General features: G+C 74.5%; 40 protein-coding genes (1 of these 40 cut by a window edge). 17 read left to right on the top strand and 23 right to left on the bottom strand.

Features of this window, described 5'->3' with window-relative positions:
* Positions 1–207 precede the first annotated feature (207 nt).
* Positions 208–1,071 carry an SDR family oxidoreductase gene (locus L6241_RS15280; protein ID WP_368246951.1) on the top strand — a complete coding sequence of 288 codons (864 nt, stop codon included), beginning with the start codon at positions 208–210 and terminating at the stop codon, positions 1,069–1,071.
* Positions 1,072–1,153: 82 nt separating this feature from the next.
* The gene (locus L6241_RS15275) at positions 1,154–1,921 is read left to right on the top strand and encodes an isocitrate lyase/phosphoenolpyruvate mutase family protein (protein ID WP_368246950.1); all 768 of its coding nucleotides are present in this window, start codon (positions 1,154–1,156) and stop codon (positions 1,919–1,921) included.
* Between the two features lie 163 nt (positions 1,922–2,084).
* Here the strand turns inward: L6241_RS15275 and L6241_RS15270 are convergent, their stop codons facing one another.
* From L6241_RS15270 to L6241_RS15250, 5 genes are all read right to left on the bottom strand, one after another.
* On the bottom strand, positions 2,085–3,563 hold the full coding sequence (locus tag L6241_RS15270) for a DEAD/DEAH box helicase (RefSeq protein WP_368246949.1): 1,479 nt from the start codon (positions 3,561–3,563) through the stop codon (positions 2,085–2,087).
* A 206-nt stretch (positions 3,564–3,769) separates the two neighbouring features.
* The gene (locus tag L6241_RS15265) at positions 3,770–5,071 is read right to left on the bottom strand and encodes an MFS transporter (protein ID WP_123092615.1); all 1,302 of its coding nucleotides are present in this window, start codon (positions 5,069–5,071) and stop codon (positions 3,770–3,772) included.
* Complete coding sequence (locus L6241_RS15260; protein WP_368246948.1) at positions 5,068–5,688, bottom strand: helix-turn-helix domain-containing protein; 621 nt, start codon at positions 5,686–5,688, stop codon at positions 5,068–5,070. Before L6241_RS15260 ends, L6241_RS15265 begins: the two co-directional genes overlap by 4 nt.
* Before the next feature lie 112 nt (positions 5,689–5,800).
* Positions 5,801–6,469 carry a response regulator transcription factor gene (locus L6241_RS15255; protein ID WP_229300177.1) on the bottom strand — a complete coding sequence of 223 codons (669 nt, stop codon included), beginning with the start codon at positions 6,467–6,469 and terminating at the stop codon, positions 5,801–5,803.
* On the bottom strand, positions 6,466–7,725 hold the full coding sequence (locus L6241_RS15250; RefSeq protein WP_368246947.1) for a sensor histidine kinase: 1,260 nt from the start codon (positions 7,723–7,725) through the stop codon (positions 6,466–6,468). Before L6241_RS15250 ends, L6241_RS15255 begins: the two co-directional genes overlap by 4 nt.
* A gap of 137 nt (positions 7,726–7,862) precedes the next feature.
* Between L6241_RS15250 and L6241_RS15245 the strand changes: the two genes are divergently transcribed.
* The 9 genes from L6241_RS15245 to L6241_RS15205 all read left to right on the top strand — a co-directional run bounded on the left by L6241_RS15245 (position 7,863) and on the right by L6241_RS15205 (position 18,381).
* Positions 7,863–8,549, top strand: a complete 687-nt coding sequence (locus L6241_RS15245) for a DUF4352 domain-containing protein (RefSeq protein ID WP_368246946.1) — start codon at positions 7,863–7,865, stop codon at positions 8,547–8,549.
* A 206-nt stretch (positions 8,550–8,755) separates the two neighbouring features.
* On the top strand, positions 8,756–11,362 hold the full coding sequence (locus L6241_RS15240) for a circularly permuted type 2 ATP-grasp protein (protein WP_368246945.1): 2,607 nt from the start codon (positions 8,756–8,758) through the stop codon (positions 11,360–11,362).
* A complete protein-coding gene (locus tag L6241_RS15235) occupies positions 11,359–12,390 on the top strand; it encodes a transglutaminase N-terminal domain-containing protein (protein ID WP_368246944.1) in 1,032 nt (343 codons plus the stop codon). The genes L6241_RS15240 and L6241_RS15235 overlap by 4 nt, the downstream gene beginning before the upstream one ends.
* A complete protein-coding gene (locus tag L6241_RS15230) occupies positions 12,387–13,205 on the top strand; it encodes a patatin-like phospholipase family protein (RefSeq protein WP_368246943.1) in 819 nt (272 codons plus the stop codon). Before L6241_RS15235 ends, L6241_RS15230 begins: the two co-directional genes overlap by 4 nt.
* On the top strand, positions 13,202–14,221 hold the full coding sequence (locus L6241_RS15225) for a 1-acyl-sn-glycerol-3-phosphate acyltransferase (protein WP_368246942.1): 1,020 nt from the start codon (positions 13,202–13,204) through the stop codon (positions 14,219–14,221). Before L6241_RS15230 ends, L6241_RS15225 begins: the two co-directional genes overlap by 4 nt.
* 2 nt (positions 14,222–14,223) lie before the next feature.
* Positions 14,224–15,210 (top strand): alpha/beta hydrolase, encoded by a 987-nt coding sequence (locus L6241_RS15220; RefSeq protein ID WP_368246957.1) that lies wholly within the window; start codon positions 14,224–14,226, stop codon positions 15,208–15,210.
* A 71-nt stretch (positions 15,211–15,281) separates the two neighbouring features.
* A complete protein-coding gene (locus L6241_RS15215; RefSeq protein ID WP_251720843.1) occupies positions 15,282–16,115 on the top strand; it encodes an N-formylglutamate amidohydrolase in 834 nt (277 codons plus the stop codon).
* A complete protein-coding gene (locus L6241_RS15210; RefSeq protein WP_368246941.1) occupies positions 16,112–17,344 on the top strand; it encodes a flavohemoglobin expression-modulating QEGLA motif protein in 1,233 nt (410 codons plus the stop codon). Before L6241_RS15215 ends, L6241_RS15210 begins: the two co-directional genes overlap by 4 nt.
* Positions 17,341–18,381 (top strand): glutathione synthetase, encoded by a 1,041-nt coding sequence (locus tag L6241_RS15205; RefSeq protein ID WP_251720845.1) that lies wholly within the window; start codon positions 17,341–17,343, stop codon positions 18,379–18,381. The genes L6241_RS15210 and L6241_RS15205 overlap by 4 nt, the downstream gene beginning before the upstream one ends.
* On the opposite strand, the gene L6241_RS15200 is transcribed toward L6241_RS15205, so the two are convergent.
* The 5 genes from L6241_RS15200 to L6241_RS15180 form a co-directional block, all read right to left on the bottom strand.
* On the bottom strand, positions 18,378–19,214 hold the full coding sequence (locus L6241_RS15200; protein ID WP_251720846.1) for a CoA transferase: 837 nt from the start codon (positions 19,212–19,214) through the stop codon (positions 18,378–18,380). The genes L6241_RS15205 and L6241_RS15200 overlap by 4 nt on opposite strands.
* 57 nt (positions 19,215–19,271) lie before the next feature.
* Complete coding sequence (locus L6241_RS15195) at positions 19,272–19,841, bottom strand: DUF6518 family protein (RefSeq protein ID WP_368246940.1); 570 nt, start codon at positions 19,839–19,841, stop codon at positions 19,272–19,274.
* Positions 19,838–20,764 (bottom strand): prephenate dehydratase, encoded by a 927-nt coding sequence (pheA, locus tag L6241_RS15190; RefSeq protein ID WP_123092625.1) that lies wholly within the window; start codon positions 20,762–20,764, stop codon positions 19,838–19,840. The genes L6241_RS15195 and pheA overlap by 4 nt, the downstream gene beginning before the upstream one ends.
* 104 nt (positions 20,765–20,868) lie before the next feature.
* The gene (locus tag L6241_RS15185; protein WP_368246939.1) at positions 20,869–21,273 is read right to left on the bottom strand and encodes a DUF4446 family protein; all 405 of its coding nucleotides are present in this window, start codon (positions 21,271–21,273) and stop codon (positions 20,869–20,871) included.
* A 10-nt stretch (positions 21,274–21,283) separates the two neighbouring features.
* Complete coding sequence (locus tag L6241_RS15180) at positions 21,284–22,579, bottom strand: glycosyltransferase 87 family protein (protein ID WP_368246938.1); 1,296 nt, start codon at positions 22,577–22,579, stop codon at positions 21,284–21,286.
* Between the two features lie 87 nt (positions 22,580–22,666).
* Between L6241_RS15180 and L6241_RS15175 the strand changes: the two genes are divergently transcribed.
* Positions 22,667–24,796 (top strand): hypothetical protein, encoded by a 2,130-nt coding sequence (locus tag L6241_RS15175; RefSeq protein WP_368246937.1) that lies wholly within the window; start codon positions 22,667–22,669, stop codon positions 24,794–24,796.
* On the opposite strand, the gene L6241_RS15170 is transcribed toward L6241_RS15175, so the two are convergent.
* From L6241_RS15170 to L6241_RS15155, 4 genes are read right to left on the bottom strand one after another with little or no spacing between them, the layout of a single operon-like run.
* Positions 24,717–26,300, bottom strand: coding sequence for a hypothetical protein (locus L6241_RS15170; RefSeq protein ID WP_368246936.1), 1,584 nt, complete (start codon positions 26,298–26,300; stop codon positions 24,717–24,719). The genes L6241_RS15175 and L6241_RS15170 overlap by 80 nt on opposite strands.
* On the bottom strand, positions 26,290–26,991 hold the full coding sequence (locus tag L6241_RS15165; protein ID WP_123092629.1) for a glycosyltransferase: 702 nt from the start codon (positions 26,989–26,991) through the stop codon (positions 26,290–26,292). The genes L6241_RS15170 and L6241_RS15165 overlap by 11 nt, the downstream gene beginning before the upstream one ends.
* 2 nt (positions 26,992–26,993) lie before the next feature.
* On the bottom strand, positions 26,994–27,872 hold the full coding sequence (locus tag L6241_RS15160) for a DUF5926 family protein (protein WP_251720853.1): 879 nt from the start codon (positions 27,870–27,872) through the stop codon (positions 26,994–26,996).
* A 30-nt stretch (positions 27,873–27,902) separates the two neighbouring features.
* Positions 27,903–28,379, bottom strand: coding sequence for an anti-sigma regulatory factor (locus L6241_RS15155; protein WP_083968346.1), 477 nt, complete (start codon positions 28,377–28,379; stop codon positions 27,903–27,905).
* A 98-nt stretch (positions 28,380–28,477) separates the two neighbouring features.
* On the opposite strand from L6241_RS15155, the gene L6241_RS15150 reads away from it, so the two are divergent.
* The 4 genes from L6241_RS15150 to L6241_RS15135 all read left to right on the top strand — a co-directional run bounded on the left by L6241_RS15150 (position 28,478) and on the right by L6241_RS15135 (position 33,770).
* Positions 28,478–29,698 carry a sensor histidine kinase gene (locus L6241_RS15150; RefSeq protein WP_368246935.1) on the top strand — a complete coding sequence of 407 codons (1,221 nt, stop codon included), beginning with the start codon at positions 28,478–28,480 and terminating at the stop codon, positions 29,696–29,698.
* Positions 29,695–30,423 (top strand): response regulator transcription factor, encoded by a 729-nt coding sequence (locus L6241_RS15145; protein ID WP_308222106.1) that lies wholly within the window; start codon positions 29,695–29,697, stop codon positions 30,421–30,423. The genes L6241_RS15150 and L6241_RS15145 overlap by 4 nt, the downstream gene beginning before the upstream one ends.
* Positions 30,424–30,492: 69 nt before the next feature.
* The gene (locus L6241_RS15140; RefSeq protein ID WP_368246934.1) at positions 30,493–31,290 is read left to right on the top strand and encodes an ABC transporter ATP-binding protein; all 798 of its coding nucleotides are present in this window, start codon (positions 30,493–30,495) and stop codon (positions 31,288–31,290) included.
* The gene (locus tag L6241_RS15135; RefSeq protein WP_368246933.1) at positions 31,287–33,770 is read left to right on the top strand and encodes an FtsX-like permease family protein; all 2,484 of its coding nucleotides are present in this window, start codon (positions 31,287–31,289) and stop codon (positions 33,768–33,770) included. The genes L6241_RS15140 and L6241_RS15135 overlap by 4 nt, the downstream gene beginning before the upstream one ends.
* Positions 33,771–33,888: 118 nt before the next feature.
* Here the strand turns inward: L6241_RS15135 and L6241_RS15130 are convergent, their stop codons facing one another.
* The 4 genes from L6241_RS15130 to L6241_RS15115 all read right to left on the bottom strand — a co-directional run bounded on the left by L6241_RS15130 (position 33,889) and on the right by L6241_RS15115 (position 38,476).
* Positions 33,889–35,217, bottom strand: coding sequence for a DUF4232 domain-containing protein (locus L6241_RS15130; RefSeq protein ID WP_368246931.1), 1,329 nt, complete (start codon positions 35,215–35,217; stop codon positions 33,889–33,891).
* A 24-nt stretch (positions 35,218–35,241) separates the two neighbouring features.
* Positions 35,242–36,249 (bottom strand): pirin family protein, encoded by a 1,008-nt coding sequence (locus tag L6241_RS15125; RefSeq protein ID WP_251720858.1) that lies wholly within the window; start codon positions 36,247–36,249, stop codon positions 35,242–35,244.
* A 143-nt stretch (positions 36,250–36,392) separates the two neighbouring features.
* Complete coding sequence (locus tag L6241_RS15120) at positions 36,393–38,006, bottom strand: MDR family MFS transporter (protein WP_224766970.1); 1,614 nt, start codon at positions 38,004–38,006, stop codon at positions 36,393–36,395.
* Positions 38,003–38,476: a MarR family winged helix-turn-helix transcriptional regulator gene (locus L6241_RS15115; RefSeq protein WP_163562455.1), complete on the bottom strand. Its 474-nt coding sequence runs from the start codon at positions 38,474–38,476 to the stop codon at positions 38,003–38,005. Before L6241_RS15115 ends, L6241_RS15120 begins: the two co-directional genes overlap by 4 nt.
* A gap of 82 nt (positions 38,477–38,558) precedes the next feature.
* On the opposite strand from L6241_RS15115, the gene L6241_RS15110 reads away from it, so the two are divergent.
* Positions 38,559–39,146, top strand: coding sequence for a TetR/AcrR family transcriptional regulator (locus tag L6241_RS15110; RefSeq protein WP_068272405.1), 588 nt, complete (start codon positions 38,559–38,561; stop codon positions 39,144–39,146).
* 194 nt (positions 39,147–39,340) lie between these two features.
* Here the strand turns inward: L6241_RS15110 and L6241_RS15105 are convergent, their stop codons facing one another.
* From L6241_RS15105 to L6241_RS15085, 5 genes are all read right to left on the bottom strand, one after another.
* Complete coding sequence (locus L6241_RS15105) at positions 39,341–40,063, bottom strand: VOC family protein (RefSeq protein ID WP_368246929.1); 723 nt, start codon at positions 40,061–40,063, stop codon at positions 39,341–39,343.
* A gap of 57 nt (positions 40,064–40,120) precedes the next feature.
* A complete protein-coding gene (locus L6241_RS15100; protein ID WP_123092638.1) occupies positions 40,121–40,876 on the bottom strand; it encodes an SDR family oxidoreductase in 756 nt (251 codons plus the stop codon).
* A gap of 191 nt (positions 40,877–41,067) precedes the next feature.
* Positions 41,068–41,937, bottom strand: a complete 870-nt coding sequence (locus L6241_RS15095; protein ID WP_368246928.1) for a carbohydrate kinase family protein — start codon at positions 41,935–41,937, stop codon at positions 41,068–41,070.
* Between the two features lie 5 nt (positions 41,938–41,942).
* On the bottom strand, positions 41,943–42,893 hold the full coding sequence (locus L6241_RS15090) for a pseudouridine-5'-phosphate glycosidase (RefSeq protein WP_368246927.1): 951 nt from the start codon (positions 42,891–42,893) through the stop codon (positions 41,943–41,945).
* 66 nt (positions 42,894–42,959) lie between these two features.
* Positions 42,960–43,211, bottom strand: the end of a protein-coding gene (locus tag L6241_RS15085; RefSeq protein ID WP_368246926.1) for an aminoacyl-tRNA deacylase. It continues 252 nt past the right edge of the window; the window shows 252 of its 504 coding nt (coding positions 253–504); its start codon lies beyond the right edge, outside the window; it ends in the stop codon at positions 42,960–42,962.

Below are 43,211 nucleotides of genomic sequence, written 5' to 3'. Positions count from 1 at the left end.
CATTACCGTGGGACATGAGGACCTCCGGTCGGTAGGCGACTTAGACATCACCCACCGCACCCGGGGGTCCTCCCTGACGTCAACCACCAACCCGGAGTGTCACCAACCTCCCGGCTGAGTACAGCTAGCCGCGCGGGGAGGGCCCAGCGGGGGATCGCACCCCCTCGGGTGACGACCCGCCCCGGGCCGCGCCGGTAGACAGGGTCGATGATCCCCGATCGAGCAGACCTGTCCGCCATCCCCCCGCAGACCCAGGACTGGCCGGGCACCACGGCCGAGCTCGACCCGCCGGCCGACCACGGCGAGAGCACGTGGACCGGCCGCGAGCGCCTCACCGGGCGCCGCGCCCTGATCACCGGGGGCGACTCCGGGATCGGCCGGGCGGTCGCCGTGACCTTCGCCAAGGAGGGCGCCGACGTCGCCGTCGCGCACCTGCCCCAGGAGCAGGCCGACGCCGAGCAGACGAAGGCGCTCGTCGAGGCCGAGGGGCGCCGCTGCGTCTTGCTGCCCGCCGACCTGCGCACGCACGAGGCCAACGTGCAGGTCGCCCGCGACGCCGTCGAGCAGCTCGGGGGCGTCGACGTGCTCGTGTGCAACGCCGCGTACCAGATGACCCACGACGAGCTGGCGGACTTCCCCGCGGACCAGGTGGTGCGCACCTTCGAGACCAACGTCTTCGGACCCTTCTGGCTCGTGCGCGAGCTCGCCGAAGAGCTCGGCGGCGGGTCGGTCATCGTCACGACGTCGATCCAGGCGATGGAGCCCTCGAGCCACCTGCTCGACTACGCGGCGACGAAGGCTGCCCTCAACAACCTCGTCGTCAACCTCGCCGCCGAGCTGGGCCCCGCCGGCACCCGCGTCAACGCCGTCGCGCCCGGGCCCATCTGGACCCCGCTCATCCCTGCGACGATGGCTGCGGACAAGGTCGAGGGCTTCGGCGCCGACACCCCGCTGGGCCGTGCCGGTCATCCCGTCGAGGTCGCCGCGGCCTACGTCTTCCTCGCCTCCGACGAGGCGTCCTACGTCTCAGGCACGGTCCTCGGCGTCACCGGCGGCAAGCCGATCTTCTAGGACCGGCCGACGGGTGGGCGACCCTGGACGAAGGGGGCGGCGGCCCGCCCCCTTCGCCCGTCCGGTCTGCCATCGTCGTGGCATGAGCGACATCCAGACCAAGGCCAGCGAGCTGCTCCGACTCCACCACACGGGCGAGACCCTCGTCCTGCCGACCGTGTGGGACGCGTGGAGCGCCCGTGCGGCCGCTGACGCCGGCTTCCTCGGGCTGAGCATCGGCAGCCACCCGCTCGCCGACAGCCGTGGGCAGCAGGACGGGGAGGGCATGACCCTCGACGACGCGCTCGACGGCATCTCGCGGATCTGCGCGAGCGTCGACCTGCCCGTGACCGCCGACGTCGAGTCCGGGTACGGCACCCCCGCGGCAGAGCTCGTCGAACGGGTCCTCGAGGCGGGCGCCGTCGGCATCAACGTCGAGGACACGGTGCACGGCGAAGGGGGACGGGTCCGCGAGGTCGCGGAGCACGCGGACTACATCGGCGCGCTGCGCCAGGCTGCCGACGCCGCCGGGGTCGAGCTCGTCATCAACGCGCGCACCGACGCTCTCGTGCACGGCACCGAGAAGTTCGCCGACCCGCTCGCCGAGGCGATCACCCGCATGCAGGCCTGCGAGCAGGCCGGGGCGCGCAGTCTCTACCCCGTGCGCCTGCCCGACGCCGCTGCCCTGCGCGCGATGCTCGACGCCTTGAGCACCCCGCTCAACGTCACGGCCCACCCTGTCGACGGGTCGATGTCGGGCTCCTTCGAGGAGCTCAAGGCCGCCGGCGTGCAGCGCATCACCTTCGGCCCGCTGCTCCAGATGGCGCTCGGCGACCCGATGGCGCAGCTGCTGCGACCCTGGGCGCCCTGACCCCCCTTCGCCCCGGCTCCCTGACCAGCCGGTGAGCGCGAATCGCCGCTACGTCGATGGCGTAGCGGCGATTCGCGCTCACCCGAGGGCCTGGGGGCGAAGGGGGGTGCACGAAGGCCCCCGCACCGGTCCGGTGCGGGGGCCTTCGTCGTGAGCGGGTGCGTCAGCGGCTGCCGGCGCGGGTGCTCGTCGAGAATCGGGTGACGCTGCCACCGGCGGAGGACGCCGAGCGGGGGCCACGGCTGCCGCCGGACCGGCCGCCGCCCTGACCGCCGGAGCGACCCGAGCCCTGACCACCGGAGCGACCCGAGCCCTGGCCACCGCGGCCACCACCGGAGCGACCGCCCGCGGGACGACCGCCGGAGCGGCCACCGCCCGAGGCCGCGCCCGTGGAGCGACCACCGGAGCGGCCCCCCTTCGCGCCGCCTGAGGCGGGCACCTCGGCGACGAAGCCGCCGGGGTAGCTGCGCTCGCCGGGGGCGAGCTCGGACAGGACGGGGTGCCCGGCGGAGACCTGGTGGGTCGTCGCGGTGATGCCAGCCTTGCGCATCAGGTCGCGGACGTCACGGCGCTGGTCGGGGGTCATGAGCGTGATGACGGTGCCCTTGCTGCCGGCGCGGGCGGTGCGGCCCGAGCGGTGCAGGTACGCCTTGTGCTCGACCGGCGGGTCGGCGTGCACGACGAGCGAGACGTCGTCGACGTGGATGCCGCGGGCGGCGATGTCGGTCGCGACGAGGGTGCTCGCCGTGCCGGAGTGGAAGGCCGTCATCGTCCGCGTGCGGGCGCCCTGGCTGAGGTTGCCGTGGAGCTCGACCGCGGGCACGCCCTCGGCGTTGAGCTGACGGGCGATCTTCTTCGCACGGTGCTTGGTGCGGGTGAAGACGACCGTGCGGCCGGGCGCGGCGACGAGGTCGACGAGCACGGGCAGGTGGGTGTCGGGGCTCACGGCGAGCACGTGGTGCTCCATCGTGAGGACCGGCGACTGCGCCGAGTCGGCCTCGTGGGTCACCGGCTGCTGGAGGTAGCGCTTGACGAGGACGTCGACGCCCGCGTCGAGGGTGGCGCTGAAGAGCATGCGCTGGCCGTCGCGGGGGGTCTTGTCGAGGATCCGCTTCACGCCGGGCAGGAAGCCGAGGTCGGCCATGTGGTCGGCCTCGTCGAGGATCGTCACCTCGATGTCGTCGAGGATGACGTGGCCCTGGCCCATGAGGTCCTCGAGACGGCCGGGGCAGGCGATGACGACGTCGACGCCGCGACGCATGGCCTCGACCTGCGGGCCCTGGCCGACGCCGCCGAAGACGGTGCGGCTGGTGAGCTTCGTCCCCTTCGTCAGGTCGAGGAAGGACTCCTCGATCTGCGAGACGAGCTCACGGGTGGGGGCGAGGATCAGCGCGCGGGGGCGGCGCGAGGCCGGGCGGCGCGGCTCCTCGGTGAGCCGGGTGACGAGCGGCAGGAGGAAGGCGAAGGTCTTGCCGGAGCCGGTCCGGCCACGGCCGAGGACGTCGCGACCCGCGAGCGAGTCGGGCAGCGTCGCGGCCTGGATGGGGGTCGGCACCGTGATCCCGCGGTCGGCGAGGACGGTGACGAAGGGGGTGGGCACGCCGAGGTCGGCGAAGCCCTGGGCCTGTGCAGGCTGAGTCATACGGGTGGTGCTCCACATCTGTGGTGGTGGTCGTCCTGCCCGGCGCGGCAGGGTGCCGCGGCGCATCGGCGAACAGACGTCGGCCCTGCGAGGCAGGTCCAGGAGGTCTCTCCGGGGCACCGTCGTGGTGCCGGCACCGATCGGCGTCAGATGAGCGATCAGGTGCGGTGGTCCGCAGCAGAACTGGGCGGGCCGTTGCGACCAGTCTATGCGGCCGCAGCGGCCGGTGACGAATCGCCCCGGACGCGCTCCGCCCGGAGGGCGGGCAGGTAGCCGACGAGGGCGACGAGCCCGACGAGGGCAGCGGTGACGACCGCGGCCTGGGTCGAGGTGCGCTCGGCGAGCAGCCCCAGCGACGGGGAGACGACGGCGAAGGCGAAGAAGGAGACCATCGAGTCGATCGACAGGACGGTCGCCCGGTTGCTGGCGCTCGCCTCGCGGTGCAGCAGGGCACGGTGCATGACGCCGCTGCCGAAGACGCCGTAGGTGAGCAGGTAGGCGGCGACGAGGGCGACCGGTCCGAGGACGACGCCCATGACGAGAGCGCCGACGCAGTGGGCAGCCCGGCCGAGCAGCGCCGTGCGGGCGACGCCGATGCGGCGCGAGACCCGCCCCGCAGCGACGGCACCCAGCGAGAAGGCACCCCACCCGACGGCCGCGACCGGGCCCATGAGCGCGCCTGCCGTGTCGAGGCCGCCGACGAGCTCCGCGAGCCGGATCGGCATGAAGGTCTCCTGCACCACCATGACGACCGAGGTGAGACCGCTCGCGAGGACGAGACCGCGCAGCACCGCGCTCGTCGCGACGAGGCGCAGACCGCTGACGACGACGGCCGGGGCGGCCTTCGCCGAGGCCAGGGCCCGACCGAGCGGCCCGGCGGAGGTCTGCTCGACGGCCTCGGCCAGATCCGGGGTGGCGGCGTCGGTGTGCAGGTGCGGGACCTCGCGCATGAGGGCGAGGACGGCGACGAGGTGCCCGACGGTGAGGACCGCGAAGAGCGCCATCGGCAGCTCGAGCGCGGACCGGCCCTCCATCGGGTGCCACGCGACGAGGCCGCCGGACAGCAGCGAGCTCGCCGCCATGCTCGCGCCGATGATCGAGCCCGCACGGGCGAGCGGCTGGTCGACGTCGGCACCGGGCGTGCGCTCGTGGACGGCGTCGACGAACCACGCCTCGAGCGGGCCCGACTCCAGCGCGCGGAAGACGCCCATGAGGGCGCCGGCAAGGAGGTAGGTGCCCCACGAGCTCGCCGTGAGGTAGGCCGCGGCGGCGGCGATCTGCACGACCGCGGCGGCGACATAGACGGGGCGACGCCCGAAGACGTCGGTGAAGCCGCTCGTCGGCAGCTCGAGGAGGGCGACGACGAGCCCGATGGCCGCCAGCGCGCTCATCGCCTGCGCCGTGCCGAGACCGAGGTCGAGCGCCCAGAGGACGAAGAGCCCGACGACGAAGCCGGTGGGGAACCACCGGGTGAAGGTCAGCACGTAGTAGACGCGGGTGGGGCTCATCGCAGGTCCTGCTCCCCGTCGGGCTCGACGTCCTCCGGCGCGGGGTGGTCGTGGTCGGGCACGACGTAGCTGTGCACCTGGACGCCGAGCGGACGGGTGCCCGGGGGGCGCTCGTCGCCGACGAGCGGGAGGGTCGCGAGGTGCTCGAAGAACTCGTGCACGCGCCGCGAGACCTCCTGCGCCTGCTCCGGCGTCGCCCAGACGGCGACGTCGCTGCTCGTCGTCAGCTGCCGCCACTGCGGCGACAGCGCCGACCGCGCGGCGATCGCGTCCTGCAGGACCCGGACCTGCTGGGTGAGCGCGGCCTGCCAGAAGGCGTCGTGGGTGTCGCGCTCGGCCTCGTCGGCCTCGGGGCTCTCCTGCACGCTCGTCCACGCCGCCGCGGCCCGCCACCAGCGGTCGCGCCCGCTCCCCCGCTGCTCGTCCTCGGCGATGAAGCCGTGCTCGGCGAGCTGGCGCAGGTGATAGCTCGTCGCGCCGGTGTTGATGCCCAGCCGGGTCGCGAGGCTGGTCGCGGTCGCCGGGCCGTCCGAGCGCAGCAGGGCGAGGAGCCGCAGGCGAAGGGGGTGGGTCAGGGCCTTGAGCTGGGTCGGGTCGGGCGTCGTCGAGCTGGGCACACGAGGACCGTACAACTACACAGATATCTCTGCAAACAGATCTTTGCAGTCGTGCTGCAAGCCAGCCCTCCGCCAGCCACCACGTCGGCAGAGCGGTCGGCGGATTCGGGCATCAGGGCGGGAGCAGACCCGCCCGCTCCGCGAGCACGGCGACCTGGGTCCGCCCGGTGACGCCGAGCTTGACCTGCGCGGCGGCGAGGTGGGTCTTGACCGTCGCCTCGCCGATGAAGAGCGCCCGCGCGATCTCGGGGTTGGAGCGGCCGTCGCCGACGAGACGGACGACCTCGCGCTCTCGCGGGCTCAGCTCGGCGACGAGCCGGCGGGCCTCGGCCTGGCGCGGTGCGCCGCCGGCCCGGATGTGGGCTGTGAGCCGCCGCGAGGTCTCGGGCGAGAAGGCGCCGTCGCCCGATGCGACGGCGCGGATGGCGCCGGCGATCTGCTCGGACGCGGTCTTGAGCAGGAAGCCGTCGGCCCCGGCGACGAGCGCGCGCACCGGCACCTCGTCGACGTCGAAGGTGGTCAGGACGAGCACCCGAGGGGGCCGGGCGAGGGCGCGCAGGCGCCGGGTCGCCTCGATGCCGCCGATGCCCGGCATCCGCAGGTCCATGAGGACGACGTCGGGGTAGTGCGCCAGGGACAGCTCGACGGCCTCCTCGCCCGACCCCGCCTCGGCGACGACGTCGATGTCGGGGGCTGCGGCGAGGATGAGGCGCAGGCCGGAGCGCACGAGGGGGTCGTCGTCGCACAGGAGCACCCGGACCGGGCTGACCGGCACCGTCATGACTGCCACCGCCACGGCAGGTGCACGACGACGCGCAGGACGTCCTCCTCGACGAGCAGCCGCAGCTCGCCGCCCAGCAGCTCGACCCGCTCGCGCATGCCGGTGAGCCCGGCGCCGGGGTGCACCTCGCGCCCCTGCGGGACGTGGTTGGCCGCCTCGAGCAGCACGCCGTCGGCGCTGCGGGCCCGCACGACGAGACGCACCCCGTGGGTCGGGGCGTGCCGCCGGGCGTTGGTGAGCATCTCCTGCACGACGCGGTAGGAGGTCTGGCTGGTCTGCACGTCGAGGTGATCGCCGTCGTGCAGGCTGATCGTCGCGACGACGGTCATGCCGTGCGCGACGGCGTCGTCGACGAGTCCCTCCACGTCGGTGATGCCCGGCACCTGCGAGGTGATGTCGGATGTGCCGTCGCGCAGCACGGACACGAGCGAGCGCAGGTCCTCCGCGGTGCGGCCGGCAGCCTCGCGCACGAGGCTCGCCGAGCGCCCGAGCTCGCCGTCGGGCGCGTGGGCCTCGAGGGCGGCCGCGTGCAGGGACACGACGGAGAGCCGGTGGCCGATGACGTCGTGGACCTCGCGGGCGATCCGCTCGCGCTCGTCCTGCGCGGCGAGCCGGTCGCCGAGGTGCGCGGCGACGGCACGCTGATGCGTCACCTCGCCCGCGCTGCGCTCGAGCACCCGGCGCACGGCACCGGCCCCGAGGAAGACCGCGCTCACGACGAGACCGATCGTCACCGGGACCCACCACGGCGCCGCACCTCGGTCCACCGCGGCCTCGGCGGTCGTCGTGTCGACGACGAGCCCACGCCAGGCCGACTCGTAGCTGTTTCGGCCCTGCAGGTCACGCCATGTGACCACGACGGTGCAGACGGTGACGAGGACCGCCACGGGCACCGCCACCGCGGTCCGCTGACGACGCACGACATGCAGACCGGCGACGAGCGCCACCAACGGGTCGAAGGGGGCGATTGCCGCGAAGAGCGACCCTCCCACCGCCAGCGGCAGTGCCAGTCGCACGCGCCACACGAGGAGCACGAGCAGCGCCAGACCGACGAAGAAGCTCAGCATGCCCAGCGGGGTCGCTGGAGTGTCGTGCGTCGCCGGGAGACCGGGCGCACGACGTGCGTCAGTGGTGAGGAGGGCCATCGCCAGCGTGAGGATCCCCAGCAGCCACCAACCGGCAAGAGCTGCTGCCGAGCGCGCCGACGCCGACCACCACGCGCGAGCGCGGCGGTCCGGGGCGGCGGCGACGGTCATGGCGTGAGAGTAGGGCGTCCCGGCGACAGCCGCCCTCCCCCGATCGGCGGACCCCGGTCGAGCCGCTCGGCGGAGGTGGCGGGCTCCCCCTTCGCGATCCGATGAGGCCATCACACCGGACCGCCAGGAGGCACCCCATGACCCAGCCCCACGACCCCTCGCAGCCGCAGTGGCAGCCGACCTACGCCCCGGCCCCGCCGCCGCAGCGCGGCTGGGTCTCGCGCCACAAGGGCCTGACCGTCGTCCTCGCCAGCGGCGCCCTCCTGCTCGCCTGCTGCGGCGGCGGCGCCGCGGTCCTCGCCGAGGGCGGCTCGTCGACCTCCCCGACCACCGAGGCGGGGTCGAGCACCTCACGACCGACCGACGGCCGCTCGACGACCCCGACGAAGGGGTCGAAGAAGAAGGCCGCGGCGACGAAGGCCTCCGGCCCCGGCATCGGCGACGCCGCCCGGGACGGGAAGTTCGAGTTCGTCGTCAAGAGCGTCAAGCCCGGTGTCGCCTCGGTCGGCGACGACTTCCTCCAGGAGAAGGCGCAGGGCCAGTTCGTCCTCGTCGAGATCTCGGTGACGAACATCGGCGAGGAGGCCCAGACGATGTTCGACTCCGAGCAGAAGATCATCGACACCCAGGGGCGCACCTTCGAGGCCAACAGCTCGGCCGCGATCTCGGTCGAGGGCAACTCCGACGTGTGGCTCACCGACGTCAACCCGGGCAACACCGCCACCGGGACGATGGTCTTCGACATGCCCAAGGGCGCGACGCCCGCCTCGATCGAGCTGCACGACTCGATGTTCTCGGACGGCGTGACGGTCTCCCTGCGCTGACCCCGAAGCCGGCCACGTGGCGTCCCACCGGGGGGACGGGGGGCGCCACGTGGTCCTCGAGGGTCGTCGGGCTCGAGTCCCCGGGCGAAGGTGCCTACCCCTTCCTACCTGCGACCACCGCCTCGTCTGGCTCGACGTCCGGGTGCCGAAGGGGGGTCCCCACCGCTGAGCGTCACCTCACCGCGCCGTCCGCGTAAGGTCGCCGCATGACCGCCGTCGCCGATCCTGGCCCCACGGCCGACGGCACCCAGGTCCTCGACGCCTACCGTCGGCGGGTCGAGGAGCATCTCGACGGCGTCGACGAGACCCTCACGGTCGACGGCACCCGACCCCACACCGACGCGCTCGTCGCGACGATCGAGCGGCTCGGGCTGCCCGGCCTGCTCGCCCGGCAGCGCGAGACCGAGCGCTTCGTCGCCGACGACGGCATCACCTACGGCACCCGGGGCCAGGAGCAGGGAGCCGCACCACCACCGTCGGGGACGCCGCAGACCGGGGCCCCGTGGACGGTCGACCCGCTGCCGCTCGTCATCGGCACCGAGGAGTGGGCCCAGCTCGAGCGTGGCGTGCGCCAGCGTGCCCATCTGCTCGACGCCGTGCTCACCGACCTCACCGGCGAGCAGCGGCTCGTGCGGGACGGCACGATCCCCGGCCAGGTGGTCTACGGGCACGGGGGCTGGCTGCCGCAGGCCGAGGGCATCACGCTGCCCGGGGCCCACCAGCTCGTGCTGCCGGCGACCGACCTCGCCCGGGACCGCGAGGGCACATGGCGCGTCTTCGCCGACCGCGCGCAGGCCCCGAGCGGCGCCGGGTACGCGATGGCGAACCGACGCATCGTCGCCCGCGTCATGCCCGACCTGCACCGGGCGAGCGACCTGTCGCGGCTGCGCGGCTTCTTCTACGGCGTCCAGCGCGCGGTCCGCCAGGTGGCGCCGCGCACGCAGGACAGCCCCCGCGTCGTCATCCTCAGCCCGGGCACCCTGTCCGAGACCGCCTTCGACCAGGCCTTCCAGGCCATGCTCCTCGGCTTCCCCCTCGTCGAGTCCGAGGACCTCGTCTCGCGCGACGGCCGGATCTGGATGCGCACGACGAGCGGGCTGGCCCCGGTCGACGTCGTCATCCGCCGCGTCGACGCGGACTGGTGCGACCAGCTCGAGCTGCGCCCCGAGTCCCGGCTCGGCCTGCCCGGCATGGTCGAGGCCGCCCGGCTCGGCAACGTCTCCGTCGTCAACCCGCTGAGCGCGGGCCTGCTCGAGAACCCCGCGCTCATCCCCTACCTGCCGACGGTGTGCCGACGGGTCCTCGGCGAGGAGCAGATCCTGCACTCGCCGCGCACCTGGTGGGCCGGCGAGGACACGCACCGCCAGCACGTGCTCGCCCATCTCTCGAGCCTCGTCATCCGCCCCATCCACCGCTTCGCCGGCAGCGACGCGATCCGCGGGTGGGACCTCGACCAGGCCCAGCGCGAGGCCCTCGCCGCGCGCATCGAGGACGAGCCCTGGCGCTGGACCGCGCAGGACCCGGTGTCGATGTCGAGCGCGCCGGTCGTCACGCCGCAGGGGCTCGACCCGCGCAACGTCGTGCTGCGGACCTTCGCCGTCGCCGACGACGAGGACTACCTCGTCATGCCCGGCGGCCTGGGCCGGCTGAGCGTCGAGCGCGACTCCGCCGACGTCTCCTCGGGCCGCGGCGCGCCGAGCAAGGACGTGTGGGTGCTCGCCGGCGACATCCCCTCCGTCACCCGCGACGACGGGGTGCTGCCCGAGCTCGTGCCCAGCCCGGCCGTCGACCACGCCGAGGCCTTCGTCGCCCCGGCGCCGCGCGTCGCCTCCGACCTCTACTGGCTCGGCCGCTACGCCGAGCGCGCCGAGTGCGCGGCCCGCGTGCTGCGGGTCGCCGACAACCTCGTCGACGACCACGCCCAGCGTCCCGGCACGACCGGTCACGCGGCGATGGTCGCCGTGCTCCGGGCGGTCACCGAGATCACCTCGACCCGCCCCGGCTTCGTCGGCGCGGGCAGCGACGAGCGCCTCGTCGACCCCCTGCCCCACCTGCGCGACCTCGTCCTCGACCCCCGCCTGTCGGGCTCGGTGAGCTGCAGCGCGCGGCGCGCGGTCGTCGCCGCCCAGGCCGTGCGCGAGCAGCTCTCGCAGGACACCTGGCTCGTCATGAGCCGCCTCGAGCACACGCTCGCGCACGTCCGGCCCGAGGACGACCTGCAGGAGATCCTCATGGAGAGCATCGAGGCCTTCCTCGCGCTCTCCGGGATCTCCGTCGAGTCCACCGTGCGCGACCCGGCCTGGGCCTTCACCGAGGCCGGCAAGCGGATGGAGCGCGCCCAGCAGACGGTCCGTCTGCTGCGCCGCACCCTCGCCGTCGTGCGCACCCCGCTCGTCGAGGGCGCGGTCAGCGAGTCCGCCCTCACCGCCGCCGAGTCCGTCATCACCTACCGCCGCCGCCTCGCCGCCGGGCTGGGGCCGCTGTCGGTGACCGAGTCCGCGCTCGACCTGCTCCTGCGCGACCGCATCAACCCGCGCTCCGTCGTCTTCCAGGTCGAGCGGCTCACCGAGGCCCTCGACCTCGTCGGCGACGACGCCGTCGTCGAGGCCACCCGAGCCCTCGCCGAGCACATCGCCGGTCTCGACCTGCCCCAGCTCATGCGCGACGACCGGGCGGGACTCGTCTCCGAGCTCGACCGCCTCGACGCGGCGCTGCGCGCCGAGCACGACCGCGTCGTCGAGCGCTACTTCGTGCGCAAGGCCACGCAGCACACCGTCCAGACCGTCTCGTGGACCGACGGGGTGGCCTGGTGAGCACCGTCCCCCACCCCGTGCCGGACCCCGAGCACCACTCGCGCCGGCCCTACGAGGTGACCCACCGCACGGAGTACCGGTACGCCGAGTACGTCACCGACTCCTTCGGCCGGGCCATGCTCGCCCCGCGCGAGACCGCGCACCAGCGCGTCCTCGAGCACACCGTCGAGATCACCCCCGAGCCCCACGTCCTCTCCGAGCACGTCGACCACTTCGGCAACCTCAGCCACTTCTACGAGGTGCGCACCCCCCACACGACGCTGTCGGTGCTCAAGCGCTCGGTCGTCGAGGTCGAGTGGCCCGCCCCGGACCTCGCCCGGCTCGACGGGTGGAGCGTCGGCGAGGCGGCCGAGATCATCGCCGCGGGCGGGATCCGGGAGCACACGACCGAGGAGGGGGTGGGGGATCCCCCTTCGCCCCCGACCCTCGACCTCGTCGAGGCGACCCAGTACGTCCTGCCCAGCCAGCTCGTCGACCTCACCGACGAGGTCGAGACGTACGCCCGCGCCGTCCTGCCCGCCGACCGGCCGCTCGGCCAGGCCCTCGTCGCGCTGTACTCGCAGATCTACCGCGACTTCCGGTACGCGAAGGGGACGACGAGCGTCAAGACGACCCTGCCCGAGCTCCTCGCCCAGCGCGAAGGGGTGTGCCAGGACTTCGCCCACCTCGCCGTCGGCTGCCTGCGGGTCGTCGGCATCCCCGCGCGGTACGTCTCGGGCTACATCGAGACGATGCCCCCGCCGGGCAAGACCAAGCTCGCCGGCTCGGACGCCACCCACGCGTGGGTCTCGGCGATGACCCCCGACGGCGGCTGGGTCGACCTCGACCCGACGAACGACCACTTCGCCGACAGCCGGTACGTCGTCACCGGGTGGGGCCGCGACTTCCGCGACGTCTCGCCGCTCAAGGGCGTGATCTTCACCGAGGGCCGCGGCAGCACGCTCGACGTCGCCGTCGACGTCATCCGTCAGGACCGCCCCGACCCCCGCGTCCACCCCCGTCCGCCCCGTCCCCAGGAGGCCCGATGACCACCGCCTTCGTCCTCGGAGGTGGCGGCGTGCTCGGCGCGACCGAGGTCGGCATGCTGCGCGCCCTGCTCGAGCACGGCATCACCCCCGATCTCGTCGTCGGGTCGAGCATCGGCTCGATCAACGGCGCCTTCGTCGCCGCCGACCCCAGCAGCGCGACCGTCGCCCGGCTCGAGGAGCTGTGGGTCGACGTCGTGCGCTCGGGCGCGCTGCGCGAGTCGCCCGTGCGCCAGGCCGCTCGCCTGGCCCGCAGCGGCACCCACGTCATGTCGCCGGGCACGATCCCGCGCCTCGTCACGCAGTACCTCGAGACCGAGCTCATCGAGGACCTGCCCGTGCCCTTCCAGTGCGTCGCCGCCGAGATCGAGTCGGCCCGCTCGCACTGGTTCACCTCCGGCGAGATCGCCCCCGCGGTCGCCGCCAGCTGCGCGGTGCCCGGGCTCTTCGCGCCGGTCGAGATCGGCGGGCTGCACTACCTCGACGGCGGCCTCGTCCACTCGATCCCCGTCGGCCGGGCGCTCGAGCTCGGCGCGGACCGGATCTTCGTGCTTCACGTCGGCCGGGTCGAGCAGCCCCTCAGCGTGCCGGCGACCCCGTGGGACGTCGGGATGGTCGCCTTCGAGATCGCCCGCCGGCACCGCTTCGTCGAGGAGATCGCAACGGTCCCCGAGGACGTCGAGCTGCACGTGCTGCCCAGCGGGGTCGAGCGCTCCCCCGCCCTGGCGACCCTGAGCGTCGGACGTGGCGAGCGGGTGTCCGACCGCATCACCGCCGCCTACGAGGCGACGGCCGACCACCTCGCCCTGCACGCATGAAGATCGGTCCCCCGCCGTACTGGGTGCAGGTCGTCCTGCGCTTCGTCTACCCGCCGCTCGCCGTCCTCGTCACGGTGGCCGCGCTGCCGCTCATCGCCCTCGGCGTGCTGCTGTGGCCGCTCGACCGTCGCATGCGTCTGGCGCGCGTCGTCTTCCTCGCCGTGTACTTCATGTGGGAGGACGTGAGCATCCTCGTGCAGTGCATGTGGCTGCGGGTGCGCTCTCCCGTCGACCGGGGCGAGGACTGGATCGCCCACCACGAGCAGCTCGTCGCGCACGCGCTGGAGAACTTCTTCCGCACCGCGCAGCGCGTCGTCTCCTTCCACGTCGTCGCCGACGGCGAGATCGACCTCGGCGACCCCACCCGCCCGGCGGTGGTCCTCTCGCGGCACGCCGGCCCCGCCGACTCCCTCGCCCTCGCGTGGATCATCGCGGCGAAGGCCCGCCGGGTGCCCCGTGTCGTCCTCGCCGCGGGCCTGCTGTGGGACCCGGGCCTGGCGCTCGTCCTGCGCCGGCTGCGCGCGTACTTCGTGCCGTCGCGCTCCGGGGCCGGCGACGACCGGACGAAGGGGGTGGCCGACCTCGCCCGCGGCCTGGCCCCCCGGGACGCCCTGCTCATCTTCCCCGAGGGACGCAACTGGACGATGCACCGCCAGCAGGCCGGGGTCGAGGCGCTGCGCGCCGAGGGCGAGCACGAGCGCGCCGAGCAGGCGGCCCGCTGGCGCTGGGTGCTCCCGCCCCGCCAGCGCGGGGTGCAGGCCATCCTCGAGGCCCGACCCGACGCGGACGTCGTCGTCGTCGCGCACACCGGGCTCGAGCTCTTCGACTCGCCGGGCGACATCTGGCGGGGAATCCCCTTCGGCCCCACCGAGGGTCTCGTCGTGCGCACGACGACCTACCCGGCGGGCGACGTGCCGCGCGACCCCGACGAGGTCGCCACCTGGCTCGACGAGCGCTGGACCGAGGTCGACGCCTGGGTGGAGGGCCACCGCCGGCCCGGGCTGCGAGGATCGTGAGCATGCTGCGCCGCCGGGACCTGCCGCTGCCGATGACGATCTCGCCGGAGGCCGCCGAGGTGGCGCACCGCGCCGACAGCACCCCGCACCGGTGGCCGCTCACCCCGCGCGTCACCGCCGTGCTGCGCCGCCGCGGCGCCCGCGAGCGCCAGGAGGCGGTGACGGCGATCGCGCGTCGGCTCGGGGTCGACGTCACCGCCTCGCAGGTCGCCGTGACGAGCGGGGGCTCCACGGTCCGCTCGCTCGTCATGACCCCGGCCGTCCCGGAGCGGGCCCGGGACGCCGGCGAGGACGAGCCGTGGGTGTTCTGGGTCCACGGCGGCGGCTTCTGCTGGGGCTCGGCGCTCGACGGCTCGGCCGTGCAGCTCGCGCACGACCTCGAGGTGCCCATCGTCTCCGTCGAGTACCCGCTCGCCCCGGAGCACCCCTTCCCCGCCGGGCTCGACGCGTGCGTCGCCGCCTACGAGGCCCACGTCGCGCAGTGGGGCCCGCGGGTCCTGCTCGCCGGGCTGTCCGCCGGGGCCAACCTCGCCCTCGGCGTCCTCGCCCGGCTGCGCGCCGCCGGCAGCCCGCAACCGGTCGGGGTGCTCGCCGCGACCCCCTTCGCCGATCTCGCCGGTCACGGCGACTCCTACACCGGCAACGAGGGGCGCGACGCCTACGTGCGGTGGTCGGGCCAGCAGGAGCGCTTCGCGCGCGCCTACCGCGGGCGGACCGGCGCCGACGACCCCTTCGTCTCGCCGGTGCACCAGGTGTGGGGCGAGCCGCCCGTGCCGCCGACGCTGCTCACGTCCGGCACGCGGGACCTCTTCCTCTCCGACGCGGTGCGCCTGCAGCGCAGCCTGCGCGCGAGCGGCGGCGACGTCGAGCTCGCGCTGTGGGAGGGCATGTGGCACGCCTTCCAGAACGACACCGCCTCGCCCGAGGCCCGCGAGTGCCTCGCCGAGACGGCAGCCTTCGGGCGGCGGGTCCTGCGCCTTCGCGACTGACGCCTCGGACCGACCCGGATTGCCTGGACGACGACGCGGGCTGAGCGGGCCATGTCCGGTAGACCAGGGGCATGACGGATCAGGCAGAGCACACGCCCGCCTTCAGCGTCCTCGGTGACCTCGGTGGTCAGCTCGTCGCGACGGCGGTCCACGCCGGTCACGACCTGCGGCCCGAGGTCGCGCAGGAGATGGTCCTCGACGAGGCGGTGCGTCTGCGCGAGGAGGACCCGTGCACGGACCGCTTCATCGCCCACCTGCCGGCGCGGGTCGTCGCCCACCGCTCCCGCTTCGAGGTCGACCTCAACCGCGTGCGCGAGGAGGCCGTCTACCGCGAGCCGGACGACTGCTGGGGCCTCGAGGTCTGGCGCGAGCACCCGCTCGACGACGCGATCGCACAGCGCTCGCTCGAGGTCTACGACGACTTCTACTCCACCCTGGCCACCCACCTCGACGAGATCTCCGCCCGCGGCCCCTTCGTCGTCTACGACGTGCACTCCTACAACCACCGCCGTGACGGCTCCGGCGCACCGCCGGCTGACCCCGACGACAACCCCGAGGTCAACGTCGGGACCGGCTCGCTGGACCGCGAGCGCTGGGGGCGGGTCGTCGACGCCTTCATCGACTCCTTCTCGACGTCGTGGACGACCATCCACGGCCCGCGCGAGCAGCGCGACGTGCGCGAGAACGTCAAGTTCGTCGGTCGCGGCCTGGCCCAGTGGGTCCACTCGCGCTACCCCGACACCGGCATCGTCCTGGCCATCGAGATGAAGAAGACCTACATGGACGAGTGGAGCGGCCGGCCCGACGACGAGGCCGTGAGCCGGATCGCCGCGGCGCTCGCCGACACCTACGAGCCGGTGCTCGCCGCGCTCGACCGGATCACCGGGCGGGGCACCGAGCTGTGAGCGAGGACGCGCCCGCGCTGCGCCGGGTCTCGGTCGCCGACCTCGCCGTCGACCACGCCCTGGCGCAGATGTCGGGCTCGATGCGCTTCCTGCTCGACATCACCCCGGTGAACTCCGACGAGATCAAGGCCGACTTCGTCGCCGGTCGCGTGCACGACCCGGTCTTCGTCTACCGCGAGCTCGAGGCCGACCCCGAGGTGCTGCGCCAGGTCGTCGACAACGTCGTCGTCTCCTCCGTCGAGGACCCGACCCTCGCGACCCTGCTGCGGGCCAAGCAGCGGGAGCTCGCGCTGCAGCTCGACATGCTGCGGGCTCGTGACAGCGAGGACTTCCGCGCCCTGAGCACCGAGCTCTACGGGTCGGCCTCGCCCTCCCTTCGTGCCCAGGCCGAGCACGTCCTCGAGGCGGTCCCGCGGCCCGAGGCGAAGGGGGAGTCCCTCACCGCGCAGGAGTTCCTCGAGCTCGCCCAGGCCGAGATCGACCACTACGCGCAGATCGACCCCGAGGTCGACATGCACGCCGAGATCCGCGACGAGGTCAACGGCATCATGGTGAGCGGCAACACCCTGCTCGTCGACCCGGACTCGGCGGTGCAGCGCGCCCGCGCCGACGCGCTCATCCAGCACGAGGTGGGCACGCACCTCGTCACCCAGGTCAACGGCTCGGCCCAGCCGGTCCAGGTCCTCGGCACCGGGCTCGCCGGCTACGACGAGACCCAGGAGGGCCTCGCCGTGCTCGCCGAGATCGGCTGCGGCGGGCTCACCCCCTTTCGGCTGCGCCAGCTCGCCGCCCGCGTCGTCACCGTGCACCGGATGAGCAGCGGCGCGAGCTTCGTCGACGCCTGGCGCGGGCTCGTCGACGAGGGCTTCCCTGAGGCCAGCGCCTTCACGACGACGATGCGTGCCTACCGCTGCGGCGGGCTGACGAAGGACGCGATCTACCTGCGCGGTCTCGTCGACCTGCTCGCGCACCTGCGCGACGGCGGCTCGCTCGACCACCTGTGGCTCGGCAAGTTCTCGCTCGACGACCTGCCGCTCGTGCGCTCACTGGCCGAGGACGGCGTCCTCGGGCCGCCGCGCATCATGCCGCGGTGGCTCGCCGACCCCGCCGCCGCGGACCGTCTGACCGACGCCGCCGGCCAGGCCGACGACGTCGCCGCCATCTGCACGCCCGCGGGCTCACCCCCGCCCGCGGACCCGACCGACCCCCCGTCGAAGGAGACCCCATGAAGATCGGCTTCGTCGTCAACGACGTCGCGACCGAGAAGTCCGTCTACACGACGACCCGGCTCGCGATGACCGCCCACCGGATGGGCCACGAGGCGTACCACATGGGGATCGGGGACTTCGCCTACGAGGCGGACGGCTCGCTGTCCGCGCGGGCGCGCACCGCGTCCTCGAAGACCTACAAGTCGCTCGAGCGCTACCTCGCCGACGTGCAGAAGCCCGACGTCGAGCAGCGCCTGCGGGTCGACGAGTTCGACGTCGTCATGCTGCGCTTCGACCCCGCCGACGACGCGGAGGAGAACCCGTGGGCCGGCAACGCGGGCGTCGCCTTCGGGCAGCTCTTCGCCGCCGCCGGCGTGCTCGTCGTCAACGACCCGACGTCGCTGGCCAACGCGCTGAGCAAGGCCTACTTCCAGCACTTCCCCGAGATCGTGCGGCCGCGCACCCTCATCTGCCGCGACGAGGAGATGATCGAGCAGTTCGTCGCCGACCTCGGGGGGCGGGCGGTGCTCAAGCCGCTGCAGGGCTCCGGCGGCAGCGGGGTCTTCCTCGTCAACAGCAAGGAGTCGCCGAACCTCAGCCAGATCATCGAGGCGATCTCGCGCGACGGCTACGTCGTCACCCAGGAGTACCTGCCCGAGGCCAAGGACGGCGACATCCGCATGTTCGTCATGAACGGCCGTCCGCTCGAGGTCGACGGCCAGGTCGCGGCCTTCCGCCGGGTGAGCCAGAGCGACGACCTGCGCTCGAACATGTCGACCGGCGGCAAGGCGCAGAAGGTGAAGATCACCGACGACATGCTCGAGATGGTCGAGGCCGTGCGGCCCAAGCTCATCGCCGACGGCATGACGCTCGTCGGGCTCGACATCGTCGGCGACAAGCTCATGGAGGTCAACGTCTTCAGCCCCGGCGGCTTCGGCTCGTGCGAGCAGCTCTACGGCATCGACTTCGTGCCGCGGGTCATCGAGGACCTCGAGCGCAAGGTGAGCGTGCGCCGGCACTACAGCGACATCCCGAACGTGCGGCTCGCGACGCTCTAGGCCGAGCCCGGGTCGCGCACGACGACGACCGGCACGTCGTGCTCGCGGCCGAGCTGCTCCCAGTGGGCGCTCGGCCGCGACGCGAAGGCCGTCTCGAGCTCCGACCTCGTCGAGCCGACGTGCTCGGCGAGACGGGCCGCGAAGTGGGGCTCGATCGCCCCTACCGCGACGTACCCGTCCGAGGTCGCGTAGATCGCGTACCCCGGCAGCGCGCCGCCGAGGACGGCGCCCGGGCCGGTGAGCCCGTGGCGCAGCGAGGCGGCGGCATCGTCGGCGACCTCGTCGAGCACGACCCGCTCGTGCACGGCCGCGCCGAGGCTCTCCCGCACCCGCAGCCCGGCGAGCGTCGCCGACACGGCGCGCTCGGAGCCCAGCACGTCGACCATCGGCACGAGGGGCATCGTGGGCGGCGCGACCATGCCGCGCGAGGCCTGGTAGGTGAGGTCGTGCCCGGCCTCCTCGGCGCGGTCCCCGTCGTAGCCGACGACCTCGACGAGGAGCAGGCCGTGACGCTCGACGCTCTTGGGCAGGCCGAGCCGCTCCAGCGCCGAGGGGCGCATCGAGGTGAGCAGGACGTCGACACCGGCGAGCCGGTCCTCGAGGGCCGCCCGGTCAGCAGGGTCCTTGAGGTCGAGCCGGACGACCTCCTGGCCACCGACGAGCTCGGTGTACCAGGTGGGGGCGACGAGGGCGAGGGGGTCACCCGTCGGGGGCTCGACCTTCGTCACCGCGGCGCCCATCGAGGTCAGCCGGGCAGCGGCGAGCGGGCCGGGGAGGTTGACGGCGAGGGAGACGACACGGACGCCGTCGAGCGGGCGGTGGGCAGCGGTCATGGCCTCATCGTCGCCGATCCCCCGCCGTCCGGCGCAGGTCCGGTCGAAGAAGGATCGTCACCTCGAGGTGACGATCCTTCTTCGAACCACGAGGGCGCCGCCGGCGAGACCGGCGACGATCAGCACCAGGCCTGCCACGCCGAGGACCCCACCCCCGAGCGCCCCGCCGCCGCCGACCCCGCCGTCGAGCCATCCCCGTACGAGCGGCTCGAGGACCGCGCCGGCGGGCACGACGAGCCGGGCGAGCACACCGAGGCCGTCACGGCGACGGGCGAGCGCGCCGACGAGCCCGAGCGGCACCCCGGCGACCGCCGCGGCGACGAACCACCCGAGGTTGTCGGCCAGGCCGGACCAGGGGGTGAGCCCCGTGAGCGCCCCGAGCACGTAGTAGGTCACCAGCGAGAGCAGCCCGACGACCGGTCCCGCGAGCGCAGCGGCGGGTGCGCGCCGCACGAGCCAGCCGGCGAGCACCGCCTGGCCGGCCCACACCGACCCGGCGTTGGCGAGCACGAGGACCACCCGGGCGGCGGGGTGCCCGTCGAGCTGGTCGGCGGCCGCCGCCGCGAGCAGCGTGAGCACCGCGAGCCCTGCCCCGACGAGGGCGACGAGCGCCCAGGCCCGTCTCACCGCCCGGGGTGGCGCAGCGACTCCAGCCAGCTCGACGCCTCGGCGAAGGCGGTGTCGGAGGTCAGCGGGTCGACGGAGACCGCCTGGCCGTTCGCCGCCGGGTAGGAGCCGACGAAGCGGACCTCGGCGCACACGCGGTGCAGGCTCATGAGCGCCTCGCCGACACGAGCGTCCGCGACGTGCCCCTCGAGGTCGATGGAGAAGCAGTACGACCCCATCGACTCCTTCGTCGGGCGCGACTCGAGCCGGGTCATGTTGATCCCGCGGGCGGCGAGCTGCTCGAGCAGCTCGAGCAGACCACCCGCGCGGTCGCTGCGCTGGTAGAGCACGACCGTCGTCTTGTCGAAGCCGGTCGGCGTCGGCAGCCACTCGGGACGCGAGACGACGACGAAACGCGTCACCGCCGAGGACAGGTCGCCGATGTCGTGGGCGAGCACCTGCAGGCCGTGGTTGTGCGCGGCGACCGGCGCGCAGACGGCGGCGTCGAAGGGGGCGCCCCCCGCCGCGAGGTCGGCGGCGGCCGACGCGGTCGACAGGGTCGCGACGTAGCCCGCCTCGGGGGCGTGCTGCTGGGCCCAGCCGCGCACCTGCGCCCACGCGTGCGAGTGGGTGCCGATGGCGCGCACGTCGGCGAGCTCGACGCCCTCACGGGCGGCGATGACGAAGGTGATCGGCACGAGGACCTCGCCGGTGACGCTCAGCGGCGCACCCGAGGCGAGGGCGTCGAGGGTGGCGCTCACCCCCCCTTCGACGGAGTTCTCGATGGGCACGACGGCCGCGTCGATCTCGCGCTCGCGCACCGCGGTGAGGGCGGCGTCGACGGACCCGAAGGGGACGTGCTCGGCGCTCGTCGCGGGTCGCCACGACAGCAGCGCCATCTGGGTGAAGGTGCCCTCGGGCCCGAGGTAGCCGAAGCGCGTCACGTGTCCTCCTAGCGGTCCTGCCGGTCAGCGCCAGTCTCGCCCAGAGGCGCCGGCGGCGGCCACGCGGTCCCGCTCCTCGGCACGACGGTGGACGACGGCGCCGCTCAGGCGGTCGGCGACCCGGCCCGCGCAGCGGCGACGGCCTGGCGCTCCTCGGGGGTGAGGGTCGTCTCGGACTCGCCGCCGGCGACCCCCTTCGCGTAGGTCCGCGACTCGCCGCGGCCGTGGATCGAGGTGAGGACGAGGCCGTCGCCCTGCCCGTCGAGGAGCGCGGCGGAGAAGGAGAGCCGCCCGCCCATGTCGCCGAAGGCGTCGTAGCGCACGACCGCGACCCGGCTCAGCGCGGCGTCGACCTCGGCCCGCAGACGACGGGCGTCGGCGTCGCCGATCGGGGAGCTCCGCTCGACCTCGACGAGGCGTCGGCGCAGGACACCGAGCTGACGGGCCAGGCCGAGCGCGAGCAGCACGGCGAGGACCGCGACGACGAGCGCGACGACGGAGAGGAGCACGGCTGCGACCCTAGCCCTCGGCCCGGTCCGCGCCGACGCCCGCTCGTGGTCTGCGAGCACCGCTCGTCGCGGGCCCGCGACGACCGGGCCTCGTGGACTGCGAGCGGGGCTCGAGGGCCTTGGTGCGGTGGATCGCCCACGCGAGCAGCCCGAGGATCACGAGCGAGCCGATGACGTTGCCCTCGACGAGGACGTCGCCGACGACGGCCGGCTCGCGCCCCTCCCGCTTCCACAGCACGCCCCAGAAGGGCATCGTGCACACGAACCACGCGAAGGGGATCACGGCCGCGACGACGCGCGGGCGGTCGCGCCAGGCCGCGGCACCGAGGATGGCCGGCACGATCACCATGAGCCAGTGCAGGTGGTGCACCCACGAGACCGGCGACAGCAGGAAGCCCGCGAGCCCGATGACCGCGGCCTCCATGAGCCAGTCGCCCTGCTGGTAGGCGCGACGGCCGAGCCAGAAGACGACGACGCCGACGACGAGCAGGTAGGGCGCCCAGGCGAGGAGCAGCTCGCTGCCGTCGAGGCCGCGGCGCAGCAGCAGCGCCCGGAAGGCCTGGTTGGCCGAGCCGTCGTTGGGGCCGAGCCGCGTGGGGTCGGACAGCGCCCCGCCCCAGAAGGCGAAGGAGGCCGGCGGCAGGATCATCCACGCGCCGACGGAGACGAGCGTCGCGGTGATGATCGCGGTCGCGGCCTCGCGCCAGCGGCGGCACACGAGGTAGTGGATGACGAAGACGCCGGGGGTCAGCTTGATCGCCATGGCGAGCCCGACGAGCACCCCGGGCGGGACCGTGCGCAGCAGGCGCGTCCTGGGCCGCTTGAGGTCGAGCAGGATCGCGAGGACGAGGAAGGCGTTGATCTGCGCGAAGCGGATGCCGTCGCCGACCGGCTGGGTCCACAAGAAGGCCCCGGCCACCGCGGCGACGAGCACCGGCGCCCACGCCCCGGCCCGGTCGCGCAGGTGGTACCAGGCGACCCACGCGATGGCGAGGTCGGCGGCGAGCTGCAGGATCGTCCACGACCAGGCGGCGACGGCGAAGGGGACGAAGGCCAGCGGTACCGAGAGCAGCGCCGCGACCGGCGGGTAGGTGAAGGGCAGCAGCTGCGGCGGGTCGGTCATCTGCTCGTAGATCGGCCGGCCCTGGAGCACGGAGATGCCCGCCTCGCGGTAGACCTGGATGTCGACCTGCCATTGGTCCTGCGGGAAGAGGAACATGAACTTCGTGATCGGCCAGGCGGCGAGCGCGACGAAGACGAGAGCCGCGAGCACCCAGTGGGTCGTCGTCGGGGTCCGTCGGGTCACCGGGTCATGGTCGCAGACGTGGGTGGGTGCTCTCCTGCCGCCCGTGGCCTCAGAGGACGTCCAGGCTCGGCCCGCCACAATGGCCCGGTGACCCGACTCCTCCTCGCCCTCGTCGCTGCGTGCGCCGCTGTCCTCGGCGCGGTCCCGGCGGCATCGGCGACGGGTACCACGGCGCTCACGGCCCCCGACCCGAACCAGCCGGCGGTCGTCGTCCTCGGCGCCCCGGGGCTGAGCCTGCGCGACCTCTCGCCGCAGGAGACGCCGACCCTGTGGTCGCTCGCGACGAAGGGGGCCACCGCCGACCTCGTCGTGCGTGGCGGGTACCTGCAGACGTGCGGCGTCGACGGCTGGCTCAGCCTCGGCGCCGGCGGCCGGGTGGCCTTCCCCCGCCCGGGCAGCCCGGACCTCACCGACCCGGAGGCCGCGCCCGTCTGCCCCGAGGTGGGGCTGACCGGCACGGGCGCGGTCGAGGGCTGGGGCGACGCCGTCGACCTCGTCCGCGAGCGCAAGACCGACGCCACCCTCGGCGTCCTCGCGGACTCGCTGCGCGCCGCGGGCACGTGCGTGGAGGCCTCCGGCGGGGCGGGCGCGAGCATCGCCGCGGCGGACGGCCGCGGCGAGGTCGGTGACGGCTCCGGCGGGTGCGCGGTGCGTCTCGTCGACGTCGGCCAGGTCGACGGCGAGCGCGACGCGTCGCGGCAGGCCCAGGTGCGCGACGTCGACACGGCGGTGCAGGAGGCGGTCTCGGGCCTGCCCGAGGAGACCCTCGTCGTCGTCGCCGGTCTCGGCGACTCGGGCACCGGGCCCGCGCTGCGGGCCCTCGTCTACTCCGGCGGCGGCGACCCCCGCAGCGCGGCGGGCGTCGAGCCCGGCGCGCTCAGCTCGCCCACCACCCGGCGCACCGGCGTCGTCCAGCTGCCCGACCTCACCGCCGACCTCCTCGAGCGCGTCGGCGCCGAGCCCGTCGCCCCGCTCGCAGGTCGCCCCCTCTCCCTCGTCCGCGACGACCGCGGTGGTGCCGCCGAGCGCCTCGCGGACCAGGCCGACGTCGCCGGCCAGCTCGAGGTGGCCGACGCGAGCATCCCGCCCTTCTTCCGCGGCCTGGCCGCCGTCGTCGTCGTGGCGAGCGTCCTCGGCGCCCTGGCCTGGGCGCTGCTGCGTCGCCGCCCGGCCCGCCGCCCGCTCGTGCACGTCCTGCGCACCGCCGCTCTCGTCCTCGCGAGCGTGCCGGCCGCGACCTACGCGGCGACGCTCGCCCCGTGGTGGTCGGGCGACCACCCCGTCCTCGCCCTCGCCGGCTGGACGGCGCTGGGCGCCGGCCTGCTCACCGCCCTGGCCCTCGCGGTCACGGCCGGCAGCACCCGCCGTGGCCTCACCGCCGTCGGCGTCGTCGGCGGCGTCACCGCGCTCCTGCTCACCGCCGACCTCCTGCTGCGCGACGGCGCGTCGATCCTCCTCGGCGTCCTCGGCCTCCACCCCTGGGACGGCGGCCGCTTCTACGGCTTCGGCAACGTCCCCTTCGCCCTCTTCGTCACGGGCGCCCTGCTCGCGGTGACCGCGCTGCTCGACCCGCTCCTGCGCGCCGGCCGACGCCGGGCCGCGACGGCCCTGGCCGCCGTGCTCGGGCTCGTCCTGCTCGTCCTCGTGGCCGCCCCCTTCGTCGGGGCCGACGGCGGCGGCACCCTCGCGGTCGTGCCCGCTGTCGGCTACCTCGTCCTCGCCGTCTCCGGCGCGCGGGTGACGCTGCTGCGCCTGCTGCTCATCGGTGTCGTGACGGTCGGCGGCTTCCTCGCCGTCGCGGGGCTGGACTACCTGCGGCCCGAGGACGAGCGCAGCCACCTCGGACGCTTCTTCGGGCGCGTGCTCACCGGCGACGCGTGGGAGGTCGTCGAGCGCAAGCTCGTGATGAATCTCGAGATGCTCCTCGGTCCCGAGCGCGCGGCCCTGCTCGTGCCGGTCGGCCTCGTCCTCGTCATCTGGGCGCTCACCCGTCCCGGCAGCCGTCTCGCGCGTCCGCTCGCCGGCCCGCTCGAGGAGCACCCGGCCCTGCGCCCGGGCCTCGTCGCGCTCGTCGTCGCGCTCACCGCCGGCTTCCTGCTCAACGACTCGGGCACGGGGATCCCGGCCGTCGCCTCGATCATCCTCGTGCCGAGCCTCGTCGTCCTCGCCCTGGCCGCCGGCCCGGCCGCAGGACGAGCAGCCACACGATCGCCGTGACGAGCGGCACGACGACCATCCGCCACGCGAGTGTCACGGTCGCCATGTCCTCGGGGATGCGCACCCGCCCCGGCACGTAGCCGATCGCGACGACCGCGCCCTGCACGACGAGGGCCGTGAGCAGCCGCGGGGCCCGCCCGCCGTCGGCGACCCACCACGCGAGGGCCGCCCACATCGGCAGGGCGTACCAGGGCAGCACGTAGGCCGCGCCGAGCGCGTAGGCCGTGACGAGCACGAGGAGGAGCCGCTGGGGCCCGCTGTCCGTGCCGGGCAGCCGGCGCCACAGGACGGCGGCGAGCACGACGCACAGCACGGCCGACGCCCGCGCGACCCACGCCCGCGCGCTCGGCTCGGCGACACCGAGGTCGAGGACCGTGTAGACGGCGCGCCACGGGCTCGCGTAGCTCACCCCGTCGCTCGCGGTGAGCAGCTGCCCGAAGACGTTGGGCCCCGCCCACAGGTGGAGGGGCACGGCGACCGCCAGGCCGGCGAGAATCACCGCGACGACCCGCGCCGCCGCCCCCTTCGTCACGGCCCTCACCCCCTTCGCCACGGCCCTCACCCCCTTCGCCGAGGACCTCAACCCCTTCGCCGAGGTATGGGGATCCGCTCTCTGGACGTCCTCCTGAGGACCGATCTCCATATCTCGGCGGAGGTAGAGCCAGGCGAGGACGACCACGACGACGCCGGCGGTGATCTTCGTCGAGGCCGCGACGCCGGCGAGCGCCCCCGCGAGGAGGGCACCGGGCACCCCGCGCACCCGGGTCACGAGCAGCGCCCCGACGAGCGCGGTCGTCGCGAGGAGGTCGACGTGCGCGCCGAGCACGCCCGCACCGAGGACGAGGACGTTGCCGGTCCACCACGTGTCGACGCTCTCGCGGTCGCCGGTGAGCCGCAGGAGCAGCACGCGGCCGAGCAGCCAGGCGGCGACGACGAGGACCTGCCAGACCCAGACGACCTGGCGGGGCAGCTCACCGCCGACGAGGGCCGACAGCCCCATGAGCCCGGTCGCGACCGGCCCGTAGACGCTCGGGGTGTCCTCCCACGGCGGCTGCACGGCCGAGGTGATCCGGTCCGGCCCGAAGTCCTGCGGAGTCGTCACCCACGGGTCGCCCCCCTCGACGAGGATGTGCCCGTAGGCGGCGTAGTTCGTGTGGTCGGCGGTGCCGTAGGGCACGGTGAGCAGGACGAGGCCGCCGACGAGCGCCCAGGCGGCCCAGGGGATGTCGAGCCGGGAGGGGACCCGCAGGCCACGCAGCAGCGCGGCCGCGCCGAGCGCGTAGCCCGCGACCTGCAGCGCGACGACGACCCACCCACCCAGCGGCAGGTCGGGCAGGTGCGGCACCCAGCCCGCCGGGCCGAGCGGCGGGGCGGCGACCGAGGGGTGGGCGAGGCCGACGAGGAGCAGGCACAGGAGCGAGCCGGCGAGCAGACCGAGGCGAAGGGGGTCGCGCCCGGCTCGGTGAGGACCGGTCGGCAGCGCGTCGGGTGCGTCAGCCGCCACGGAAGCGCCGCTCGAGCAGGGCTCGCGAGACGTCGCGCATCTGACGGGCGCGGTGCACCTGACCGGCGAGGTCGGTCCCGGTCGCCCGGTGGGTGAGCGGCACGGGCACCTCGACGACCCGGCCCCCGGCGCGAAGGACGTCGACGAGCATCGCGGCCTCGACGCCCCACCCGGCGGCGAGGGGGCTCGCCCAGCCGAAGGCCTCACGCGTCATCACGCGCATGCCGTTGAGCGGCTGCTCGACCCGCCGTCCGGTCATCGTCTCGATCTGCCCGCGGGCCAGGCGCACGACCCGTCCCCCGCCCTGAGAGCTCGCGGCCCGCGGGATGTTGGCGACGGCGAGGTCGGCGACCCCGGCGAGGACCGGCTCGGCGAGCGGGCCGAGGTGCGCGGCCGACCCCTCGAGGTCGGCGTCGGCGAAGAGCAGCACCCAGGGCGGGCCACCCCGACGTGTCTCCTCCTCGGCGACCCGGGCAGCGCCGGTCGTCATCGCGGCGGCCTTGCCGAGGTTGGTCGGGTGGCGCACGACGAGCGCACCGGCGTCGGCGGCGGCGGCCGCGGTGTCGTCGCTCGAGCCGTCGTCGACGACGACGACGAGCTCGACCTCGGGCAGCGCGCGCAGCGCGGCGACGGTGGCGCCGATGCGCTCCGCCTCGTCCTTGGCCGGGACGACCGCCGCCAGCGCGCTCATGATCAGCGCAGCGTGACCTGGCGCGACAGCAGCCCGGAGCGGGCGCGGCGCTCGTCGGCGCTCAGCGGCTCGTCGCGCAGGGCGGCCTCGTAGCGCTCGCGCATCGCGGCGAGAGCGTCCTCGTGCGTCGCGGGCTCGGAGTCGGCGGGGACCTCCCACACCGGCACGAGGAGCCCGCCGGCACGGAAGGCGCCGAGCAGCTTGTTGCCCTCGCCGAGCTCGGAGCGGCCGGCCGCGGACAGACGGGCGAGGGCGTCGGTCGCCGCGTCCTCGTCGTCGCCCAGGACCCAGCGCACGTAGGTCCGCTCGCCGATGCGGCACCAGTAGGCGGAGGGGGCCGAGCTCATCGCGACGGTCGGGACGACGCTCTCGTTGGCCCGGTCGAGGGACTCCTGGCCCTCCTGGTCGAGCTCGCCCTCGCCGACCCAGAAGTCGAAGCCCTCGTGGACCTCGAGCGCGAAGGGGGCGTCGAGGTCGAGCAGGTCCTGCAGGCGCGGGGTCGCCTCGGTCGCGCGCTCGGCGCGCGGCACCGGGCTGCCGGGCTCGGCTGCGAGGGTGGCGAGCAGGGCGGCGGCGAGGTCGCGGCTGGCGTCGCCGCTGCTCGAGCCGGACTGGCTGGCGACGAGCACGGTGCCGTCGGCGCGGTGCAGGCCCGACCATGCGAGGGGCAGGACCGAGGCGAGGGTCGCCGTCGTCGGCGCACCCTCGGGCACGGCGTCCGCGCGCAACGTCAGCGTCGCCGTCGCGGCGGGGACGATCTCGTGAGCCGCCACCCAGTCGGTCTCGCCCGGCAGACCCGCGAAGGGTCGAGCCACGTACGGGGCGGGGGCGACCTTGACCCGGCCGCCGTCGGTCTTCTTGCGTCGTGATGCCTTGCCCATGGCGTGCAGCCTAGGTCAGGGCGCGGTGGGTCAGCTCCCGACCCGACGGCGCGAGGGCCCGCCGAGCGATGCCCACACGGTGATCCGCTTCTCGTCCTCGGAGACGCCCCACTCGTGGGCGAGGCTGCGCACGATGCGCAGGCCGCGTCCCGAGGTCGCCCACAGGGCCGGGGGGACGGGCTTGGGCGCGGTGTGACCGCCGCCGTCGCTCACCTCGACCTCGCACACCTCGCCGCGCACCTTCCAGTGCACGCGCACGCAGCGGTCGGGCAGCGGGCTGCCGTGGCGCAGGGCGTTGGTGACGAGCTCGGTGACGACGATCTCGGCCTCGTCGATGATCTCCTCGGACATCCCACGCGCCTGGAGGTCCTCCATGAGGGCCGCCCGGATCGGGGGCAGGATGTCGCGGTCCCACTGGGCGCGGATCGTGCGGGCGTGGCCGTCGCCGGGCTGCGCGCCGAACTCGTTGAGCAGCTCTCGGGCGTCGTCCTGTGCGGGCTCGCTCACGGTGTCTCCTGTCGTCGCGGCGGGTGCCGGGCCATCGTATGCGCTGGTCAGACCGTGGTCTGACGCGCAGGGCGCGAGGTGTGCCTAGGCTCGCCGCGATGGACACCCCCGCTCTCGGCGGCCCGCTGGCCCGCCACCCCCGTGTCGTCGACGCCCTCGTCGTCGGCCCGCTGCTCCTGCTCGGCGTGCTGCCGGCGACGCTCGCCGCCGTCGGTCCCGAGGTCGACGGACCGGGCGTGCCGGCCGGGCTCGTCCTCGTCGTCACCCTGCTCCAGGTCGTGCCCCTGTGGTGGCGCCGCACCCGCCCGGAGGTCGCGGCCGCGGTCGTCGTGCTCGCCCACCTGGCCCAGCTGCCGCTCACCGACGGGCCGCTGCCGAGCAACGTCGCCGCCCCCTTCGCCGCGTACGCCGTGGCGGCCTGGTCCGGCAGCCGCCCCGCACGTCTCGCCGTGCTCGTCGTCAGCGTGCTCTCCGGCGGTCTCGGGGTCGCCGACTGGTGGGACCCCGAGCTGTCGGCGGTGCCCCAGGTCATCAACGCGATCTTCTTCAGCGCCGTCGCATCCCTGTGCTGGGCGTGGGGCGACCTCACCCGGCGCCGGCGCGAGCTGCTCCAGCGACTGCGTGAGCAGAACCTCGCCCTGCGTCGCGACCGCGACCAGCGGCTGCGGATTGCCGCGCAGGACGAGCGCACGCGGATCGCCCGCGAGATGCACGACGTCGTCGCCCACTCGCTCGCCGTCGTCGTCGTCCAGGCCGACGGCGGCGCCTACGCCGCGACGGGCTCGGCGCACTGGGACCGCGAGCAGGCCGCCCGGACCCTCAAGACCATCGCGGCCACCGCTCGTGAGGCCCTCGCCGAGACCCGGCGGCTCGTCGGGGTGCTGCGCGCCGACGAGCTCGACGGCTACGCGCCGACCGAGTCGGTCGCCGACCTGCCGGCCCTCGTGCACCGCGTCCGCTCCTCCGGCCTGCCCGTCGAGCTCGTGAGCGACGACCTCGACGGGGCGAGCCGGGACGTCGGGCTCGCGGCGCTGCGGATCGTCCAGGAGGCCCTGACCAACGTCATCAAGCACGCCGGCCCCGGCGCGACGGCGAGCGTGCGGGTGGGCCGTGACGACGGCCTGTGCGTCACCGTCGAGGACGACGGGCGCGGCGCGGCGGCCACGGACGACGGCCAGGGGTACGGCGTCGTCGGCATGCGCGAGCGGGCGAGCGCCCTCGGCGGGCACCTCACCGCGGGCCCGCGCGCCGGCGGCGGCTACCTCGTCACCGCCCACCTGCCCGAGGACCCGGGACCGACCCGAGAGGACCAGCCGTGAGCTCACGCACCGACCACCACCCCATCCGCGTCGTCCTCGTCGACGACCAGGCGCTCGTGCGAGCCGGCTTCCGGATGGTGCTCGACGCCCAGCCCGACATGGTCGTCGTGGGCGAGGCCGAGGACGGCCAGCACGCCCTCGAGGTCCTCGGGGCGGTGAGCGCAGACGTCGTCCTCATGGACATCCGCATGCCGCGCATGGACGGCGTCGCCGCGACCGAGGAGCTGCTGCGCCGCGACCCCGACGGGCCGAAGGTCGTCGTGCTCACGACCTTCGACCTCGACGAGTACGCCTACGCCGCTCTGCGCGCCGGGGCCTCGGGCTTCCTGCTCAAGGACGCGGGGCCCGCCGACCTGCTCGCCGCGATCCACGCGGTCCACGGCGGCGACGCGGTCATCGCGCCGAGCACGACCCGGCGGCTCGTCGAGCACCTCACCCGCGACGGGGCCGGGCAGGGGGTCGCGCCCTCGCCCGCGCAGCCGGACGAGCCCGTCGGGGCAGACCACCCCCGTCTGGCCGCCCTCACCCCGCGCGAGGTCGAGGTGATGCGGGCGGTGGCCGAGGGGCGCAGCAACGCCGAGATCAGCGCGGAGCTGTACGTCGCCGAGGCGACGGTCAAGACCCACATCGGGCGCATCCTGCACAAGCTCGCGCTGCGCGACCGGGTGCAGATGGTGCTCCTCGCGTACGACACCGGCCTCGTCGCGGTACGACCAGGGTCGTAGCCGTCCGGCCGGTCGGGTCGGCCTGCGGGCCGACGACGCGAGGGGGGCCGCGACGGAAGTCTTCGAGGCATGACCTCAGCACCCCTCCCCACCGACCGTCACCCCTTCGCGCCGCCCGCCGCGCAGCTCCACCCGAGCTCCGGGCAGCCGGCCGCGCAGGCCCGCTCCCTGACGAAGGTCTTCGGCAGCGGCCCCTCCGCCGTCACCGCGCTCGACGGTGTCGACGTCGACCTCGAGGCCGGTCGCTTCACGGCGATCATGGGCCCGTCAGGGTCGGGCAAGTCGACGCTCATGCACTGCCTCGCCGGGCTCGAGCGCCCGACGAGCGGCCAGGTCGTCATCGGCGGCACCGAGACGACGAGCCTGGGCGACCGTGCGCTGACGATCCTGCGCCGCGAGCGGATCGGCTTCGTCTTCCAGTCCTTCAACCTCCTGCCGATGCTCACCGCGCGGCAGAACGTCCTGCTGCCGCTCAGCCTCGCCGGCACCCGCGTCGACGAGGCGTGGTTCGACCACGTGACGGCCGTGCTGGGCATCACCGACCGGCTGCACCACCGGCCGGCCGAGCTCTCGGGCGGGCAGCAGCAGCGGGTCGCCACGGCGCGCGCGCTCGTCACCCGGCCCGACGTGCTCTTCGCGGACGAGCCGACGGGCGCCCTCGACTCCGCCTCCTCGGCCGAGCTGCTCGCCTTCCTGCGCACCTCGGTGCGCGAGCTCGGCCAGAGCGTCGTCATGGTCACCCACGACCCGAGAGCCGCCGCCTACGCCGACCGGGTCGTGCTGCTGGCCGACGGGCGGCTCGTCGACGACGTCGACGCCCCCACCGAGGACTCCGTCATCGCCGCCATGCGGCAGCTCGGGGCGTGATCGCGGTGCTCGAGCTGACCCTCGCCTCGCTGCGCACCCAGAGCCGCCGGCTCGTCGCCCCCGGTGTCGCCGTCGTCCTCGGCATCGCCTTCGTCGCCACCAGCCTCGCGCTCGGCCAGACGATGGGCGCCTCCGTGCGCAGCCTCGTCGCCGGCTACTACACCCAGGTCGACACGGTCGTGTCGACCGACGAGGCCGACGGCCTCGACGCGTCCGTCCTCGACGAGGTCCGCGGCACCGAGGGCGTCGAGCGCGCCACCGGCGAGCTCACGGCGTACGCCCGGCTCGCGGGCGGGAGCGCGAGCTCCTACCTCGTCGTCAGCACCGCGCCGACCTCCGACAGCCAGGCGCGGGTCGAGCGGGGACGACTCCCGCGAGGCACCTCGGAGATCGCCCTCTCGCGCTCGGTCGCCACCGCTCGAGGTCTCGACGTCGGCGACACGATCCGCCTGACGCCGCCCGACGCGCAACGCCCGGCGAGCGCCCGCGTCGTCGGTGTCGTCGACGCCGGCCGCGACCCGCGGTGGGCGGGCGGCACCCCCGCCGTCTTCGGCACCCACGACGCCGTCACCCGGTGGACCGGGGCCGGCGGCTACACCGAGGTCGTCGCGCAGGCGGCGAAGGGGGTGAGCGACACCCAGCTGACCGACCGAGTCCGCGAGGCGGTCGGCGGCCCCGCAGGCGCCGAGGTGCGCACCGGCACCGAGCACGCCGACGAGGTCGCGTCCCGGCTGACCGGGGGCACCGACGTCTTCGCCGCCCTGCTCATGGGCTTCGCTCTCGTCGCGCTCTTCGTGAGCGCGCTCGTCATCGGCAACACCTTCACCATCCTCATGGCGCGGCGCACCCGTGAGACGGCGCTGCTGCGGGCGGTCGGCGGGTCTCGCGGCCAGGTCGTGCGGGGCGCGCTGCTCGAGGCGCTCGTCACGGGTGTCGTCTTCTCGGCCGTCGGGACGGCTCTGGGCATCGCCGCGTGCCGGGGGCTCGTCGCCGCCGCGTCGCTGCTGCCCGACTCGGTGCCGGCGCTCACCTTCTCCGTCGCACCGACGGCCGTGGTCGTCCCCTTCGTCACCGGTGTGCTCGTCGTGCTCGCCGCGGCGGTCCGCCCGGTCGTCGCCGCGAGCGCGGTCGCCCCGCTCGAGGCTCTGCGCCCGGTGCCCGCCGTCGCCGCCCGCAGCCGTCGAGGGCTCGTGCGCTGCGGCATCGGCGTCGCCCTCGTCGTCGTCGGCGGTGCCCTGCTCGTCGTCGGCGGGGCCGCGGGCGCGCTGCCGGCGGGACTCGCGGGCGGGATGCTCTCCTTCGTCGGCGTCCTGCTCGCCGGCAGCCTGCTCGTGCCGGCGGTGGCCCGGGTCGTCGGGGCCGTGCCGGCCCGCCTGCTCGGGGCCCCCGGCCGCCTGGCCGCCGGCAACGCCGTGGCCAACCCGCGCCGGGCGGCCGCGACGACAGCGGCGCTTCTCGTCGGCGTCACCCTCGTGACGACGACCGCGGTCGGCGCGCGGACCGCGCAGGCCAGCGTCTCCGCCGCCCTCGACGAGCAGTACTCCGTCGACGCAGTCGTCACCGCGCCGGACGGCGCGGTGCCCGCCGGGGTGCGCGAGCGGGTCGCCCAGGTCGACGGCGTGACCACCGTCGCGAGCGTGCCGGGCTCCGAGCTCGACGTCGTCGTCGACGGGAGGGCTCGCCGCGACCAGGTCGTCGCGGGCGTCGACGACGACGCGACGGCCGTCGTGCGCGACCCCGCAGCCTTCGCCGGGCTGCGCGACGGGGTCGTCCAGGTGTCGGAGGAGACCGCCCGGGGCATGCGGCTCGTCGACGACGACCGGGTCACCCTTCGCGGTCCGGACGGGCAGCTCACCACCGCTGTCCAGGTGCGCCACTCGCTCGGCTGGCCGTGGGCCCTCACCGCAGCCGACCTCCGGCGGGTCGACGCCGAGGCCGCCCCGCACGCCCTGCTCCTCGAGCTCTCCGAGGAGGACGCCCAGCGCACCGTCGAGGGCCTGCAGGCCGTCACCGTCGACCGCGGGGTCGAGGTCGGCGGGTCGGCGATCCAGCGCGAGGAGATGGACCGCGTCCTCGACGTCGTGCTCGCCGTCGTCCTCTCGCTGCTCGCCGTGTCGGTGCTCATCGCGCTCGTGGGCATCGCCAACACGCTGTCGCTGTCTGTCCTCGAGCGCACGCGCGAGTCGGCGCTGCTCCGGGCGCTCGGGACGACCCGGGGCCAGCTGCGGGCGATGCTCGCCCTCGAGGCGGTCCTCCTCGCCCTCGTCGGCATCGTGCTCGGCACGGTCCTGGGCATCGGCTACGGCGTCGCCGGGGCGGGCTCGGTCGTCGGCCAGCTCACCGACCTGCGGGTCGTCGTCCCGTGGGGCCTGCTCGGCGGGGTCGCCGCGGCGGCCGTCGCCGCCGCGCTCGTCGCCTCGGTGCTGCCGGCCCGTCGGGCCGCTCGCGTGTCGCCGGCCCAGGCGCTCGCGACGGAGTAGGGCTGGCGCGCCAGCCAGCTCGCGTCGAGCCGGCCGGCGGGGCTGACCCTGTCGAGCCGTCCGGCGGGGCCGACCCTGCCGGGCCGGCCGGCGGGCTCCCCGCCGGCCGGTCGTCGGCTCAGGGCAGCGGGAGCCGGTCGCCGGTCGACCACGGCTCGATGCGCACGCGGGAGCCGGCGGCCAGACCCTCGGTGAGGCCGGGCGGGCCGTCGACCTCGACGGTCTGCACCCCGCGGACCAACGCGTCGTCGCCGAGGTCGACCCGGAGCACGCGGGCCCCGTCCTCGACGTCACCGGGCGGCCGGGCCCGCCACCACACGGTGACCGAGGCGCTCTCGCCGGGCGCGAGGGTGATCGCCTCGACCTCGGCAGGCTCCCCCGTGACCGTGTAGTCGGCGGGTATCGTCCACAGCGGGATCGGGCCGTCGTCGGCGAGCCGCAGGTCGGGGTAGCCGCCGAGCACGCACGGCGCGTCGGAGATGCTGCTCGCCCGCAGCACCGCCGAGCGGCCCCCGAGGGTGGGCTCGCCCGGCACGGCGGTCACGGTGAGGTCGGCGACGGTGCACGGCGACGTCGTCCGCGGCGGCGACGGGGTGGCCTCCCCGTCGTCGGCCGCGACGACCGAGGCGGGGTAGGGGTTGAGCAGGTCGCCGACGATCTCACCGGCCCGGTGCCACGTCGACCCGCCGAGGTCGACGTAGAGCGCCATGCCGAGCGGCAGGAGCAGGCTGCCGGCGAGCGTGGCCGAGAGCAGACGACCCCGGTGGGGGTGCTCGTCCTCACGGCGCCCACCAGGCACCAGGCGGGTGCCGAGGGTCGCGACACCGGTGACCCCGGCGACGAGGAGGTCGGCGAGCAGGAAGGCCTCGCTCCACCCCTTGCCCTCGACCCCGACGACGAGCACCGGCACGACCCAGAGCATCGCGACGGTGAGGGTCGAGACGGCGAGGGCGCGCCACCACGAGCCGCGACGCTCGGACTGGGGCCGGGCGAGGCGGTCGAGCGCGTCGAGGAAGACGGTGAGCCCGACCCACCACGCGGCGACGACCGCCCCGACCATGAGACCGCCGAAGATCACGGCGACGCCAAGGGCCGCGGCGGTGATCGCGTTGGTCACACCGACGAAGCCCGCCGCGAGCAGCGCGTGCCGCCACGGCGGGGCCGCGTGCTCGTCGGGGATGCCGTCGCCGTGCGGGCTCTCGGGGCGGGTCCGCCCGACGGCGAGCATCCCCGCCACGAGCCCGACGACGCTCAGCGCGTGCAGGGCCCAGGCGCTGACGACGAGCGAGCGCAGCGCCGCCGGGTCGCACTCACCGCCGTCGGGGCAGCTGCTCCCCCACGCCGGCATGATCCGCTGGCCGAGGGCCCCGAGGACGAAGAGCGCGAGCAGGCACAGCCCGAGGACGACACGCACCGTGCGGCGTCGGTCGAGCAGGGTCAGTCGCACGCTGCGACTCTGCCACGGGCAGGCTCAGAGCACGTGGTGACCCGGCTGGTCGGCGACGACCTCGAGCGCCGGGCGCACCCGCGGGGACTTCGGCAGCACGCCGAGCCGCCCCGCCTGGAAGTCCTCGAAGGCGGTGACGAGCTCGTCCTTGGTGTTCATGACGAAGGGGCCGTAGGCCGCGACGGGCTCCCGGATCGGGCGACCGCCGAGCACGAGCACCTCGAGCTGCGGGGTGCGCGAGTCCTGCCGGTCGTCGGCCGCGACCTCGATGACGTCGCCCGCGCCGAAGACCGCGAGCTGGCCCTCGCGGACCGGCCGGCGCTCCTCGCCGACGACACCACGGCCCGAGAGCACGTAGACGAGCGCGTTGAAGTCGCGCTGCCACGGCAGCTGAACCCGCGCGCCCGGCGCCACGGTGGCGTGGACGAGCGAGATCGGGGTGTGCGTGATGCCCGGGCCGGAGTGCCCGTCGACGTCACCGGCGATGACGCGCAGCAGCGCCCCGCCGTCCTGGCTCGAGAGCAGGCCGACCTCGCCGGAGCGGATGTCCTGGTAACGCGGGTCGGACATCTTCATCGCGCCGGGCAGGTTGACCCACAGCTGGATGCCGTGGAAGAGCCCGCCGCTCATGACGAGCTGCTCCGGCGGTGCCTCGATGTGCAGCAGCCCCGAGCCGGCGGTCATCCACTGCGTGTCGCCGTCGGTGATCGTGCCGCCGCCGCCGTGGGTGTCCTCGTGGTCGAAGGAGCCGTCGATGATGTAGGTGACGGTCTCGAAGCCCCGGTGCGGGTGCCAGCTCGTGCCGCGCGGCTCGAGCGGCGCGTACTCGACCTCACCCATCTGGTCCATGTGGATGAAGGGGTCGAGCCGCTCCATGGGCACACCGGCGAAGGCACGACGGACCGGGAAGCCCTCGCCCTCGAACCCCTTCGGGGCGGTCGAGACGGTGTGGACCGGGCGGACCACCGCGTCGGGCGCGGGCTGCGTCACGCGGGGCAGGGTGAAGATGTCGTCGACGGTGATGGCTGGCATGGCGCTCTCCTGGTGACGGGTGGTCGCTGACGATCCTACAACAACGATTTATCGTTCAACTATTCCGCGCCGAGCGGTCGCCGCATGCGACGGTGCCGCCACCCCTTCGCGAAGGGATGACGGCACCGGGTGACGCGGATCGGTCACTCCGCGCGGTCGGAGACCGCCTCGGAGGGGTGGTCGAGCGTCTCGCGCAGGGGCTTGGCCGGGATGAGCGCGGTCGCGACGAGCACGACGGCGAGGATCGGCAGACCGATGAGGAAGACGTTGTGCAGGCTCTCGGCCAGGCCCTGGCGGACCGCGTCGGCGACGACCGGGGGCAGCTTCGACAGCGCCGAGGGGTCGAGGACCGAGCCGATCGAGACCCCGCCGTCGCCCATCTGCTGCTGGGCGCCCGCCGGGAGGTGGCCGGCGATCCGGTCGGCGAGGCCGCTCGTCATGATCGTGCCGAAGACCGCGATGCCGACGGTCGAGCCGACGTTGCGGAAGAACTGCACGGTCGCCGTCGCGACGCCGAGGTCGCGGCGCGGGACGTCGTTCTGCACGACGAGGGCGTACTGCTGCATCGCCATGCCGAGCCCGAGGCCGAGGACCGTCATCGCGACGGTGAGCTGGGTCTGGGTCGCGGTGTGGTCGAGCCGGGTGAGCAGGAAGATGCCGAGCGCCATGACGAGCACGCCGGTGATCATGAAGGGCAGGTAGCGCCCCGTGCGGGTGATGAGCTGGCCGGTGATGATGCCGAGCCCGATGAAGCCGACCATGAGCGGCATGAGGATGAGACCGGAGTTCGTCGCGTCGACGCCGATGACGCCCTGGGCGAAGACCGGGATGTAGATGATCGCGCCGAACATCACCATCGAGACCCCGAAGGCCGCGATGTTGGCCATCGAGAAGACCTTGCTCGAGAAGAGGCGAAGGGGGATGACCGGCTCGACCGCGCGGCGCTCGATGGCGATGAAGGAGAGCAGGGCGACGACGCCGACGGCGTAGAGACCGATGGACTCCGCCGAGCCCCAGGCCCAGCTCGTGCCGCCGAGGGAGGTGGCGAGGAGCAGCGAGGTGAGCGCGACGGTGAGGGTCGCGATGCCGGCGTAGTCGATGGTCACCTCGCGAGCGGTGTGCTCGAGGTGGAGGAAGCGGCCGATGACGACGAAGGCGACGAGGCCGATCGGCACGGCGACGAAGAAGAGGTAGCGCCAGCCGAGGTGGTCGGTGATGACACCGCCCGCGAGCGGGCCGGCGACCGAGGTGACGCCGAAGACGGCACCCATGAGGCCCTGGTACTTGCCGCGCTGACGCGGCGGGATGATGTCGCCGATGATCGTCTGAGACAGCGGCATGAGCGTGCCCATGCCGAGGCCCTGGACGGCGCGACCGGCGACGAGCATCCAGAAGTTCTGGGAGAAGCCGCAGATGAGCGAGCCGACGATGAAGACGATGATGCCGGCGAGGTAGAAGCCGCGGCGCCCGAAGATGTCGGAGAGCTTGCCGACGACGGGGACCGTGCACGCGGAGACGAGCATGGCCGCGGTCGCGACCCAGCTGTAGTGGTCGATGCCGCCGAGCTCGGCGACGATGCGCGGCATCGCGGGGCCGACGATCGTCTGGCTGACGGAGGCGACGAGCATGCCGAGCATGAGGCCGACGAAGACGCGTCGGTGCTCGGGGCTCAGCCGGTAGGGAGCGGCGCCGGCGGACGCCGGGTCGCTGGTGGCCGTCGTGGTGCCCACGGCCGGGGTGGTGACGCTCGCGCTCACGCGGAGCTCCTTTCGAGATGGGTGGTCAGGGGGCGGGAGGCGGCCACGTCGTCGCTCATCCGCTCGAGCAGGTCGGTCAGGGTCCGCACGTCGTCCTCGCTCCAGGAGACGAGGACCTCGGTGACGATCGCGGCGCGCGCCGCGCGCTCGGTCGTCAGCCGGGTCGTGCCCTCGTCGGTGAGGGCGACGCGGCAGGCCCGGCCGTCGTCGGGGTCGCGCTCTCGCACCACCCAGCCGCGTCCTTCGAGCGAGGCGACCCGCCGGCTGACCGTCGACAGGTCGTGCCCGTCGGCGGCGGCGAGATCGCTGGGCCGGACCGAGCCGTGCCGCTCGACGGCGGCGAGGAGGGCATAGTCGGGGCGCCGCAGGGCCTGCGGGTCGACCTCGGACCGGGTGGTGAAGGTGGCGGTGAGCTGGCGGAACGCGCGGGTCAGTGCGTCATGGAGAGCACCCTGCGAGGTTCCTTGCATGCAGCAAGCATATGACAAACTTGCAGTCACTGCAAAGTAGGCGGCTCCCCCTCCCTCAGTCGTCTCCAGCACAATGGCCGCCATGAGCGAGCCAGAGCGTGGACGCCGGGCCGAGCGCAAGCGGGTGACCCGGGCCGCGTTGCACCGCGCCGCCCTGGAGATCGCCCATGACGAAGGGGTGGCCGCGGCGACCGTCGAGCGGGTCGCCGAGCGGGCGGGCGTGTCGCCCCGGACCTTCTTCAACTACTTCGCGACGAAGGACGACGCCCTCTCGGGCGTGGATCCCGACCTGCCGGCAGCACTGGCGCAGGCCCTGCGGGAGCGACCCCAGGACGAGCCGTTGCGCGACAGCCTTCGAGCGGTGCTCGTCGAGCGGATGGCGACCGCGACCCGCGAGCCGCAGATGTGGCGGATGCGGGCCGTCGTCGCGCGCGAGTCGCCCTCGATCTCCGTCGCGGTGCTCGGCGCGGGTGCGCAGACCGCCCGGGCGCTCGCGGACGCGGCCTACGCGCGCGAAGGGGTGGACCCGGCCGACGACATCGCCCCCGCCGTCGCCGTCTTCACCGCCCTCGGCGCTGTCCGCGCCGCCATCTGGACCTACGGCCAGCGCGGCTTCGAGGGCGAGATCGAGCCCCTCGTGCGCGAGTGCTTCGAGATCAGCGGGTTGTAGCGGGCTCCGGCCTGCCGGTGGTCGAGGAGCGAAGGCCGCCCAGGCCTGAGCCTCGAGACCGCCACCCCGGCGGGTGAGCGCGAATCGCCGCTACACCCATGAGGTAGCGGCGATTCGCGCTCACCCGACAGGCGGAGACCGGCGGCGCGTGGTCTCGAGGCTCCTCCGTCGTACCCTCGACCAGCAGCTGACCCCTACGCGGGGCCGACGATGAGGGTGGGGACGCGCAGGTCGGGGTCGCGGACGGTGGCGACGAGGGTGCCCTGCTTGCGACCAGGACGGACCTCGGAGACGTCGACCTCGGCACCGAGCAGCCGCTCGCGGACCGCGGCGACGTCGGGGGTGCGCCAGGCGATCCCGGAGAGGCGGTCGGCTCCCCCTTCGCCCCCGTCGCCCTCGCCGTCCAGACGCGTGACGACCTCGACGACCGAGTCGCCCGCGCGGAAGAACAGGCCGCGCATGCGGTGCTCGGGCATCGTGCGGTCCAGGCGCAGCTCGAGCCCGAGCCGCGCGCCGTACAACGCCGCAGCCCGGTCGGGGTCGGTGCTGCTGACGACGACGTGGTCGACCCCTTCGATCCCGCCGCGGGGGTCGAGGTCGACCTGACCGGTCGTGCCCGCCACGCGCCACGACGTGCCGGCGACGTCGACGACGCCCCCGTCGACGGGCAGGCCGCGGCGACCGATGAGGGTGAGCGTCTCGCTGACGTCCGTGGCGGCGAGGGTGACGGCGGCGAGCCCTTCGGGCCCCCCGACGGTCGGGCCGACGCCCACGGCGACACCGCCGACGACGAGCGCGGGCGAGTGCCCGATCCCCGCGAAGCGGCACCACGCCTCGCGGGTGGCGTCGACGTCCTCCGAGGCGATGCTCACCCCGCTGATCCCGACGACCTCCTGCGCGCGCTGCGTGTCGCTCATGGGCGCAGCCTGGCAGGTGGGGGACCCGCGACGCACGACGGCGTCGAGGGTCCCCGGTCACATGAGCTTGCGGACCACCGGCAGCGGAGCGACCTGCATGACCTTGGCGAGCGCGGCCCACGGGCGGGCGGGGACGAAGGCCTTCGCCCGACGCGCCTCGATCGCCGCGACCATCGAGCGCACGCCGGTCTCGGTGTCGACCATGAAGCGCACCTTCTGCTCGACCTTCTCGTTCATCTCCGAGCGGATGTAGCCCGGGCAGATGACGGAGACGTCGATGTCGAGGTCGGGCTTGCCGAGCATCTCGCTGCGGATGCCCTCGCCGAGGCTCGCGACGGCCGCCTTGCTCGCCGCGTACGCGGTCATCGACGACGGGAAGCCGCGCACCGAGGTCACCGAGCTGATGATGACGAGGTGCCCGCTCTTCTGTTCGCGGAAGACCTGCATCGCGGCCTCGGCCTGCGCGAAGGCGCCGAGGACGTTCGTCGTCAGCGTCTCGCGGTTGGCGTAGTGGCTGCCCTTGCCGACCGGCGCGCCCTTGCCGAGCCCGGCGTTGACCACGTAGCGCTCGATCGTGCCGAAGTCCTCCTGCACCCGCCGGGTCACCGCGAGCACCGCCTCGTCGTCGGTGACGTCGAGCGGGTAGGTCTCGACCCGGCGACCCGGGTGCGCCGCGGTGATCTCGGCCTGCAGCGCGTCGAGCCGGTCGGTGCGGCGGGCGGTGAGGGCGAGGTCGTGGCCGAGCGCCGCCATCTGACGGGCCATCTCGGCACCGAGGCCGGAGCTCGCGCCGGTGATGAGGGTGGTGGGCATGGGGTCTCCTGCGGGTCAGCGGGCGGCGGGTCGGGCCCACCCTAGGAGGAGGTCGCGGCGGGTGACCCAACGGTAGGACGACCGTCACGGGACGAGCACGGTCCGCACCTCCCGCAGGACTGGGGTACGACCGAGCTCGTGGGCGGCCGCGGTCGTCGTACCCGCGCGTCACGAGGCGAAGGGGGGGACCCTCAGGCCGGAGGGAGGACCGCGCCGGCGGCGGTGACGACCCGGCGAGCCAGGGCGTGCCCGGCCTCGACGGCGGCGACGAGCTCGCTCCCGGCGAGCGTCGCCCCGAGGAAGCCCGCGGCGAAGGCGTCGCCCGCGCCCGTCGTGTCGACGACCCCGTCGACGGGGGCGACGGGCACGACGAGCGCGTCCGCGCCGGCACGCAGCACGCGCGTCGGGTCGGCACCGGCCCGGGCGAGGACGACGGCACTGGGGTGGGCGTCGAGCCAGGCCGGGTCGTCGAGGCCGAGGGCGTGGACCTCGTCGGCGTTCGCGCTCACCCACGTCGGGGCGACCCGGGCGAGGACCTCGCGCACCCAGCCCGCGCCGTGGCGGTCGACGAGCAGGGTCGAGGAGAGGTCGACGCAGACCCGTCCGCCGGCGGAGCGCACCGTGTCCGCGGCCGCGGCGAGCGCGTCGGGCGTGCTCCCGCCGTCGAAGCCGTACAGCGGCAGGTGCAGGACCTCGACGCCGTCGAGCCACCCGGGCTGGACGGTCTCGACGAGGGCGCTGGCCCCACGGCTCGGGTACATCGTGCGCTCGCCGTCCTGCTCGACGACGACGACGATGACGCCGGTCGTGCCGCGCTCCTGGACCCGGACGTCCACCCCGTGGCCGGCGAGCTCGGCGATGAGGGCCCGCCCGGCGACGTCGTCGCCGACGCACCCGACGAAGCGGGTCGGGGTGCCGCTCGCCGCGGCGAAGGCCGCGACGTTGGCCGCCGACCCACCCCGCTGCGTGCTCACCTGCGCGGCGACGTCGCTCCCCCGCCGCAGCGGCTCGTGGGTGAGGACGACGACGTCCTGGACGAGGTCGCCCGCGACCGCGAGCACGCGGCTCAGCCGCTCGCGCCGACCGCGAGCGCCGTGGCGACCTCGCAGCCGAGCGCGACGTTGTTGCGGTAGAGCGCGACGTTGGCGTCGAGGGACTCCCCCTTCGTCGCGCGCTGGATGAAGTCGAGGAGGAAGGGCGTCGTCGCCTGGCCGCGCACGCCCTGCTCGTCGGCTGCCGCCCAGGCGCGCTCGATGACCTCGTCGAGGGCCACCGGGTCGAGGCTGTCGCCCTCGGGGATGGGGTTGCCGACGAGGACCGAGGCGGGCAGCCCCAGGCCGCGCGAGGCGCGGTAGAGGGCCGCGACCTGCTCGGGGCTGTCGACCTGCTGGGCCAGCGGGTAGCCGGAGTCGTGCACGTAGAAGCCGGGGTAGCGCAGGGTGCGGTAGCCGACGACCGGCACCGACAGGGTCTCGAAGCGCTCGAGCGTCGCGGGGATGTCGAGGATCGCCTTCGCACCCGAGGAGACGAGGACGACGGGCACCTGCGAGAGGGTCACGAGGTCGGCGGACTCGTCGAAGGTCGTGCTCGCCCCGTGGTGGACGCCGCCGAGCCCCCCGGTGGAGAAGACCTCGATGCCCGCGGCGTGCGCGAGGAAGGCGGTCGCCGCGATGGTCGTGCCGGCGCTCGCACCGGTGGCACGGGCGATCGGCAGCTCGCGCACCGAGGCCTTGATGACGTCCTCGCCGGCGAGCCGCTCGACCTGCGCGGTGCTCATGCCGATCGTCGGGACGCCGTCGACGACGCCGATCGTCGCGGGCACGACGCCGGCCGCCCGCACCTGCTCCTCGGCCGCGAGCGCGACCTCGAGGTTGCGCGGGCGCGGCAGCCCGTGGGTGAAGATCGTCGACTCCATCGCGAGGACCGGGCGGCCGGCGGCGACGGCCTCGCGCACCTCGCTCGAGACCGCGACGGCGGTGGGGTCGGGCAGGGTCGAGGTGGGGGTCGAGTCGCTCACGCGGCACAGGCTATCCGGGGGTCGTCGGCCCCCTCTGCCGCGTCCCCGAGCGTGGGACGTGGCCGCTCAGGCGGGCCGGGTGACCCCGGCGACGTCGGCCCCGAGGACCTCGACGAGACGGGCTGCGGGGACGGTCGCGGCGACCCCGTGCGCGCCCGCGCCGATGGGCACGCGGCGCCCCTCGAGCCGCAGGATCGAGGCGTCCGCGACGACCGGCCAGGCGTGCGTGGACCCGAAGGGGGTGATCGTGCCCCGCTCGTAGCCGGTGACGTCGCGGGCCGTGCCCGCGTCGGGCATCGACAGCCGGCTCACCCCGAG

It is taken from the genome of Janibacter sp. Y6, assembly GCF_040900765.1.
Taxonomy (GTDB): domain Bacteria; phylum Actinomycetota; class Actinomycetes; order Actinomycetales; family Dermatophilaceae; genus Marihabitans; species Marihabitans melonis.
Note: the sequence above shows the minus strand (reverse complement) of the source record. Positions and strands in the feature narration are given on the sequence as shown.

Excerpts from the sequence above, each read along its gene's own strand:
- L6241_RS15280 (WP_368246951.1), top strand. The coding sequence starts at position 208 with ATGATCCCCGATCGAGCAGACCTGTCCGCCATCCCCCCGCAGACCCAG.
- L6241_RS15275 (WP_368246950.1), top strand. The coding sequence starts at position 1,154 with ATGAGCGACATCCAGACCAAGGCCAGCGAGCTGCTCCGACTCCACCAC.
- L6241_RS15270 (WP_368246949.1), bottom strand. The coding sequence starts at position 3,563 with ATGACTCAGCCTGCACAGGCCCAGGGCTTCGCCGACCTCGGCGTGCCC.
- L6241_RS15265 (WP_123092615.1), bottom strand. The coding sequence starts at position 5,071 with ATGAGCCCCACCCGCGTCTACTACGTGCTGACCTTCACCCGGTGGTTC.
- L6241_RS15255 (WP_229300177.1), bottom strand. The coding sequence starts at position 6,469 with ATGACGGTGCCGGTCAGCCCGGTCCGGGTGCTCCTGTGCGACGACGAC.
- L6241_RS15250 (WP_368246947.1), bottom strand. The coding sequence starts at position 7,725 with ATGACCGTCGCCGCCGCCCCGGACCGCCGCGCTCGCGCGTGGTGGTCG.
- L6241_RS15245 (WP_368246946.1), top strand. The coding sequence starts at position 7,863 with ATGACCCAGCCCCACGACCCCTCGCAGCCGCAGTGGCAGCCGACCTAC.
- L6241_RS15240 (WP_368246945.1), top strand. The coding sequence starts at position 8,756 with ATGACCGCCGTCGCCGATCCTGGCCCCACGGCCGACGGCACCCAGGTC.
- L6241_RS15230 (WP_368246943.1), top strand. The coding sequence starts at position 12,387 with ATGACCACCGCCTTCGTCCTCGGAGGTGGCGGCGTGCTCGGCGCGACC.
- L6241_RS15225 (WP_368246942.1), top strand. The coding sequence starts at position 13,202 with ATGAAGATCGGTCCCCCGCCGTACTGGGTGCAGGTCGTCCTGCGCTTC.
- L6241_RS15220 (WP_368246957.1), top strand. The coding sequence starts at position 14,224 with ATGCTGCGCCGCCGGGACCTGCCGCTGCCGATGACGATCTCGCCGGAG.
- L6241_RS15215 (WP_251720843.1), top strand. The coding sequence starts at position 15,282 with ATGACGGATCAGGCAGAGCACACGCCCGCCTTCAGCGTCCTCGGTGAC.
- L6241_RS15205 (WP_251720845.1), top strand. The coding sequence starts at position 17,341 with ATGAAGATCGGCTTCGTCGTCAACGACGTCGCGACCGAGAAGTCCGTC.
- L6241_RS15200 (WP_251720846.1), bottom strand. The coding sequence starts at position 19,214 with ATGACCGCTGCCCACCGCCCGCTCGACGGCGTCCGTGTCGTCTCCCTC.
- L6241_RS15165 (WP_123092629.1), bottom strand. The coding sequence starts at position 26,991 with ATGAGCGCGCTGGCGGCGGTCGTCCCGGCCAAGGACGAGGCGGAGCGC.
- L6241_RS15160 (WP_251720853.1), bottom strand. The coding sequence starts at position 27,872 with ATGGGCAAGGCATCACGACGCAAGAAGACCGACGGCGGCCGGGTCAAG.
- L6241_RS15150 (WP_368246935.1), top strand. The coding sequence starts at position 28,478 with ATGGACACCCCCGCTCTCGGCGGCCCGCTGGCCCGCCACCCCCGTGTC.
- L6241_RS15140 (WP_368246934.1), top strand. The coding sequence starts at position 30,493 with ATGACCTCAGCACCCCTCCCCACCGACCGTCACCCCTTCGCGCCGCCC.
- L6241_RS15125 (WP_251720858.1), bottom strand. The coding sequence starts at position 36,249 with ATGCCAGCCATCACCGTCGACGACATCTTCACCCTGCCCCGCGTGACG.
- L6241_RS15115 (WP_163562455.1), bottom strand. The coding sequence starts at position 38,476 with ATGCAAGGAACCTCGCAGGGTGCTCTCCATGACGCACTGACCCGCGCG.
- L6241_RS15110 (WP_068272405.1), top strand. The coding sequence starts at position 38,559 with ATGAGCGAGCCAGAGCGTGGACGCCGGGCCGAGCGCAAGCGGGTGACC.
- L6241_RS15105 (WP_368246929.1), bottom strand. The coding sequence starts at position 40,063 with ATGAGCGACACGCAGCGCGCGCAGGAGGTCGTCGGGATCAGCGGGGTG.
- L6241_RS15100 (WP_123092638.1), bottom strand. The coding sequence starts at position 40,876 with ATGCCCACCACCCTCATCACCGGCGCGAGCTCCGGCCTCGGTGCCGAG.